Source organism: Pseudoalteromonas sp. BZK2 (genome assembly GCF_014349195.1).
GTDB classification, from domain to species: domain Bacteria; phylum Pseudomonadota; class Gammaproteobacteria; order Enterobacterales; family Alteromonadaceae; genus Pseudoalteromonas; species Pseudoalteromonas simplex.
Genome location: NZ_JACSOG010000004.1, coordinates 115,343 through 173,013 on the forward strand (window position 1 = coordinate 115,343; position 57,671 = coordinate 173,013).

The following is a 57,671-nucleotide window of genomic DNA, read 5'->3' on the forward strand; positions in this document are numbered from 1 at the left end:
TTGTTTATCTATAACAAGCTTTTCAAGAGCAATAGTTAACGCCAAGATGATGTATATAGGCCAAGTAAAAGCTTGAGTTAAAAAGGTTCCTGACACCATAAAGCCTATCAGCCCGCCTTTAAGTGCTTTCGCATTCACTGCTATTTTTTCATCGTTAAGCTGTTTATTAATCAAGAAAACACGGTTTAAACTTCGGTAAATACATGTGATCAGGGCAATGAATATAAACATCCCAACAATGCCTGTTTCGCCAAGTACTTGAAACCATGTACTGTGTACTGCATGATTCTTGCCATCCCAATGTGGACTATAGAAAAAATAATTCGCTACAAAATTATTTACACCTACCCCAGTCAATGGATTAGACAGCGCCATGTTAATTGCCGCATGCCAAGCATAGATACGGCCCATTGCAGACTCATCGACACCATCTTCATGAGCACCACCACTTTGTCTATCTGATATCCCTGCAAAAACAATCATCGCGAGCATTCCGACAGCACCTATACAACCAACAATGATTGGATTTTTAATTTTTTGATAGATAAAAAAGCTTAATACTGCTGCAATTCCCAGTAATCCCCCACGACTTTGAGTAGCAATAACGCCACTAATCGCAACTATTAGACAGATGAGTGCTATAAAACGTCTTATTTTATGGGCGCTACTATCAAAAACTTCAGCTGCAAGAAAAGACACTGGGAACATCATGACAAGTGATAAATCATTCGGGTCACCGAGTTGTGAGCGAAGTTCTCGCGAAATAGTCACACGAGTTCCTTCAACAAGACCGATCCCATTCATTTTATTACTTAAGGCTACAAGCGCGATGGCTGAGCCTGAAATCATAATACCAATGCGGATAACATTAAAATGTTGTAGAGAAGTCATCCACCATGAAATTGCAAACACCATTATGAGCACTTTAATCAACACACCTGACCAATACTCAAGCGCTAAACCACGGTTAGCCGCACTGAATACGCAAATAGTTAACCAAATAAACCAAGCAAAAAATATAAGGTGATTTGTATGCCAATGAGGCTTTAATTTCTGCGAAATAAATAGATGCCATGCAATCCCTAAAAGAGATGCTAATGCCAAGAGCTTAGGAATTTTTAATGGCATCAAAACAGGAAATGCTTCGTGTAGCCTAAAATAACTAAAAAGAATAAATAAGATAATAAATGCAACACTGACTTTCACTGCTGTAAACGCTGCAAAAGGAAGTAGTAATAAAGCAAAAACGGCGATAGGACCTAGTAGCGAGTAAGTCGAAATAACCAGTACGGTGACAACAATACCATTTATTACAAGTTGATTTTGCTTATAGTAATTGAGCATATTTACGCTCCTCTACCGTTTTTTTGATAACTCGTAAAATGATGCTCTTGTACTGATTAATAAATACAAAAATGTACGTTAACAGGACACCTAATTGTAGAATTAAATTGCCAGGCATAAACGAAATACCCGCTATGATCAATAAAGCAAGCCAACTAGGAGCAAGTGAAGATAGTTTAAAAGTTAGCGGAACAAACTGTTGGCTAGTTAAGTAAAAACATAACAGTTTAAAGCTCTGCATAATAATTAAAGATAAGATCGCCCCTTTTACAGCTAACATTGGCACCAGAAGATATAAAAGGCTCAGACCGACTAATGCAGTTAAAAGATTAATAATGGGTACCGAGATCCCATTCTTATGCGTATAACAACCAATATTCAAAATATCGCTATGGTGCCTAATAGCAACCACAACAATTAACAATACTAACCAGTGCTCGTTGCCGTGGTAATTATCAGGTAACACTAAATTTAAAGTGATTGGAGCAAGAACAGACATCACTACGCAAAGCGCTAAACCAACATTCAAACAGAGAATGGCTTTACTTTCGTATTCAGATTTATTGTTTTTAACTAGGCTAAAACGTTTAGCAAACCACCAAAGGCGTATAGGCTCAAACGTAAACGAAGTTAATACTGCAAACTGCGCCGCCACGTAGTAATTCGCTAACAATGTCTCATCAAAGTTTGCAACTATAAACCAATTTTCAGCGCCGTTTCCGGCATAAATAAATAAACTAGAGATAACAATAGAAATTATAAAAACAGTCTGTTTCCCTTGTATTCGCCAAGAAAACTCTGAATAACTTACATTAATAACCTTTAAAATATCAAAATAGCTAATACATACAATAAGTAAACTACTCACTACGCCCGACACCATAACTCCAGTGATACTGAAACCTAAAAATAGTAAGGTAATCGTTAATGTTGTTTGGACTAAAGCATGAGAAATGCATAAATAACAATATGTTCTCGCATTATTAGTCAAGCGGTAATAAATGTACGGAATACCAATTAGCGCCGATAGTACAAGGTTAACAATTAATAGCCTTAAATCTAGAGGATCAACTTTGGCCGGTAACTGATGTGCTATTTGCTCAGAAAAAATCAAAGAACAACCTGCAAAGAGTAAACTAAATATAAAGGTTGTTATTACCGCGTCACGAAACAGAGCAAGTTTTTCAGTATGAGTATTGTACTGTTGTTTAAGTAAAAGCTCTGGTAAGCCTATTGATAAAATAAGCGAACACAGCGCAGAAACAGTTACTAGAAAATTTAACTGACCAAACTCTACTTGACTTAGGAATCGTGTGCTAATTGGTAGCAATAAAAAGCCTAGTCCTTTTACTGATAATACTGCGACGGCAAAATAACCTATTTGTTTTAGATTACTCATAACTGTTCCTTACAAAGCTTCAACCCACTTTGATAGTTGTTTAGCCTGGTTAAATGCATTGTAGTGCTGATTAACATGTTGTTTTGCATTTTGGCCGAGTAAATAGCGTTTATGAGGTGACAACTGATGAAATTTATAAAGCATCTTGCTAATACCAGAGATACTGCTAGGCATACATTTCATGCCAACATTAGGCGTAACAATTTCATTCGCACCCATTAAAGTGGTTGTTAAAACGGGTAAACCACATGCCATTGCCTCTTTTAAAACCAGTGGCCCTGTATCTCGGTCACCATTTTTAGCGACACAAAATGGGGCAATCAAAGCTGAATAATTCACTAGGTTTTCACTTACCCAAGCATGAGGTTTTTCACCTAGAAACCTGACTGACTTTCTTACGCCAAGCTCTTCAGCCATATACATTAGGTCGTTGATCATTGGACCGTCGCCAACGATATCTAAAGTAATACCAAATTCTTTAGGCATATGTTTAAGAGCTGGTAATAAGAATTGAAGCCCTTTCTTTTCGACTAGCCTACCTATAAAAATTAACCTTACAGATTCACTTAATGATGAAGGTGTTTGGTTAAATTTTGTAGTATCGATACCGCAGTGAAGTAATTTCACGTTACTTTTTTCGCATTTTTTAAACTGCATAGCCATTTCTTCACACACAGCGACAGAGAAATCACATAAAGCTAATTTCGAGTTTAAATCGGCACTATTTACATAAACATCATGGCCATGCCCTATCGAAGAGACAGTGATATTTGCCATTTTCGCAGCAACAATGCCATACGCTAAAGGGCCATGCATAAAATGGCAGTGCAAATGATCTATTTTGGCAACTTTAAGGTACTGAGCAATTTTGTAGCCATAGCCAATAAGAGATTGTGTAGATATCGAGCGAAACTGGATTGCAGTATTTATTGCTTTACTGAGTTTCACAACATTAAACATTGCGGGAAGTATTTTTTTAAAATCAGGCTTTTCAATCTCTTTGACCTCTATTGCACTTGATAAATTAATCAACACAGAGGTTTTTTCAAAAGTGAATACCGTCACTTTATGTCCAGCATCTAGAAGTGCATTAATTTCTGTGACAACAAATGTTTCTGATGCAACTGGGAAACTCGGAACTAAGATAGCGATGTGTTTCATAAAATGCTCCTACTAAAATATATGTAGAAACAAGGGCAATAACCATACCTGCTTTTTATGGGGTACTTTTCTCAATTTGAGACGTCAAATCAATAAATAATTGCAAAATGCAACGCACAAAAAGAAAAATCAGAGAATTATAGCCAATATCGAGCTAATAAAAGTGGCTTCTAAATTGCGTACTACAAGAATAATATGTTTAAGTTTTTGGAGTAATCTTATGTCTACTCAAGTTAGTGTAATCATCCCTAATTACAATTGTCTCAAGTATTTAGAGACATGCATAAACAGTATTTACCAACAAAATGATGTTAATTTTGAAATTATTATTGTTGATGATGGGTCTACTGACGGAAGCATAGACTACTTACAACAACTCGCTAAAACAAATAAAGAAGTACGTCTATTTACGCAAAATAGGAAAGGTGTCGTGGCAGCAAGAAACTTGGCCATCACACAAGCAAATTCAGAGTATGTTGCATTTTTAGATGCAGACGATTACTGGTCAAAAGATAAACTAGCTAAACAGTTAGCCTTTCATACCGAGCATCCAGAGTGCGTACTAAGTTTTACAGACTACATGCACTTTAATGAAAAAAATGAAGACATAATCAGCTGTTTTGACTACTGGCCTGAATTCGACAGCAATAGAACAAACACAGAATTTCATTTGCTGAAAAATCCAATAAGTCAAATGATAACAACTAACATTGTTGGCACTTCATCTGTAATGGTTAAACGTGCCGCTTTGATTGACGTAGGCGGATTTGATCACAAATTAACAAGTGCAACAGATCTGGATTGTTGGTTAAAAATAGCTAAGCAAGGTGATGTAGCTTACAGCTCTTTGTGCGCAATGCACTACTTGATGCGAGCAAACTCAATAACTGCTAATAGAGAAAATCGATTAGCCGCAATGGTTGAAATTATACGCAGGAATCAATACGGGGTTACAAAAGGAGAATTAAAGAAAATAAAAGCACGTTTAAGTGAGTGTTATGGTGAGTTTTATAGAGAATTAGGTAATTACTCGAAAGCACTATCCTATTCAAATAAGGCATTTTGGCTATTTCCTCATAAGCGAAATTTTAAACATGTTCTTTATGATCTAAAACACTTATTGGGTGCAAGCTAATGAAAGAAACTGTATTAATAATTGATGATGATGAGGCAATTTTGCGCTCATTAAAACGACTGCTAATTAGTAACTATTCTGTAGTTTGTTACAGTGATCCCTATGCAGCTATTGAATATGCGAAACAAAATGCGCTTGACCTAGTAATTTGTGATCTATTAATGCCTTCTTTGAGTGGTTTAGCTGTACTTGAGAAAATTAAGGCAGTAAAACCTTACAGTTCGCGTATGTTATTAACTGGCTATGCAGAGATGGAAGCATCTAAGCATGCAGTCAAAGATAAAGTCGCAACAATGATTACGGCAAAGCCTTGGGATAATTTTGAATTAAGTATGTTAGTAGAGATATTGATAGAAAATAGTAAATTAAGACAACTTCACTGTTTAGATAGTTTAACTTCATAGGTAAGCGACCTGTGGTCGCTACCTTTAACGAAACTAGTATTAATATTAGTTAGCCTAATTTTCTCACTTGCAATGCAATGGTCAATAGGAAGACCTAAAACTGGTAAGCCATTAAATTGAATTTTAGAAGGCCAAGTTACATAAAATCCACTACGATCAAAGCAATTATTATCAGCTTCAATAAAATAGCGCGACCATGGAACCGTGTTAAAATCCCCTGCTATTAACCAATTCCCTCCTAAAGTTTTAATTTCGTTTTGCACTTTACTTAAAACAGAGTTGCGTTGCGTCCATAGAGTTCTATCTCTTGGTGATGGAGGATGAAAAACAAGGCTATTTAACATAATGTTACTATGCAAAAAACTAAGTTTTACATAGCCTAGTTTTGGATTATCAAAGCGTTTAATTTGTTTTTGGATAATCGGAAGTTTTGAGATAACGATTATACCAAAAGGCGCGCCTTCAACTTCAGCATAACCAAACAAATGATATTCTGTGTTGAGATTATCAAGAACATGACGCTGTGTATCATTAAATTCTAATAACACCAGGATATCATTTTTCTCTTCTATCATTTGGTTATAGATAATCTGTTGTAAGTTAGGGTTACTATATTGTAGGTTTATTTGTGTAACCTTAATATCACCGACCTCCCTCTGATTAGATGAGTAAGGTTTAAAGTGCACTAAAGTCAAAATTGTACTTAAAACTAGTAAGCTTGATGCCATCTTTTTACTGTAAAAATAGCATAACCCTACAGGTAAAAAGCTAACTAAAATTAACTGACCTCTTAGCGCTGCGATTAAATCCAGCATATAAGAATCTAATTGATTAAAAGCTAAAAATAAAAGAACGCCATAAAGAACCAGAATTAGTAAACGCATAGCCACCCTCCCTCTGATTACTTATAGTCCTATTTCTTAATCTTTGCTGAGATAATATTTACACAAAATTAGTATGATGTGTTCTTTTGTGTGTAAAAATAAATACCCGCAGGTACTTATTTTTTAAGTTTAATACCAATTCGCTTAATTAAGTTTTATTGCGAATTGGTATAGCCGTGCTTTATTCGAAACCGTTGATCATTTTATCGCAAACAACCGGTGTTGGCCTGTGATTATCATCAACAGCTACAAACGTGAAACTACCAGAAATAGCTAAATGCTTATCGTCTTTGTGCATTGTTTCTAAAAAGATTTCAACGTCTACTTTAAGGCTGGTGTTTCCTACATGCACCACTTTAGAAATTAGCTCTGCAAATGTACCAGCTGGAATGGCTTCTTTAAAATCTACACGGTCAGACGAAATAGTTACAAGTGGCTTACGACAAAAACGTGTAGCAGCGATAAACGCGACCTCATCCATCCAAGCCAACGCATCACCGCCAAATAAAGTATTGTGGTGATTGGTGCGGCCAGGAAAAACAGTTTTTGTTACCGACGTTGTTGAGTCAGCAATACGCTTTGCAATAATAGCGTCACGATCGATTGGTTGTGTCATAGTCTCTACTTTTTATTAGCTAATGTGTCTTGCATCATTAGCGCAGGGTCAAGGCGTTCATTTTTCCAATTAAAACGCCAGTCTAAATGAGGGCCAGTTACGCGGCCGGTCGCACCGATCTCGGCAATTTTATCGCCACGCTTAATTTCATCCCCTACTTTTACATCTAATTTGCTTAAATGAATATAAGTAGAGGTAACACCATGGCCGTGGTCAAGGATCAAGGTTCCACCAGAGTAATATAAGTCAGCATCAGCAAAAACAACTGTGCCGCTTACTGGTGCATACACTGGGCTACCTGTTTTATTGGCAATGTCTAAACCAAAGTGCGGGCGGCGAGGTTCACCATTAAAGTAACGCTGGCTACCATAAACACCTGAAATGCGCCCCGTTGCCGGCTTATAAACAGGATCTAAAAAGTACCGTAGGTCAGAATTGACTTGCCTCGCTTTACGTACAGCAACAGCTTCACGGCTAATACGCTCAGACACTTCTTTAGGTGGCGAAACATATTTTTTTGCAACACCGGTGATTTTATCAATTTTGTAATCACGCTTAGTGATCACAATTGCTTGTTCGTGGCTTACACCAGCACTATCAACCCAAGAAAGGCTATGATTTGTCTTCGCATCACGACCAAAGCCGAACACAAACTCACCATTTGTTGAAAGCTTAAGAGGCTCACCATTGAAGCTAACACTTTTAGCGCCATCAATTTGGCCTGTTACTAAACCGCCTTGAGTTAAATGTCCTTTTAATTCGACAGCACTTGCAGTAAAAGAAAATAATCCTGCAAATGCAGCTATTAGTAATCCTTTACGCATAACTGATTGACCCCTTACCAACCCCTTCGTAAGCTGTAATTTTAACTTCTGAATCAGGGTATTGGTTTTTAACTTGTGAACTTAAGTAGTCTGCAATGCACTCAACCGTAGTATCACAAGGTAAAATATCGCAACGAGATTTATCAATCGCCATTTCAAAATAGCCTTGCTGTGATGTATAAGCAAAACACACATCGTTATCTTGTGCAGTTACATGCTTGAGGTCTGATTTATTGATTTCATCATCAGCTGTTGCTAGATAAATGTCTTCCCATTTATCTGCCCACTCTTTTTGTAAGCGAGGCATAGCCATACCATCAAGGCTAATACCAATCTGTGAGCGATGGCCATGAATAATACGCTGACAATTACCATCGTGCTTTTTAAGACCATGGCTGTAATGATAGTAAAAACTTTGGCTATGCTCTGGGTATAAAGTAATTTCAATCTTTTCAATGTTGCTAGGTAGCTCAGGCATAATTGTTTTAATTAAAAACTCGGTTACCGACTTTTCATCAATAACATCAGCATCGATTAAACAATATGCTTGGTTAGGAGCACTCATAGCTAAGTGATAATTATCACCAAAATGACAATCTAGCACGCTGTGCTCAGCATGCTGTGTTAGTGAACCGTTTAGTGTGGCAGGCACAGCAAGTTTATGGTCGATACAGTTATCAATAATGCCCTTGATTTGCTTTTTAACTAAGCCAAAATCAAGCACCATCGACTCATCATTTAATTGACCGTGCAGAGTTAAATCCACAATCCAGCTCTCGCCAACTGCGCCGCGTTTATTACACAAGTAAGAAAAATCAATCACTGTCAGTGAGTTTACAAAAAGGATCATAAATTTCCTTTAGACTGGTTAAAGAATCACAGCAATTATAATGATTTTTACTTCACAATGCGCGGTTTTATCTCCCTTTATCAGCGACAGTTTAATTAAATGGTCATAAAACAAGCTAAAAATAGCAAATAATTAACTGCTCCGAGTTGTTTAGCGTACAAGTGTACGCTAAAGTACGGGGCAATTTCTAAGCGATGAATGAGAGTTATGGAACCTAAAAACAGCTATACAAAAGAAGAATTGGTCCTTTGCGGTCAAGGTGAAATGTTCGGTGAAGGCAACTGTCGTTTACCAAGTGACAACATGTTAATGATGGACCGCATTATCTCTATCACTGCGGATGGTGGTGAGTACGGTAAAGGCCAAATCGTTGCAGAACTAGATATCAACCCTGATCTTTGGTTCTTCGACTGTCACTTTAAAGGTGACCCAGTAATGCCTGGTTGTCTTGGTCTTGATGCTATGTGGCAATTAGTAGGTTTCTTCCTTGGTTGGTCTGGTGGTCCAGGTCTTGGTCGTGCACTTGGTGTAGGTGAAGTTAAATTCACAGGTCAAATCTTACCGACAGCTAAAAAAGTAACTTATCGTTTAGACATGAAGCGTGTAATTAAACGTAAATTATTCATGGGTATGGCTGATGGTACTGTTGAAGTAGATGGCCGCGTAATCTATGAAGCAAAAGATCTTAAAGTAGGTCTTTTCCAAGATACATCTTCATTCTAATATTGATGTGTAGATACAAAAAAGCCCCAAAGTGGGGCTTTTTTGCGTAAATAAGGTGCCTATTTTAAGTTTTAAACATATTTCGGTTTTCAATGGCTTCTCGCCAGCCGCCTAACCATTCTGATTTAGGGTCTATTTGTTGATAAGGGCATTGTTCTTTGGAACGGCCTGCCAAGCCTGCTTTATAACCTTGAGAATGAGCTCTTTCTAAACGATCTCTTTTCTGTCTCTTCATAGGTAATATCCTCACCTTTTATATTTATAGATATGTAGCGAAATTGACATCTACATTTAATGAATAGTTAATAAAACTGTTAAATTCAAATAGCAAAAAGCAATTAAATAAATTGACAATAACTAACGTGCTGATGCTCAAATGAATTAACATTTTAAATGACTAGGTGGTCGTACCTCTTTAACTAAAACCATCTATTAATACACTTAAATTCAGCTAAAAACGATACAGCTCTTTTAGCTTCAATATTTGTGACCTAGCCTATTTCTACAAAGTTCCCAATTAAATTGTAATCATGACAAATTTGTGATGATTACAATTTAGTCTATTTATTACTTGCATATTAAAAACCGATCGGTCTAATATGGTGCTCATGGAAACAAATAACTCTGTGCCGAGCCGTCGTGGCAGGCCACCAAAAATAGCGCGTTCAAATGCAGATACGCGTGCCCTACTAATTAATACAGGGTTAGCCGTATTAACTGAAAAAGGCTTTAGCGCAACCGGCATTGATTTAATCTTAAAATCAGCACAAGTACCTAAGGGATCTTTTTATCATTACTTTAAAAGTAAAAATGATTTCGGCTTGGCACTCATAGATGCTTACGACAGCTATTTTCAGGCAAAGTTAAAACGCCACCTAGCAAACGATGCAACAACCCCTCTTGAAAGGATTGTACTGTTTGCTAATGACGCTAAACAAGGCATGGCAAAGTTTGAGTTTAATCGCGGCTGCTTAATTGGTAATTTAAACCAAGAGCTCAGCTACCTTAATGAAGCAATGATTGCACGTATTAAGCAGGCTTACACCAGCTGGCAAGCTCTAATTGAACACTGCTTGATAGACGCAAAGCAGCAAAAACAAATACCTCAATCATCAGATTGTAAAATGCTTGCTGAGTTCTTCTGGATTGGCTGGGAAGGCGCAGTGATGCGCTCTAAACTTGATAAATCAAGTGAACCGCTTACCCTTTATACAGCACAATTTTTACGCTTAATTTTATAAAGCCGTTTTAATACGGTTTTATTTTAACCATTAAAAGACGATCGGTCTAAAAGGAGTCAACATGACAACATCAGTAAAATCGGTAGTTATCAACAAAGATGATCAAGGCTATCGTGCCGAATACACAGACTTTCCTGTAGAGAGCATCCACCAGCACGATGTAAATATTGATGTTGACTACAGCACTTTGAATTACAAAGATGCTTTAGCGATTACGGGTAAAGGCCCTGTGGTAAGAACATTCCCGATGATCCCCGGAATTGACCTTGCAGGCACAGTAACAGAGTCTAAAAGCGATGAATTTAAAGTAGGCGATAAAGTTCTGTTAAATGGCTTTGGTGTTGGTGAGAAATACTTAGGTGGTCTAAGTGAAAAAGCATCTTTGAACGCTGATTGGCTTATCCCCCTTCCCGCTAATTTAACACCAAAACAAGCAATGCAAATTGGTACTGCGGGGTATACCGCAATGCTGAGTATCATCGCTTTAGAAAAACAAGGTATCACACCCCAAAGTGGCGAAATTCTTGTTACCGGTGCTAATGGCGGCGTAGGCAGTTTTGCTATCTATTTACTTAATAAGCTTGGCTTTGATGTTGTTGCCACAACAGGCCGTATGAACGAAGCAGATCACCTTGAAAAATTAGGCGCAAAACGTGTTTTATCTCGCGATGAATTCTCAGCACCTGGTAAACCACTGGCAAAAGAGCAATTCGCTGGTGCAATTGATTCTGTGGGTAGCCACACCCTTGCAAATGTGTGTGCATCGATTAAATACGGTGGTGTTGTAACAGCCTGTGGTTTAGCACAAGGTATGGACTTTCCGGCAACGGTAGCGCCTTTTATCCTTCGTGGCATTAGCCTAATGGGTATTGATAGTGTAATGCGCCCTAAAGCTGACCGAATTGAAGCATGGCAACGTTTAAGTGAGTTAGTTGAGGCGCAGTACCTAGATACTATTTCACAAGAAGTCCCGCTTTCTGACGCCGTTGCAAATGCAGAAGCCCTATTAAAAGGTGAAATACGTGGCCGTGTAGTAGTTAATTGTAAGTAATAGATTTAAAGGCTCTAAACACCTTAGAGCCTTTTTAAAAAAAAGAATTTAAACACCAAACGCCGCAAGCTTTTCGTTTAGTTCTTCCTTTGAAATTAATTGCATATCGTACTGTTTTTTAACTTTACGAATATTATCAAAATTATCCAATTTAAGCTGAGCTCTAGCTAATTTATCCTGCATCTCTTTTTCTGTTAATACATCCAGTTTCACAGCTTTCTCTAGCTTTTCTTTTTCTTCATCAAACTCACGTTGAAAAATTGCTTTTTCTTGTAGAATTATCTGATCTTTTAATTTTTTCTCAATTTCTACTGCTTCTTTCTCAAGCTCTATTTTTTTCTCTAAAAGAGGCTCTATTCTGTCGAGTGTATCTTTTAGAACAGCTTCAACATTTTCACCCTTATTATCGACTAAATTAGATACATACTTTTTACCAATGTCTTGGTAAGCAATATTTAGTTGCCCGTTAATTGAAGTAATTTCAGAATTAATCGCTGAAAGCTTTGATTTTTCTTTCGACGCAGTAGAGATATCACTGGTTAGTTTAGAGGTTGATTCACTAATATTTGTTCCAATTGTATTAGCTTGTGTTTTGATCTTATCAAAAAGTCCCATTTATAGATTCCTTAATCAATTTAATAAATTAGCCTCATGCCAATTCAAGCGCATAGATTACCCATATAAGGTAAACATGTAAACTTTTAAAATGGTTCGTATATCAAATTGATAAGCGGTATCTAAATTAGATCTTTCAAATTATAATTAACTAATTACGTAAACAATAAACAAGAGCATGATATGAGTAATAAAGAAATTTTCAGCAATAACCCGCTACAAGGTGTTGGTATTGAGCAAGTCGTAACAGAGCTTGTCGAACAATATGGCTGGGAATTACTCCACGCCTATATGCGGTTGAACTGCTTTAAGAATAATCCAGATGTTAAATCTGCGGTTAAGTTTTTACGTAAAACCCAATGGGCTCAAGAAAAAGTCGAGAACTTTTATTTGTATCGTCTTAAAAACTTACCACGCCCAGACAATGTCAACTACGAATTACCGCCACGCGATCGCGTGATCCCTGCTGATCAAAAACCAGGTGAACCGTGTGAGTTAAGTTTTACCGACGCCAAACGCATTCACGCTAAAAAAGAAGCTAAACAACTTGCTCGAGCTAGAAAAAAACGTTCAAGTGCGAGTAATCCTTGGGGTAATTGATTTTTAAGCTTTGAGCTGTAAGATGAAATAAGCCGCCTGTTTGGGCGGTTTTTTATTTGGGTTAGCAAATTAAGAACTGAAGATTTGTCTTAGCACATCAAAAATATTTGTTATTAATTTAAGGGTAACGTGAATATGTTAGACTAATTACATTACCAGAAATATCAGCTAAAAAGGATGTGTATGTCTAACTACAACGAATCACCTGAACAAATCGCAACCGCTACGCAAGGTTATGTAATGCAACAGACAATGTTGCGCATTAAAGAACCAAAGCCTTCTTTAGATTTCTATCAAAATGTTTTAGGTATGAAGTTACTTGGTAAATATGACTTCCCTAAAATGGAGTTTACGCTGTACTTTTTAGGTTATGAGCAAGACATGCCAACAGGCAGCGATAAAGAAAAAGCACAGTGGGTATTTCGCCGCCCTGCTCTTATCGAGCTTACACATAATTGGGGCACAGAAAATGACGACAGTTTTACAGGTTACCATAGTGGTAATGATGAACCAAAAGGCTTTGGTCATATCGGTATAAGCGTGCCAGATGTGTACGCAGCATGCGAGCGTTTTGCAAAATACGATGTTGAGTTTCTCAAAAAACCAGATGATGGCTCTATGAAAGGCTTAGCTTTTATTAAAGACCCTGATGGCTATTGGATAGAAATACTCTCGGCTGAAGGGATCACTGAGATCATTGAAGAGCATAAGTAAGGCTGCCCCTTCAATAACCTGCTATTTAGCAGGTTATTGAATTTTTCATTTTAAGGTTTTACTTATTAACTCAGAGTTCTCTTTAAAATAAAGATTCCATTAATTATCATTTGGTCATTGTTTAGCTTTAAATACACCTGTTAAAAGCCAAATAACATCATCTTCTCAGTTACAAACTTGTATAAATAATACCTACAATAGCCACAAAAAAAAGAACTAGCAGCCAATAATGTTGAACTTGATGGTTCTTACTCTTTTTATCTGAGGTGTTTACTTTAGAAGTAGCATTTTCCTTCGGTGTAGAGTGAACAAATCTAATTTCAGCGTTTTCATCAGGTAACATCATCCCAACTACTTGGTTAGCAGTAACATAATCCCCAGCTTTAACCTTAAATTCACTAATTTCACCTGCTTCAGACGCTTGAATTTCTAATATTGTTTTATCTGTTTCTATATCAAAGAGGGGGGAATTAACTAAAACAATATCGCCAACATCTACATGAACATTTGCTACCTTAACATCGCCAATATCATTTAGTAATTCAGGTATTTTTATTGGGATTGACATAGTCGCGCTCCTTATTACAACCTAACAACAACCGTTTTACCTATGAAGTCATGTATTGCACGACGCTTTTCATTAAACAGCATAGTTATAAATTCTGACAATGCCCATACTGTAGCTAAAGAACTCAAACCCATAATTAAATAAGTTAAAAACTCATGTATGCTACCTAGTTGTTGTAACGATATTGAAATAGATAAAAGTAGTAGTATCCAAGATGAGTTAATAGCAATATTTACAGATTCTCGGCGAACCGATTGTTTAAGATTAATATCTGTTTCAGTGTCATGATTGAGGACTTTAACATCCATCACCATCTTACCAAGAGTTTGGCCATAAAACCCATGCATAAAAACAACGTAGCCAATATACTGAACGCCATTAACGGCTTGTAAAACCATGTTTTGGTTAGAGTATTCAACGCCAAAGAGTAAGCATTCAATATAAAGTAATGCTGTAAATATTAAACCATCAATAATCGCGGCCCAAAAACGAGGCCAAAAAGTAGCATACCTTTTACTCGTTTCTAGCTCTTCAAACTCTGCTTTTATTTCTGGGTCTTTTAATTTATTTGCTATCTCTAATTCTAACTCTTGTGCTCTTTGTGGGAAGCTATCTTTATCAATATATTTTTGAGCATCTAGAAGCTCATTCAATGAATAATTTTTATAATTTGGGGTGTAGTCCATGTTTGTTATTCTCCTTACTGCTTTAATTTAGTCAGCTTTTAGCATTTAGCTCTTTTTGGGTCTCGCGGATAAAACTCATCGGGCTGTTTAGTACACAAATCAAATTCACGAGTATTCTTGTAAGGTAGCTTCATAAATCCTGCTACACCCACATCTGTGATATTAACCGCGTATTGCATGAGCTTACTTAATAAACGTTTAAATTCTGGTTCTTTACTGGCATCTAGCAGACGATAGTAATGGTGTATTTTCATCCTATCAGGTAAGGCTTCGAAAATGATACAACCTGTGTGGTGAATTTGGTTAAGTTCAAATACGCACTTTATGACCTTTTTCGGGAGCTGTAATTGCTCATCAGGGTCTTTACCATCTTCAAAGTACGAATGCGGTCTGGTTACGTCTGAGGCTTGTACATCCATTACTTCATAATCAAGCTCAGGTAAATTCTCAAACTTAAACGCACCTGTGCCATCACGTTCGAGCTGAATGGTCTTACGCGCATCAAACAAACAACATTTAAAGAGACCTTTTTGTTCAATCCCCTGTGCTAACATCACCGTGTTGTTAATGGCATCGGTAAAGGCTGTACCAAGTGTTTCATCATGCAGGATAAGTGATGATTCAACAAACAGTGAGTTTTCTTTCCAATGAAAACTAAGGCCCCCTACTACCGGATATTTTGCTAATCGGCTAATAGAGGCCAAAAATGCTTTTTCGGTGTCGCCGGTATCAAATAAAAACTCTTTGTAGTACCTGTCGAGCTGGGCATCGTTTACATCAAGTAATTGTTGATTATGGTCGGCTTGTCTTAAAAATTGTTTACGTGAGCTATAAACTACCGTGTCTGGGTGTTCATCAAACTCACTAAACCAATAAGGGATATAAGGGCGAATGACTTTACGGGGCAGCTCAGGGAGGTAAGCTTTAGCCATTGTAGGCATGTTTCGCATAAAATAATCACCAGCGCCATCTCTGGTTGCCTTATCTTTTGAAAGCATACCGTCAATAACCCGGGCAAGCTCCATAGGTAAATTCAGGCTTGTAGCCGGAATAACCGCCGCACCAAATCGGCAAGATTGTGCAGATGCCAGTGCATAAAGAGTTGAAGCAACACCTTGCTCATCAAAACGTGGCGATGACTGCCCGCCCGACATTTGCTCATCACCAATAAAATACACATCACCCATACGTGCATTGGTTGTGCTTATATCAGCAGACATAAGATCCATAAAGTTGCTAGCAACCGGATTACCTTCAGCATCTATTTGTGCATAAACAGAGCTGCCCCAGTCTACCAACGACAACTTATTAGTTTGTTCATCATAAACAATGTTAGAGGGTTTAATATCGCCATGTACAATAGGCTGTGGGCTTAAGCCATTTTTGTGTTCACGTAAATCTACCAGCACATTACGTAGCCTAAGAGCAAGCGCCATGACTTTTGCTGCACTAAAACGCCCCTGCTTGATGGAAATTTTTTCTAAGTCTTCACCTAGAGCCCGCTCCATCATTAAAATGCCTTGCTTTTTAATGCGTTCAAAGGCATAAAATTTTGGCACCAGCGGATTATTAACTTGCGAGAGCATGTACGCTTCGTCTTCTAGACGATCACGTACACTTTGTGCAAGGGTTATCCGTGAAAACTTAAATACCCAAGGTAGGTCTTCATCATCAACACCGGCAAAAACAAATCCAAACGCACCAGAACCAATTAATTCAACGTCACTGTAACCAAGCAAAGTAAGCTGTTTAATACAAATGTTAAGCCATTGACGGTGCTTTTTAGCATCATGGTGAGACAGCAAATAAACAGACTGCTCTTCATTGATATAAAAATTGCGGATTTGTTTGGGATTCACTGCATCTCTCAAAGTTAAGCGGCTTTTAACCGCTTAATTATTGAATGCTAGGCAGTTAATTACAAGGCTTTTGCTCTTCTATGATCCAGCCTTGATCTTTCATAACCAGTTCTGATACTGCGAAGGTTAAGCAACAAAAGATAACCAACTCTAATAAGGTAAGAATATCAGCGGCAAAACACCAGCCTAAAACCCCTGCAAATAAAAATGGGATTGCTTTTAAATACCAAGCAATTTGTCGGGTTTTACCATATGTGAGTTGATAACTGTGAACTAGCTCACCCTCACACTCTAATGTAATGGTAGAAGAAAACTTCCTGAATAAAGTCACTGAAATTGTTAATTGGCAGGCTTTACCATCAACATGAAACTCATGAACAGATTTTGTTTTAAAGTTACGTGATTCTGCTATTAATTCACCGTCTACTTTCAGAACTTCTTTACCTGAGTAAGCAGAACCCCAGTATTCAATTAAATGTTCACCCAGTTTGAAGTTGGCTTTAATTCCCTTGCTCATTGATACTGTAATGCCATCAGTGTTCATAACAAATCTCCTTATCATTATGAATTTAAAATACTTTAAAAATAAAAAAACGGCAAGCTAGGCTTACCGTTTTGGTACTTTCAATGGGTAAAGGGTTACCATTTCAAACTAAAGGCGGATACCACCATCAATTTCAACAACACGACCTGTAAAGAAGTCATTCTCTACAATGTATTGTGCTGTTTGGGCAATTTCTTCTGCTTCACCAAAACGACCCACTGGCGTTACTGCCATCATGCGTTGTTTTGCTTCTGGTTTCATTGCATCTGTCATTGCTGTGCGAATAACACCTGGTGCAATTGCACCAACACGGATACCAAAGCGACCTAATTCTTTCGCCCAACCCGTTGTCATCGCAACAACACCGGCTTTAGACGCAGCATAGTTTGTTTGGCCAATATTACCTGCACGAGCAACACTCGACATATTAACGATAACGCCGCCTTTGCCAGACTCAATCATGTGACTCGCAGCTTCACGTCCTGCTAAGAATACACCAGTTAGGTTCACATCAATCACAGATTGAAATTGAGCCAGCGACATTTTATCTACCACTTTGCCTTCTTTTGCTTTGATAAACATACCATCGCGTAAGATACCTGCGTTATTAATTAACACGCCGATATGGCCAAAGTCTTTGTTGATAGTATTAAACGTTGCTACCACAGCGTCTTCATCTGTAACATTAGCAGTATACGCCATGACTTTTGTGCCATGCTTGGCAAGCGCTGATACTGCAGTATCTAGTACATCTTGTTGCATATCTATAAGGGCGATGTTCGCGCCAAGGGATGCAAATTTCTCGGCCATCGCTAAGCCTAAACCTTGCGCACCACCTGTAATTACAATGTTGTTGTTTTTAATTTCCACAACAATCTCCTACTTCGAGAATAGTTTAAAAATAGCGCTAAAATCATCACTACCCGCACCTTGATGCTGAAGCATAGTGTATAGATTCTTCGCCATTGACCCCATTGGGGTAGATGAATTACTTTGCTGAGCCGCTTCCATAGCTAGACCTAAGTCTTTCGCCATTAAATCAACCATAAAGCCTGGTTTATAATCATTACTTGCTGGCGCCGTTTCCATTACACCTGGGCATGGGTTATAAAGCTCAAGTGTCCAGTTACGGCCAGAGCTTGCGCTCATAATGTCACTTAACACTTTTGGGTCGAGCCCGTTGTTAATTCCCATTTGTAGTGCTTCGCTAGTACCAGCCATTAAAATGCTCAGCAGCATGTTGTTACAGATTTTTGCTACTTGGCCTGCACCAACATCACCAGCATGGAAGATGTTTTTACCCATATCCACTAAAGCCAGTTTGGCTTTTTCAAAGTGGCTTTGCTCACCACCGACGATAAAGGTTAAAGTACCTGCTGTTGCACCTGTAACACCACCTGATACCGGTGCATCAACAAAATCAATACCTTTTTGAGCAAGTTCGCTACCCACTTGACGCGCTGATTCTGCATCAATGGTTGAACAGTCAATCACTAAAGTTTTGCTATCAAGTAAGTTGATAAGGCCTGTTTCGCCTAAATATAGAGACTTAACGTGTTTGCTTGCTGGTAGCATACTGATAAAAATATCTGCGCCAATGGCACACTCAGCTGCATCGGTAGCAGCAATTGCACCTTTATCGGCAAGCTCACTAACCGCTGCTTTATTTAAGTCAAACACACGAACTGTATGACCTGCATTGACAAGGTTTGCCGCCATTGGGCCACCCATGTTGCCTAAACCAATAAATCCTATTGTTAATTTAGCCATTTGCTTACCCCTTGGACTTAAGATGACGTTAATGAGTTAAGTGGGTGAGATTGCTCATCCCAGCGTACTGTAAAGAAGCTATCCACAACTGTTTCGTCGATATCGCTAATCGATTTAAACTGCCAGTTAGGTGCACCGTCTTTGTCGATTAGTAGCGCACGAACGCCTTCTTGGAACTCGCCTACTTCGCCACAACGAACTGACATGCCTAACTCCATTTTGAAGCAATCTGCTAACGTCATCTCTTTTGAATTAGCTAATTGACGTTCTACCAGCGCACAACTAAGCGGACAACCATGCGCTAATGACTTTTGCGCACGAGTAAGCCATTTGTCTTCAGTTTGTACAGCTTGAATGTAGTCAATTTTCCCCTGCAATGAATCAAACTCAGCCAGCTTTTGAATAACCGCTAAGTTATCTTTTACATTGCCTTTAGGAACACGGCCTGAAATATTATCAATAGAGATTAAAATGTTAGTTAGCTTTTCGTGGTTTAATGAGGCTGTTTTGCCCCACTTTTCAGCGGTGATAGCCGTTAAAATAGCGTCATATTTATCTGCTGTTGCATAGTGATCAGCAAGATTAACAAACAAGGCATCTTCAGCATTGATAGACGCCGCAGTTAACCCTAAGAATAGACCCACTTGCTCAGGCATTTTATGTAAGAAATAACTGCCGCCCACATCAGGGTATAAACCAATGGTTAGCTCAGGCATTGCAATACGCGATGTTTCTGTTACCACTCGGTGACTTGCCCCAGCCATTAAGCCAAGGCCGCCCCCCATAACAATGCCATTACCCCAAAGTAATATTGGCTTTTCATAGCAGTGAATTAGATAGTCTAATTTGTACTCAAGGGTAAAAAAGTCTTCAATGTAGTTAGCTGGCTCACCTGTGCTCATTGCTTTATGCAGGCTTACTACATCGCCACCGGCACAAAATGCTTTTTCGCCAGCCCCTTTTAGAATGACCATGGCAACGGCGTCATCGTCAGCCCATTTTCTAAGCTGAGGCTCAAGCAGTTGGATCATGTCGTAATTTAAAGCGTTTAACGACTTAGGTGCATTGAGTGTCGCAATTGCAATAAGGCCACTCTCGGCCTCTGCAGTTTCAAACACCACAGGCGCATCTTGATGATTTAGTAGTGTTACGTTAGTCATTAGCCATTTACCCAATTTGCTTTACGCTTTTCTAAGAACGCATTCACGCCTTCTTTTTGGTCTTTCGTATCAAACAATTGTACAAATAACTCACGCTCTAATGGCAACGCATGAGCCATAGGTTGTGTGCGACCTTTTTGAATAAGCTCTTTACATGCAGTCACAGCAACTGGGCTTTGCTCGCCAACTTGGTTAGCAAGTTTCATTGCTGCAGCTAAGCTCTCACCAGTGCCAACAACTTCTTCAACAAGGCCAATTTCGCGAGCTTTGTCTGCTTTTAGGCGCTCGCCACATAAGATCATGCGTTTTGCCCAGCCCTCACCAACAAGCCACGCAAGGTTTTGCGTACCGCCAGCACAAGGCAGTAAGCCAACTTTCGCTTCAGGCAGTGCCATTTGAGCTTGCTCTTCAGCTATACGAATATCACAAGCAAGAGCCACTTCAAGACCACCACCCATGGCATAACCATTAATTGCCGCGATTGATACACCACGGAAATTGGTTAATGCTTCAAATGCATCACCAAACACTTTTGACATAGTGGCAGCAACGCCTTTGTCACCGCTGGCAAACACGTTTAAATCAGCACCTGCACTAAAGAACTTTTCACCTTGGCCTGTAATCACTAATGCATAGACATTTTTGTTAGCATTTAGCTCAGTTACAGTGTCTTTAAGCGCGGTTAATGTATCTTGTGTCCAGGTATTCGCTGGCGGGTTATTCATAGTTAAAACCGCTACGTTACCTTCAATATTTAAATCAATCGATGGATTAGACATAGGTTGCTCCTTATAGAATGTCGCCAGCTGACTCAGCTAAGATACGACGTGCGATAATCACACGCATAATTTCATTTGTGCCTTCAAGAATTTGATGCACACGGACGTCTCTGAAATGACGCTCTAATGGGTATTCTTTGATGTAACCGTAACCGCCGTGAATTTGTAGTGCGTCGTCACAGACTTTAAAACCAACATCTGTAGCAAAACGTTTTGCCATCGCGCAGTAGGTGGTTTTTTCGCTGTCACCGGTATCTAGTTTAAATGCGGCTAAGCGTACCATTTGACGAGCGGCAACAAGCTCGGTGTTCATATCAGCAATCTTAAATTGCAGTGCTTGGAAAGCAGCTAAAGGCTTACCAAATTGCTCACGTTCTTTTAGGTATTCGCGCGCAGTATTAAGAGCTGCTTGTGCTGTACCTAATGAACAGGTAGCAATATTAATACGACCACCGTCTAAGCCTTGCATTGCAAACTTAAAGCCTTCGCCTTCTTGACCTAATAAGTTAGCCGCAGGAATTCTGACACCTTCGAAGCTAATTAAACGTGTAGGCTGTGCATTCCAGCCCATTTTTTCTTCAGCTTTACCGTATTCGATACCTGCTGCGTCAGCTGGCACAACAAATGCCGAAATACCGGCAGCGCCTTCACCACCAGTGCGCGCCATAACTACAAGTAAATCAGTTTCACCAGCACCCGAGATAAACATCTTAGAGCCTGAGATCACATACTCATCGCCCTCTTTAACCGCTTTGGTTTTTAGCGATGCCGCATCAGAGCCAGAGCCAGGCTCTGTTAAACAGTAAGACGCAAGTAACTCACCCATTACTAATTGTTCACAGTATTGAGCTTTTACTTCCTCAGTACCAAAGCTTGCAATCATCCAGGTTGCCATATTATGAATGGTCAACATAGCGGTTGTTGCGGTACAACCCATGGCAAGCTGCTCAAAGATAATGCTTGAATCTAGGCGAGATAAACCTAAGCCGCCCGCTTCTTCAGGGGTATATAAACCACAAAAGCCTAGCTCACCGGCTGCTTTAATGGTGTCTTTAGGAAAAATGTGTTCTTGGTCCCACTTAGCAGCATGTGGAGCAAGTTCAGACTCTGCAAACTGACGGGCTGTTTCAGCAAATGCTTGCTGATCTTCGGTTAAATTAAAGTCCATAGTAGACCTCTATTTTGTTGTCTTATTCTTGTGTGAATAACGATTGTTGTCGTTTAAATGTGTGTTCTTTGAGCGAGCATGTGCTCGCTCAGCAGTAAATTAATTACAGCTTATTTAAGGTTGATACTCATGTTCGGACCTGAGGCGATATCATCCTCGAACCAGCGTGAAGTAATTGTTTTCGTTTCTGTATAAAAACGAATACCTTGCTTACCGTAGGTGTGTTGATCGCCGTAGAATGAGCCTTTCCAACCTGTGAATGAGAAAAACGGGAGTGGCACAGGAATTGGCACGTTGATACCAACTTGACCTACTTCAATTTCATGTTGGAATTTACGTGCAGCAGCGCCGCTTGATGTGAATAACGAAGTACCGTTACCGTAAGGCGAGTTATTGATAAGCTCAATCGCCTCTTCAAGAGTATCTACGAACATACAAGCCAATACAGGACCAAAGATCTCTTCTTTGTATAAATCCATCTCGGTGGTTACATCAGTAAATAGCGTTGGACCAACCCAGTTACCTTGCTCGTAACCTTCAACAGTAAAATCAGAGCCATCAATTAAGCACGTTGCACCTTGTTCTTTACCACTTGCGATAAGCGATAAGATACGGTCTTTAGCTGCTTTTGATGTTTGTGGGCCGTAAGCAGCGTTGGTATCATCCCATACACCTGGGCGTACGTTTTCAAAGCCAGCTTTAATTTCGTCAACCCAGTCTTTTGCTTGACCAACAAACACAGCAACCGAAATCCCCATACAGCGCTGACCCGCAGCACCTACAGACGCACCGACTAGGTTGTTTACAACATGCGATTTACTGGCATCAGGCATAATAACCATGTGGTTTTTTGCACCTACACAAGCTTGTACGCGTTTAAGGTTTGCTGTGCCTTTTGAATAGATGTATTCACCTACACCACACGAACCAACAAATGAAATAGCACGTACTGCTGGGTCTTCTAATAAACGGTCAACTTGTGGTTTTGTACCATGAACAACTTGTAACACTCCTTTTGGTGCACCTGCTTCAACAAATAGTTCAGCTAAACGCATCGGTGTTAGTGGATCTTGCTCTGATGGTTTCAGAATAAAGGTGTTACCACACACAATAGCTAGTGGGAACATCCATAAAGGGATCATCGCAGGGAAATTAAATGGCGTAATACCCGCACATACACCTAGTGGTTGCATGTAAGAGTAAGTATCGATTTTACGCGCTACGTTTTCCATTGTTTCGCCCATCATCAGAGATGGTGCATTGGCTGCTTGCTCAACCACTTCAATACCACGCCAAACATCGCCTTTGGCATCTTCAAATGTTTTACCCAGCTCATGACAAATAATCGTCGCAAGTTCGTCATGGTTTTCTTTTAGTAGTGCTGCGTATTTCATCATAATGCGCGCACGCTCAGAAATTGGCACTTCTTTCCATGTTTTAAATGTTTCTTTTGCAGAGGCAATGGCTGCATCCATTTCAGTATCCGTTGCACACGGGACTTGAGCTAACACTTCTTGGTTCGCAGGATTGATAACATCAATCAACTGCGATGAACTTGATTGGGTAAATTCGCCGTTGATAAATAAAGGTACTTGGTGCATGAGGCACTCCTCCCCAGTGGGTATAAATAGGCCGCAACATGATAGTTTTTAAAATACGTTGCGGCTGTGAGAGATTAAAATTCTAAAGTGATTAAATAGCTTCAATTGCCATAGCAACAGCTTCACCACCACCGATACACAGTGAGGCAACACCTTTGCTAAGACCACGATTCTTTAATGCATGAATTAAGGTAACTAAGATACGCGCGCCGCTTGCACCAATAGGGTGACCAAGTGCACAGGCACCGCCGTTTACGTTTACTTTGCTTTCATCAAGTTTTAACTCGTTAATTGCAAGCATAGTCACCATGGCAAACGCTTCGTTGATTTCCCATAAATCAACATCATTAACAGACCAACCGGCTTTTTCTAAAAGCGATTGCATTGCGCCAACAGGTGCTAAAGTAAATTCACTTGGTGCTTGAGAATGTGTGCTGTGAGCAACAATACGACACAGTGGTGTTAAACCTTGTGCTTTAGCATCTGATTCACGCATTAACACAAGCGCTGCTGCACCATCAGAAATTGATGACGAGTTTGCAGCTGTAATCGTACCGTCTTTTTTGAATGCAGGACGTAAACCCGGGATTTTATCAGGACGTGCATTGCCTGGTTGCTCATCAATCGCAACGGTCACATCACCTTTGCGTGTAGAAATAGTGTGCGCGGCAATCTCGTTTGCAAATGCGCCGGTTTCAATCGCACTATTCGCTTTAGTTAGTGAGCTAAGCGCAAAGTTATCCATTTGTTCACGACCAATTGAATACTGATCAGCAGTGTCTTGTGCAAAACAACCCATTGCTTTATTGTCGTAAGCATCTTCAAGGCCATCACACATCATGTGATCTTTTACTTCACCATGACCCATACGCATACCTGAACGTGCATTTGGTAACATATAAGGGGCATTACTCATGCTTTCCATGCCACCCGCAACCGCTGAGTTGATAGAGCCTGATTTAATTAAGTCATGGGCAAACATTGCAGCCTTTAAGCCAGAGCCACATACTTTGTTGATTGTTGTTGCGCCAGTACCTTGATTAAGGCCAGCTTTTAACATTGCTTGGCGAGCAGGTGCTTGACCAAGACCAGCTGGTAATACACAGCCCATGATCACTTCGTCAATCTTATCGGCAGATAAACCGGCTTGCTCTAAGCTACTTTTTATAGCAGTAGCACCTAAATCAGTTGCGTGTGCACCACTTAGTGCGCCCATAAAACCACCCATAGGGGTACGTTTTGCGGCAACAATAACAACGGCTTCAGTAGTCATAATTGGCTCCATGTAAGTGGTTATCATCATGTGTTCAAATCATGTGTAACCAAACAGTTAATTTGTTATAGTTTAATTTCGATTTAATTCAGCATACATAATATTTACGTTTACGCCAACGTAAATCTAAAATCAACATTTTTGCGGCTGGTAAAACTGTAAACTTATCTGTATTTTGTTGTATGAAAAATCGAACATCTGCTTACAAGGCTAGATAAATAAAGCTTTTCAACAAATCCAACCAGTTATCTTTATAAGTCTAAAGTATAACCCCTAAATCACCCTTTACCTTTACGTAAACTTCACTTATATTGGTGTTATTCGAATGAGGTAAATAAATCATGAAACAAGACAATCAAACAAACTTTGAAAGCGCAGCAGTTGAACCTGCTAGCAATGAGCAAACGTTTAGTATCAGCGAACTAGCAAAAGAATTTGATATTACCACCCGCTCTATCCGCTTTTATGAAGACCAAGGCTTGATCTCACCTGATCGCAATGGTCAAACCCGTATTTATTCAAAACGCGACAAAGTAAGACTAAAACTTATTCTACGCGGTAAACGCTTAGGTTTTACCTTGGCCGAAACGGGCCGTTTGTTTGAACTGTACGACGCAGATAAATCAAGCGCTAAGCAGCTAGTGACTATGCTTGACCTTATCGCAGAAAAAAAAGCAGACCTAAGCCAACAGATGGACGACATTAAAGTTGTACTTATGGAATTGGTTACAGCAGAACGCCGCTGTCGTGAAACCCTTAATAATTTAGACGAATAACCTGACAACAATCTCGTCAACAGACTCTCACAGGAACACACATTATGAGCACTATTTCACTATACAAAGAAATGAACTTCGGACTTGGCGAAACAGCAGACATGATCCGCGATCATGTTAATAGCTTTGCGAGCCAAGAAATTGCCCCACTTGCAGAACAAACAGATGTAGACAATGCCTTCCCTAATCAACTTTGGCCACAGCTTGGCGAAATGGGATTATTAGGTATGACAGTACCTGAAGAATTTGGCGGTGCGGGCCTTGGTTACCTTGAGCATGTTATTGCAATGGAAGAAATTAGCCGTGCAAGCGCATCGATTGGTTTAAGTTATGGTGCTCATTCAAACCTATGTGTTAACCAAATTAACCGTAATGGGTCACAGGCTCAAAAAGAAAAATACCTGCCTAAGCTTATCAGCGGTGAGCACATTGGTGCCCTTGCGATGAGTGAGCCAAATGCGGGTTCTGATGTTGTATCAATGAAATTAAAAGCTGAGAAAAAAGGCGATGTGTTTGTACTTAACGGTAACAAGATGTGGATCACCAATGGTCCAGATGCCGATACCTTTGTTATCTATGCAAAAACAGATTTAAATGCCGGCCCTAAAGGGATCACAGCGTTCATCGTTGAACGTAACACACCAGGATTCTCTACTGCGCAGAAGCTAGACAAACTTGGTATGCGTGGCTCTAACACCTGTGAATTAGTGTTCGAGAACTGCGAAGTACCAGCAGAAAACATTCTAGGTAACTTAAACGAAGGCGTAAAAGTACTTATGAGTGGCCTTGATTATGAGCGTGTTGTTTTGGCCGCAGGCCCGCTTGGCATTATGCAAGCATGTATGGACATTGTGGTTCCTTATATTCATGAGCGTAAACAGTTTGATAGCCCAATTGGTCAGTTCCAACTTATTCAAGGCAAAATCGCTGATATGTACACGCAAATGAATGCTGCTCGATCATACGTTTACACGGTAGCTCGTGCATGTGACCGCGGCGAAACAACACGTAAAGATGCTGCTGGTGCGATTTTATATGCTGCAGAGCTGGCGACTAAAATGGCCCTTGATGCTATCCAAATCTTAGGTGGTAATGGTTATATCAACGAATACGCGACAGGTCGTTTATTACGTGATGCAAAACTATATGAAATTGGCGCAGGTACTTCAGAAATCCGCCGCATGCTAATTGGTCGCGAATTATTCACTGAAAGCCGATAGGACCTTGTTATGACGATTTTAAAATCGAGTGTAAATCCACACGATCCGCAATTTTTGCAAAATCACGACAACATGGCTGCTCTCGTAAGTGATTTACGTGAAAAAGTAGCGGATATCCGTTTAGGTGGTGGCCCTGCCCTGATTGAGCGCCATCAAGGCCGTGGTAAGTTGTTTGTTCGTGACCGTATTGAAACGCTACTTGATGAAGGCTCGCCATTTTTAGAGATTTCACAATTTGCTGCCTTTGGCGTATATGAACAAGCTATTCCTTGTGCCGGTGTTGTGGCTGGGATTGGTCGTGTGAAAGGCGTTGAATGTATGATCATCGCCAATGATGCAACCGTAAAAGGCGGCACATACTTTCCACTAACAGTGAAAAAACACCTGCGTGCCCAAGATATCGCAGAGCGTTGTCATTTACCTTGTATTTATTTAGTTGATTCAGGCGGTGCAAACCTGCCTGAACAAGATGATGTATTTCCAGATAAATTACACTTTGGCCGTATTTTCTATAATCAGGCTCGTATGTCTGGTAAAGGCATCCCACAAATTGCAGTCGTAATGGGTTTATGTACTGCAGGTGGTGCTTATGTACCAGCGATGGCTGATGAAAGTATTATTGTAAAAGAGCAAGGTACAATTTTCTTAGCAGGCCCGCCACTGGTTAAAGCGGCTACCGGTGAAGAAGTAAGTGCTGAAGAGCTCGGTGGCGCTGATGTTCACTGTAAAACATCAGGTGTTGCCGATCACTATGCTGAAAACGATGCCCACGCACTTTCGATTGCTCGCCAATGTATTGAACGAATTAATTATCAGCGCCCTACTGCACCGTTACTTGATGATGTTAAACCGCCGCGTTACGACATTAACGAAATTTACGGCATTGTGGGTACCGACCTTAAAAAACCATTTGATGTACGCGAAGTAATTGCCCGTGTTGTTGATGATTCATCGTTTGATGAATTTAAACGCTACTTTGGCGAAACACTAGTAACCGGCTTTGCAACAATCTTTGGTCACCCTGTCGGTATTGTTGCAAACAACGGCATTTTATTCAGTGAATCAGCGCAAAAAGGCGCGCACTTTATACAGCTATGTGCACAACGCAAAATTCCTTTGGTGTTTTTACAAAACATTACTGGCTTTATGGTTGGTAAAAAGTACGAAGCCGAAGGCATCGCCAAACATGGTGCAAAAATGGTAACCGCTGTGTCATGTGCTGATGTGCCAAAATTCACAGTTTTAATTGGTGGCTCGTATGGTGCAGGTAACTACGGTATGTGTGGCCGTGCGTTTGAACCTACCATGATGTGGATGTGGCCAAACGCCCGTATCTCTGTAATGGGTGGTGAACAAGCAGCAGGCGTTCTTGCACAAGTTAAACAAGACGGTTTAGCCCGTAAAGGCGAAAGCATGACTGATGAGCAAGTCAGTGAGTTTAAAAAGCCAATTATCGAGCAATATGAAAAACAAGGTCATCCATATTACGCCAGTGCCCGCCTTTGGGATGATGGCATTATCGATCCTGCTGATACCCGCAATGTATTAGGGCTTGCCTTAAGCGCAGCTAAAAATGCACCAGAGCGCGATTCGCAGTTCGGCGTATTTAGAATGTAATGGAGGCCTTATGTCAGTAACACTCGAAATAACAAAATCAAATGTGGCTGTACTGGTACTAAGTCGCCCTGAAAAACACAATGCATTTAACGAAGAAGTCATCAGTGAGCTGATCCGTTTAATTGAACACGCAAACAGTTGTGATGTGCGCGCACTGGTTTTAAAAACCGAAGGTAAGCACTTCTCTGCTGGCGCTGATTTAAACTGGATGAAGTCGATGGCTGGCAATGACTTTGCAGAAAACTTAGCGGACTCTATGCAGCTAGCAAAGCTTATGAAAGTCCTTGCTACAAGCCCACATCCAACAATTTGTGCCGTACAAGGTGCTGCATTTGGCGGTGCGTTAGGCTTGATTGCGTGTTGTGATATCGCAATTTGCCAAGACGATGCACAGTTTTGCTTAAGTGAAGTAAAGCTTGGTCTTATTCCTGCAGTTATCAGCCCTTATGTCATTAAAGCCATTGGTGAACGCGCTGCACGTCGTTACTTTTTAACGGCTGAGATTTTTGACGCACATACAGCCAAGCAACTGGGTTTAATTCACCAGATCACTGGCGATTTACAAACAGCGCTCGACAAACACTTACAAAACCTTGTCAACAATGGTCCTGTTGCTGTTAAAGCAGCAAAACAGCTAATCAATGATGTCGCTGGCAACGTAATAGATGATGCACTGATTGAGTTAACCGCAGAACGCATTGCACGCATTCGTGTATCTGAAGAAGGCCAAGAAGGCCTGACTGCATTTTTTGAAAAACGTGCCCCTAACTGGCAGAAATAGGAACCATTATGACAACAAAATCATTGAAAAAAATTCTCGTTGCCAACCGTGGTGAAATTGCCTGCCGAGTTATGCGTACAGCAAAGCAAATGGGCTTAACTACGGTTGCAGTGTACTCAGATGCTGATAAACATGCTCAGCACGTAAAGCTTGCTGATGAGGCGTATCACATTGGCCCTGCGCCAAGTAAAGATTCGTACTTAGTAGCAGACAAAATAATCGATGTAGCTAAACAAGCAGGTGTTGATTGTATTCACCCGGGTTATGGTTTTTTATCTGAAAACTGTGACTTTGCACTCGCGTGTGAGAAAAATGATATCGCCTTTATTGGCCCGCCAGGATCAAGTATTGAAGCCATGGGTTCAAAAACCCGCGCTAAAGAAATTATGCACCAAGCAAATGTACCATTAGTGCCAGGCTACTATGGTGACAATCAAGATACAGATTTCCTACAAGCTGAAGCTGAAAAAATTGGTTATCCGGTACTGATTAAAGCGGCCTTTGGTGGCGGTGGTAAAGGCATGCGAGTTGTTGAACACGCAAAAGACTTTATCGGTGCACTTGAAGGCGCAAAACGTGAAGCAAAAGCCGGCTTTGGTAACGATTTAGTACTGTTAGAGCGCTATGTCACCAAACCGCGCCATGTTGAAGTACAAGTTTTTGCCGATAGTCATGGTAACTGTGTGTACTTAGGCGACCGTGACTGCTCTTTACAGCGTCGTCACCAAAAAGTAATTGAAGAAGCCCCTGCTCCGGGTTTATCTGATGCACTTCGTAAAGAAATGGGTGAAGCTGCGGTACGTTGTGCCCAAGCGATTAACTATCGCGGTGCAGGTACGGTTGAGTTTTTATTATGCGGTGATGAATTCTTCTTCATGGAAATGAACACCCGTTTACAAGTAGAGCACCCAGTAACAGAAATGGTAACCGGTGTTGATTTGGTGAATTGGCAAATCAATATTGCGGCAGGTGAAGCATTACCACTTAGCCAAGCAGATATTCAGCTACAAGGTCACAGCTTTGAAGCGCGTATTTATGCAGAAGATCCAAGTATTGACTTTATTCCGTGTTCTGGCCACATTGACGCCCTATTCACACCGAACGAATCTGAATTTGTACGTATAGATACAGGGATTGCAGCGGGTGATGAAATTAGCCCGTTCTACGATCCTATGATTGCTAAATTAATTGTTCATGATGATAACCGTGAGGCAGCGCTTGGGCGTTTATCAAAAGCACTAGAGCAATTCCACCTTGCAGGTTTTAGCTGTAACGTTAATTTCTTACATAATCTTGCTAACCACGCTACTTTTCAAGCAGGTGCACCCGATACGCACTTTATTGAAGACCAAGGTGAGCGCCTTGTTGCTAAAAACGAGCAACAGTCTGTTATTGCGACCGTTGTGGCAGCCTATGCGTATGCACATCAACTAAAAGGTGAAAGCAGCAGCCCATGGCAACAATTAACAGGCTTTATGCTAAACAGTGATGCTAAAACAACAATTCCGTTTGTAGATTTAAACGTTCATGCTGTTAAGACCTCAGATGGCTTTAAAATTAGCTTAGATGGGGTTGACTATACAACCTCGGGCAAGGTTGAAAATGGCCTTGCAAACTTAGTTGTTAATGGCGAAAAAGTTGTGGCTCATATTAATCAAACAGACTCTCACATTACAGTGATGTACAAAGCACAGCAAACGGTGCTAGAACTGATTGATAAACACTATATTAGTGAACACGAAAGTGATGCGTTGCCACTTGCTGCACCACTCAATGGTACTGTTGTTAAACATTTAGTTGAAGTGGGTAGTACTGTTGCTAAAGGTGACGCTGTTGTCATCATCGAAGCGATGAAAATGGAATACACGCTTAATGCCCCACATGATGGTGTATTAACCAGCTATTGCTTTGCTGAAGGTGAACTGGTGAGTCATGGTGATATGCTCGCGATTGTTGAAGAGCCGGAGGCGTAATGGCACAGTTTCCTGATTTTGTTCGCATTGTAGAAGTTGGCGCCAGAGACGGTTTGCAAAATGAAGCCGCCGTTAATACCCAAGATAAAGTCGCTCTTATCAACGCCCTTGCAGATGCTGGGCTTAAAGATATTGAAGCAGGCGCCTTTGTGTCACCTAAGTGGGTGCCACAAATGGCTGACTCTAGCGATGTAATAAGCGCATTAAATTTGCCAGACGTTAACTTAAGTGCCCTCACCCCGAATTTACGGGGTGCAGAGGCAGCAAAACAAGTCGACATTCAAGAATTTGCAATCTTTACAGCAGCAAGTGAAGCGTTTTGTCAAAAGAACATTAACTGCTCTATTGATGAAAGTATTGACCGCTTTAAGGATGTTATGGATTTTGCCAAAGCGAATAACATTCGTGTTAGAGGTTATGTTAGCTGCGTCATGGGTTGTCCATATCAAGGTGATGTCGACTACAATGATGTATTAAAGGTATCAGAGCGATTATTAGAGCTTGGTTGTTACGAAATTAGCCTTGGCGACACCATTGGTGTAGGTACGGCAAAAAAAGTCGATGAGTTATTAGACTTACTCTTGCAACATATTGATAAATCAAAGCTCGCTGTACATTTTCACGACACCTACGGACAAGCGCTCACAAATATTTACACCGCTCTGAGCCGAGGTATAGCAACGGTTGATAGTGCTGTTGCAGGCCTTGGTGGCTGCCCTTATGCCAAAGGTGCGTCAGGAAATGTTGCCACTGAAGATGTAGTTTACTTACTGCAAGGACTTGGCATAGAGCATGGAATTGATTTAGAAAGACTGGCGAAAGCTGGTTGGGCTATTTGCAGTGCATTAAATAAACAACCTGTCAGCAAGGTATCACTTGCTCTAAAGAACACTCAGAATAATTAAGGAGTAGGCTCATGGCCGGTTTCGATAAAGTGGTTTCAAGTTATGAAGCTGCAATGGAAGGTTTAAAAGATGGCGATACAATTATCGCTGGTGGCTTTGGCTTGTGTGGTATTCCTGAGGGACTTATCAGTGAAATTAAGCGTAAACAGACTAAAAATCTAACTGTTGTTTCGAATAACTGCGGTGTCGACGATTTTGGTTTAGGTGTTTTACTTCACGACAAGCAAATTAAAAAAATCATCGCTTCTTATGTGGGTGAAAATGCGCTTTTCGAAAAACAACTACTCGATGGCGAAATTGATGTTGTTTTAACACCACAAGGTACACTCGCTGAGAAGATGCGCGCCGGTGGTGCTGGTATTCCTGCGTTTTATACTGCTACAGGTTACGGCACTCCGGTTGCCGAAGGCAAAGAAGTTAAAGAATTTGATGGTCGCCCATATATCTTAGAAGAGTCAATTACAGGTGAGTTTGCCATTGTTAAAGCATGGAAAGCCGACCGCTACGGTAATCTTGTATTTCGCCACACAGCTATGAACTTCAACCCGATGGCCGCGACAGCAGGTAAAATTACCGTTGCTGAAGTAGAAGAGATTGTTGAACCAGGTGAACTTGAGCCAAGCCAAATTCATACCCCAGGTATTTATGTTAATCGCGTGATCAAAGGCGACTTTGAAAAACGCATTGAACGTGTAACAACTCGCGATTAAGGAGCATTAAAATGGCATTATCACGTGAACAAGTTGCAATGCGTGTTGCACAAGAACTACAAGATGGCTATTACGTAAACCTAGGTATTGGTATCCCTACTCTGGTTGCTAACTATGTACCTGACGGTATCGAAGTTATGTTGCAGTCTGAAAATGGCTTATTAGGTATGGGTGCGTACCCAACTAAAGACCAGGTTGATGCAGATATGATCAACGCGGGTAAAGAAACCGTGACAGCAGCCACAGGTGCAGCAATATTTAATAGTGCAGATAGTTTTGCCATGATACGGGGTGGTCATGTAGACTTAACAGTATTAGGTGCATTTGAAGTTGACCAGAACGGTAACATCGCATCGTGGATGATCCCAAAAAAGCTAATTAAAGGCATGGGTGGCGCGATGGACCTCGTTGCTGGCGCGAAGAATATTATTGTTACGATGACTCATGCAAGCAAGCATGGCGACTCTAAGTTATTAGAAAGTTGCACTTTACCGCTAACTGGGGTTAACTGTGTAAAGAAAATCGTAACTGATTTAGCCGTATTAGAAGTTAAAGACGGCGCATTTCATCTAATCGAACGCGCTCCAGGCGTGTCGGTAGATGAAATTATTAGCAAAACGGCAGGCAAATTGCTTGTTGAAGGTGATGTTCCAGAGATGGTTTTTTAAACCACTCACATCCCATGTACCGACCTCATTCCCAGTGCCAATGGCGCTGAGTTACCCAAAATCCCTCGCAAGAGGGATTTTTTTTATCTAGCGTTCACGTTTCGCCGCACCATTTTGTCACATAAATAGTATAAAATGCCCTGCTTTAGTGAATTGGCAGTATCTAATACTGAGACTATGACGAAATAGCTAAAACTGCTAAGATCACTTTTTTACTAAACATTTGCCTAAACATAGATTAAACGAGCGATTAAAGGCTGTTTTTTATACAATATGGCAAGAGTTAGCTATATTCATTCTTTACTCTCTATTTTTTTACATTTTGGGATAATAATTGCTTAGCAGTTAATTAACTAACAAGCGCTATTGAGACTTACTGAAATTAACTATGCAAACACCTATTCGTGGCCTACGCTCATTTTGTTTTGCTGCACGCACCCTTAGCTTTAAAGATGCAGCAAACCAGCTTTACCTTACACCGTCTGCCGTAAGCCATCAGATCAAACAATTAGAAGAACAATTGGGTATTGAACTGTTTGAACGTCAAACCCGCTCTATCCGCCTAACTGCTGCGGGGAAGAATTTTTATGACTCTGTATCACCGCTTATTAAAGCGCTAGAAAAAACCATCAATGAGTTTAGTCAGTTACAAGAGAACGTTACGATCAGTATTACGTTACCTGAGTTTTTCGCCAGTGAGCTTTTAATGCCAAAACTGAGCGAATGGACCAGTGAGCACCCAAATACAAACTTACAGCTTAATACCTTAAAAACGCGTAAAGAGCTGACTAAGCAAAGCGATTTGTCGATTGTATTGTCTTCATCTAAACCGCACGAAGGCGTTGTACATGAGCTATTTTCGCTATCGTATACACCAGCTTGCAATAAAGAAAACTGGCAAGCATGGCAAGAAAACCCGTTTCAGGCTTTAAATGAAGTTCCTCTTATACTTCATAAAGCACGTCCTTGGGCTTGGCACCAATGGGCAGAGCATGCTGGTATTGATGACTTTGCACCAAAACAAATTATTCAGGTTGATAGTATGTTTGGTGTGGCACGTGCGGCGCAACAGGGTATGGGTATTGCCCTAATCCCCTTGCCTATCAGTCAGACTTGGTTTGATGAACAATGGTTATTTAATTTCACCGATATGCCATTAAAAACGAAAGATAAATATTACTTAGTGCAACACGATCCTAGTGAAACTAATGCACAATTAGAGCTATTTATAAAATGGATGCTTGATACCTTTAAACATCTTAAGTAAATTATCGGGTAACCTTTATTAAAGCATTAATGGTTACCCGATTTACCTTAATTGATACTTTAATGGTTATGAGATAATAATCTTCGAAGTTTGACTAATGTCGCCTCTTTAATTATTGAGCTGTCCTCCGCACCTGGTGATACTTTTGCCACACTATCAACTTGATTACTGCGATTAAGCTTTTCCACTGGCTGTAACCGCCCCTCAAGCATTGTCCCCCATACCTTTATATCTTTTATATCTTTTGGAGCAACATTGTATGGGCTATTCAACATCATAGTTAAATTAGCATCTTTACCAACTTCAATTGACCCGACTCGATGTTCCATTTGAATTGAATATGCAGCTTCAATTGTTATCGCTTTTAAAGCCGCATCTAAGGGAACACGGTGTTGAGGACCGATAACAGGACCCTCAGCAGTAAAGCGATTTACTGCTGACCAAACTAATTGCAACGGCTTGGCTGGTGCCATTGGCATATCAGAATGAAAAGATAGTGAGCCTCCATATTTCAATACATTTTCATGGGGAACCATATTAGAAGAACGTTCTACACCAATGCCTAACTCAGAATATTTACCTGCAAGTGCTGTAACATAATACGGGTTCGAGCTAACAATACCACCAAGTTCAATCCAACGCTTTACTTGCTCCGGTTGAGCAAATCCAAAATGGACAAGCACTGAACGGTGATCTTCACGAGCCTGTCGAGACATTGCTTTTTCAAGTGCACCTAGTAACACATCCATACCTGCATCGCCATTGTTATGAACATGAATTTGATAGCCTGCATCCCAGTATGTATTAAACATAAATTCAAAAGCCGGAGGGTCGATGATCCATGCACCATGGTGTCCATCTAGATAACCATCTTTCATTTGCATTAATTGACTATAAATGGCGCCATCTGTAAAAAGCTTTACTTGGTTTGGTAGATACCAAGTTCGACCACTTCCCCACGTTTCTACTCGTTTCGTCTCTTCAATGAGGCGTTTAGCATCGTCCGGCTTTTTTGCGTAAAAACTTTTACCATCGCCAATAAAGCAATGATTAAATGGTGTGTCAGTATCTGAATAAACTGCATTGATTCTAGTTTGTAATTCTTTAGATAAGAACCCACCGGGCTCACACGCCAATGTAATTCCATTTTTATGATAATAGGTTTCGGTGTATTCGAGCCCTCTCGTAAATTGCTCACTCGAAGCTAAATGAGGAGTTAATTTTGGAAGTATTGCAATAAGACCTTGTTCGAAGAAATGACCTTTTTCAATATTAATCATTTCTTTCGCACTCCTACTTAGGGAAGCAATATAATCGTCAGTTATATTCGCTAATTTCAATGCTGCAGAATTCAAATAAAACTCATGTTGAGAGCGGTGCCAAACAAATATCGGGAAATCAGGAGCCAATTCATCCAAAATACTTCGTGACATTTCTCCATGAAAGTAGTGATGATAGCCCCAAGTAATAAATGGCTTTTTCTTATCTTTGTGTTCATTTATTGCAGTTGTAAGCCTTTTACGATAATTTTTTTTGTTCCGCACAGCTGGCGAAAACCCATCAATTGCATCCCAATCTTCGATAGAAATGACTTTCATATTCATGGCAAGTGCAGCAAGTACGGGATGAACATGTTGTTCCACAAATCCAGGCATAACAATCAAGTCATCCAGCGACTTACTTAAAATAGCATTTTCCCCAGCAATAGAACGAACTTCTTTTAACGATCCAACTGCTAAAAATTTACCATCACGGACTGCAATTGCTTCAGCTTTTGGCTTCTTAGGATCCATGGTTATAAAGTCACGAGCGGTGTAAATTACCGTACCAGAATATGGTTTCGTTACGTAATCAATATCCTGTAAACGAATTGCATCACAATGTCCAAACATGGGAAAAACTAGGCAGAAATTGAGTACTATGGGTTTAAATTTTGACAAAAATGACATAATAACTCCCTATTAATGTCTATTAGGTAAAAAACAACATCATAAAAATTAACTTGCAGCACATTGAGCATAGAACAGTTTGCTAATTATGAGCATTAACGTACAGAAAATTCTGAGCTTAGGGTAAGTTTCAGTAGTAAGCAAAAAGTTTTAATAACTCGAAGCCCTCACAGTGTTTGATTGACTTTAAATTACAAAAATTAAGATTTAACCTTCTCGACTAAGATAAATACTTTGTTTTCACCAATTTCGAATGACGCTTGTTTACCATATTCCACAATAAAAGAAGGTGTAAAATAGCTGCCAGCGAGTGTGATTGATGTTTCTACAGCTGCCGTATTATTTTGTTGTGGTGTAACTTTAACTTCATAACTAAACCCCTCACCTATAGAAATGGTCGCAGGTTGTTTTTCTTCCACCAGCATTACTGGCGATGCTAGTAGCTCATTCGCTTTATAAACAGATGTTTCAACTTGAAAACTATCAGCTGCGAAACAACTTGTTGATGCTAAAAATACTCCAGCTACTAAACCTAACTGTTTTTTCATATTATTTCCTTATCTCATTTATAGGGTTTGTCCGTAATTAATATCAGTTAGTACGTTTATTTGATACACGGAAATTTCTGAATGTTAATTATCTCTATCAAAGCTCTCGATAATACACATCAATGGTATGTGATATAGCTTCATAGCTGTTATTTTCGTGTTTAAAACACGCTTTTCTTAGTTCCTTCTCTTCGTAGTTTTTACCTGCTACTACGACTTGATCTAAAGTTTGTGAACGTGCACAGAATTGCTGTTTTGAAATTGTTTCTACTTTGACTGATTCAGCTTTTGAACGCGGTAATGAACTAGGCTTAGGATTTTGCTTCATGCCTTCAAGTAACTGTGCTTTAGTAACAGGCACAGTATCTGACCCTAGCCCAGGAATATGCAATGTTTGTTTAATCGTATAGTTTTTACTTAATAATGGCGCAAACAAAGATACATCGTTGCTCAAATAAGCTTGCTCAAAATTAAGATAAACAGCCACTTTATCTTCAGCTGCATTGGCAATAACAGGCCCTAAAAGTAACAACGCAAATATCAGTTTCATGGTTATACGCTTATTCTGAATAAATTAAGTCATCAACTACACATACCATCATAAAGTACCGATTTTATTTTTAATTAACAACAATTTGTTTGTTTTGCGTACTCTACTCCTATATTGTTCTTTATCGTAAACATTACCTATTTAAACCCTGTGTCTACTTTATCAGGGTCAGATCATGTCTACTTTATCGGGGTCAGATCACAGATCTGACAGCTGATAGCTGATAGCTGATAGCTGATAGCTGATAGCTGATAGCTGATAGCTGATAGCTGATAGCTGATAGCTATAAGACTAACTCATTACATTAGACTAAAGTCTATAGGTTAAATTTCTTCATCTATTAGGTCATTTTTTATCGTTTGTTGAATTTGCAGCGTTCAATTAAAGTTCCTTTGTCGGCGATTGATACCGACTCAAATAGAGGAAATGATTATGTTTAGTACACTTATGAAACGCGTTGCACTTAGCTCTTTATTAACTTGTTCAGCTATGGCAGTGGCTGATCAGAGTGACTACAAATTAATGGTTATTGATCAATCTACACGAGCAACAGTAGAAACAAACCGCCAATACGAACTAGCATTTAACCAATGTGCGTTAAGTGTTCAAGCAAAGAATTTTACAGAAGCTGAAACACTTTGCTCTAAAGCAATCAGCTTGCTTAGCAAGAGCAAGGTACCTGCTTACAAACGTCGTGAATTAACCTCATTTGCATTAAGCAACCGCGGTGTAGCTCGAATCATGTCTGAAAACGACACTGCTGCATTGTCTGACTTTTACGAAGCAGTACAAATTTCAGGTAACGAGCTAGTAGAGCACAACTTAACGCGTGCGAAAAAGAACTTAGCATTATAAGTTTTCACAAAATTGTGTTGTCACAAAACCCAGCTTCGGCTGGGTTTTGTCGTTTATGTACTTTGGATGTTTCCCAGCACTTAAACAGCTTGATATATAGAAGGTTTTCGAATTCATCATTGCTTTATAGAACCCAGAATAAAACAAACGCCAACATAAAACCAAATAACGCTTGCAACTATTTGCCAAATATCTAAACCTGAGGTTGTGATAAATGTTGGAATGGCAATTAAACCCCGTAAAGTGCAAATTACCGCAATAGTAACTAGAGCAGGTTTCAGAAAAGAAACTTTACGGATTAAACCAGCCGCTGAAAAAGCAAACACAGTACAAGCAAACATTAAGCTAGCTACGATTATTGTACCAATTGGGGCAAGCAATGTTCCATGTATTGAAGATTCTATAATCTGTTGAGGTGCCCTAGCAAATGCATACCAGCTAGGCCCGCCAAATATACATAGTACGTGCCAGATAGCAGAAATAAACGCAATAACACCCGCACTAATTAATAATTTTGATTGAATACTAAGGCTCAATATTGACTCCGTTCTACTGTAATCTTAGGTCTTATCAAAGCAAATCGACTATAGTCCACTTCAAACCTTTCTGAACCGGAATTTCACATTCCCCCAAAAGAGGTAATCTTTTTCGCTGCTGATAAGTTAAAGCTAACATCAAACATGACTTTATTATTACTTTTGGTGGCGAAGTTGATAAACAAAGAAATATTGCTCTATTTCCTTGAAATGAAGCTCTTCACCATATAGTTCACGAAATGTATCTACCAATTTAGTTTGGTAATTGAAAAACAGATAATAATTATTAGGTGACTTTAACTTCCAGTCGATTCGAATAGGGCTGCCTGTTTTTACACTATCGCTAGGCTCTTCCCATTTAGTGTCTCGTCAATTTCACCTAGGGCCAGTTCAAATGCAATTTCAAAAACTAACTCTCTAATCTCGAAGAGCTTAGTTCTGGCATTTTAGGGTATTTATCAAATTTTTTTTACTTCCTTGTTCATTTGAATCTCCGTTATTCATTTTATTCAGTCAAAAAAGTATGGTTGGAAAATCAATGAAGTAGTGTAGCCATACAGTAAGCCCACTTGTATTTTAAACTCACTCACCACTTGGTCCAGATAATGCCTGTTTGTAACTTAAATCAAAGTTTTTGAGTAACTGATTCAGGTAGTTCAGGTTTATCTGGTTAGGTTTAAAACTTTGTCCCTTCTCAATATTAGCTATATGTTGTTTTAGTTTTGCTTTATCTTTATTCCAAAAAGCGATGTTTCCTAACACAAAGTCATTCCAATACATTTTTGAACCATTTAGCTTTTCATCGGGATCCAATACTTTTTTAGCGTAAAAAACCGCTTGTTGATAGTCACCCGCTAACCCTTCCATTTGCGCTAAATGCCAAGTTAATGAGCTTTCATTTGAATTATTATGAGAGATATAACGTTTTATCAGAATGGCAGCTTCAGCATGGCAACCTGATTTTTTTAACAATCTAAAACCGGCATCGTACGTCTGATCAAATTGTTGGTATGTTAGGCTCAAATCGTCTTTTAACCTTTCTTCAAGCTCAACTTTACAGTCAGCAAAGCTTACATTTGATATAATTAAAAACCCGATTGATAAGAGTCCTGTTTTCATAATTCTGTCCTTAAATTTGCTAATGCCTGTATAAGATAACACTGCAATCAAACGCAAGTTCACCACGAACTGAAAGTATTTGATTCCATGTAACCTTTAAATTGTTGTTATTTCTCTAGCTCATGATAAACATTTGGATTCCAAATTTGCATAAACATCTCTGGATTTTCAATTGGTTGAAAACCATATTGCGCGTACAAACCATGCGCATCTTTTGTTGCCAATACCATACGTCTCAAGCCTTGAAGCTCGGGGTGAGATACTATGCTCTCAACAAGCCACTTGCTCAAACCTTTACCTCGATGGCTTTCTACTATGAATACATCGGAAAGATAAGCAAATGTTGCTTTATCTGTTATAAGGCGGGCAAAACCTACTTGAGAATCATAGCTGTCATAGACTCCAAAACAAAAAGAGTTTGAAATGGCCGTTTCTAGCGTCTGCTTTGGTATTCCGGACGCCCAGTAGCTTTTTGAAATAAAACCGTAAATTACTTCAAAATCGAGATCAGTTTTATCTGTGCTAATTCTATATCCTTGCACCAGTATTCCTTTTTACGGTTTATCATGATAATTATGAATTTATTGCTAGTCTGCGTACCACAATAAACTCTTGTTATTTCAGATGTTTAGTTTTAACAAAGTTACTAACCAATTGCTACTGTCCAAACAATAAGACTGTGCCCCTTTGACCTAAATATATTTTAAACCACAATTTACGGACCCAAATAACATTTCTATATAAGAGACAGCATTAAATTTATTAGCACTCAACTCAGCTAATTTGTAACTTTCAATACAGGAATACAACAACTTCATCTCCTCTACATCACAGTAAAATTCCGAATCCTGAGTAATTACTCTATAGATTAAATTTCTTCATCTAACAGTTTTAATTTAATCGTTTGTTTAGCTTTTGGGAATATTTTAAAGTTCACTCGTTGGCAAGAAACACCAACTTATTCAGAGGAAAACTATCATGTTAAAAACACTTGTAACCACTATTGCACTTAGCTCTTTATTAACTTGCTCAGCGATGGCAGTAGCCAAACAAGCTGATTATAAACTGATGGTTATTGAGCAAGCTCAAACGAACGATAATGCAACTAGCCAATACGAAACTGCCTTCAACCGCTGTGCATTAAGCGTTAAAGAAAAGAATTTTTCAGAAGCGGAAAGCCTGTGTACACAAGCAATTTCTCTTCTAAGTACAAGTAAGGTACCTGGTTACAAACGCCGCGAATTAACTTCGTTTGCACTTAGTAACCGTGGTGTTGCCCGCATCATGTCTGAAAAAGATACTGCTGCACTTTCTGACTTTTATGAAGCGGTGCAAATTTCTAAAAATGAACTTGTTAATCACAACTTAAGTCGCGCAAAACAAAACCTAGCGCTGTAAAAGTTCCCCCAACCAAATTGTTGTCGAAAGCCCGGTTCTTGTGTGTTCTGACCGGGCTTTTTTTATTTAATGTTTGGCAAATAAATCTGACATCCCCTTCATTGTGATGCGATCAAATTGAATTTCTACAGGTAATCCTTCTATGTGGTATTCTGCTGGAATATCTACTTGCAAAATAAGTTTTAAAGCGGCTTTTTCGCCTTCGAATGGACCTGAAAGCTGCGGGGGTATCTTACTTGTAAGCTCTGTATATTCATTAATTACAGCATCAAATTTTTTACCATTTGGAAGTTTTACAGTCGCTTTTTGACCTATTTTTGAATACTCCAAAAATTTTGGTGCAAGATAAGCATGAACTCTTAGTTCTCTGCCGGTATCTACTGAAAATAATGGTGAGTTTTGATCTACAAACTGACCATCTTGCACAAAGATATCGTTAATATTTCCCGAAAACGGAGTTTTAACAACAAGGTTTTGTTGCAGTGCAGACAACTTTGCAAATTCAATTGAAAGATCTTGATAGCGTTGCCCCTTTAATCCATACAAGCGTTCCATTTCTTGCCGCTCTTTCTCACGCAAGATATCAACTTTTGTCTGTTCGTAACTTAATTGAGCACTGTTAAAAGCAGCTATTGCGCTTGCTAAATCAGAAACGGGGACTATTCCGCGGCTTTTATAATCTTTATACGTATTAAGTAATTCTTGCTGCCTTTCAACGCCTTCTTTTGCGACTCGCTTTCTTTGTTCTAGCTGCGTCATAATTGTTTTGCTAAATGGTATCTGTTGTTGAGTTAGATTTAATATTTGTCGGTCAACTTCTTGATACTGCCCTGTCAATTCAGGGTTATATAATGTGAGCAATATTTCATCTTTCATCACAGAATCACCAAGGTTAACGTCAACAAATTCAATAGTTCCTTTACTTGGAGCTTTAATCAGAAGCGGTTCAGTCGTAATGATACCAACAGCTTCAACCTTAAGTTGTGGCACTAAATAAATCCATGCGACAATACAAATAGGGCTCAATGCAATCAGAATTAAAAAATACCAGCGTAATTTATGTGATGTTCTTTTTGCTCCAGCATATGGAACTTTAATTCCTTTTTCTTCATTCGGATTGTTGACCTTTGCAGTGCTATTAAAATGCAATTTCATATTATTCCCTTAATCTAAAATTTTTGACCACGTTTAAGCACCCACCAAGGTGCCATACTAGACTCTTCATGCGACCGCCGGAATACTTCATTAACCAGCGCAAAGCAACATACTAGGCGCATTATAAATGCATAGATGGGATAGAGAGGTAACCAGAGGAATAGTGTAAAATCTTGCTTAGGCCTTTCTGAAACACTAACTAAAACTAACAAATAAAAATAGCCGATAGTTAGAAGGTATAAGGCATAAATGACGAATATTAATGCTAGTGAGAATTGCCAAGGATAAATAATAGCAACCCCAACAAAATACACAAAAATGACAAATGGCAACATAACGTTTTGCAAGTAACCATAAAAAAGTGTAAACAAAAAATTCTTCCAGCCTAAAAGCTTAGGTGAAAAAGCTGGCCAATGTTTACGCAAATATAAAAACAGCAAGTCCCCGTCCCAACGTAATCTTTGCAAGACAAGCTCTTTAAATGATTGAGGTGCGTCTGTATGTGCAATCGACGCAGTCGCGTAAGGTATTTTTAAATTAGGGTAGCGTTTAAAATACTGTTTGATACGAACTGTTAGATCTAAGTCTTCTGCAGTATGAGTATCCCAACCTCCTATTTGTTTCAAGAAATCACGTCTAAATGCACCAAATGCACCTGAAATGTTGTTAATTAAATTACATTGAGCTAAGCCAGTTTTACCACCCTGCATCGATATTAAGTATTCGATTGCTTGCATTCTAGTCCATAAAGTTTTATTCACATTACGAACTCTTAAAGCACCTCCCACAGCAGGTACATTAGGGTCTTCAAATAACCTGACTAAATTTGCCATCATATCATTGTCAAATGAAGTATCCGCATCAACATTGACGATAATTTCACCTTTAGCATAGGATAAGCCTGCGTTTAAAGTTGAAACTCGCCCTCCCCGCTGCCATTTTGGCAATAAAACAATCTCACGATTTTTGCCTTTAAATAACTGCTTACATTCTTTAGCTACATGGTAAGTGTGGTTATTTTGAACAGCACCATCTATTACAGCAATAATTTCAATTTTACCTGGGTAAGTTTGTTCAACGAGTGACTGAATGGTTTCTTTAACTGCATCCCCTTCTGCATAACAAGTAATAACACAGCTAACTTTTGGTAAATAAAATAATTTAGTATTGTTTATACGTGTCTTTTCTTTAGTCCATTTAATTATGCCAAACGTGATTATTAAAAATAGCGGCAATTCATAGATAAGGTATAAAGGAATAAATTTCACTAGAACTAATATATTACTTTGTACATAAAACATAATTTGTTCAGTAATATGTATTAAAGTGCTTAGCGTACTCATAAAACACTCTCCTGCTGAGCTGCAAATTGTTGCTCAAGCCAAACACCTATTTCATCTGGCATTTCTTTTGATGGAAGTGGAATGCCTTTAATCGAAAGTGAGAAATCGCTATTTTTATTGAGTAAAGAAATCCCTTTTAATTTTTGATAAACAAAGGATAAATGTTCAATTGTTGTATTAGGTAACATTAAAAGTAATGTATGCTCTCCTGCTAAACAGCAAATATCCGTGGTCCTGATACTCTCGTTAATTCTGCTCTCAAATTCGTCTATTAATTGAATAGCACGTGCTTCACCATTTTCTGCAATAAATTGCGCGAGGTTTTTTAACTCTATCTTAACTATTGAGTGTGTTTGCTGGTGCCTTACGGCAAGTTGGTTTTGCCACTTAACCACCCATTCGAAATGTGAATAGTTAATAGAGTCAGTGCTGGTTAAATTAAAATTGTCAAAACGCTCACCAAGTCTAATTAAACTTTTACCTTCCATTGATATGTTGTAACTATGAATGTTCTGTACTATTAACTCATCAACTTGATTACTGGTCTGACAGTGGAAGCATTTAGCAATAACGTCAGCATCTACAAAGCTAGTATGGCATTGGTTACATTTCTGATTTTCTATTGGGCGATCATAGTCAACGCCAATGTGTCTCAATTTTGTATGGCAATTAGGGCAGCTTAGCCCGATACCCTCTTTAAATTTAGATTCGCCATTTACATGACCACAGTTAAAACAGTGCAAACTAGATACGTTAGCAATATCAATACTTTGACAACTTGGGCATGAATCAACATAATTTAAGTGCCCTGATTGGCAGTGTCTACAGTAGCGAACACGGTCGATTAACTTATCTGTCTGTAAGAGTTTTCTTCTATGGATACTCGACAACCATGACATCGCATCTTTAGTGTTAACCCCGAAACACTCTAAAAGCGGATAATAATAAACACTATTAATGCTTAAATCATGAACAGGTAACAAGCTATTACCTTTATAAATCCACATAAAAGACAAAAGCTTAGTTAAAGCTGAGTCGACTAAATTAAGACTTAGATTTAAACTAGTTGCGCGCGTTATTACGGAGTTATAAAAATCATCACTTTGTTTATTAAAAAGACCATTTGCAAGAGCTTCTGATAAATAACAAGGCGTATTTACCAAAATACAGCTTTGCCATAACAGTTCGTGCTTACGGATTTTCTTGAGCGCCTCGCCTTGGTTTACAATGTTGTCAGCAAAAACAATAAGTGGAAAATGAGATTGAGCTTCAAAACCGGAAAAAAAGTGCTCTACGTCGTTAAATACTGTGAATTCGTGTCCGTAAACTAAAAAATCAATATCCTTAAGCTCACCAATCCAAATTTTTTGTAACGAAATATCATTTAATTGCTGTTTATTCATTTACCCTCCATGAAATGAACTATTGTATTCATACCGCATTTTAAACTGTTTTTATATAAGGTACGATCAGACTTTTCATATAACTGGTAATTTATGGTTTAAATTAACTAGTCAATAGCTTATAAAAATAAGAAGGTATGATTGAAATCTATATTTAAAATAATATTTTATTGTTATTAATTGAAATATAAACTTTATGTTAATAAAGAGTTGTATGAGGTAGCTTTTAATATAAAAGCCAGCTCTGAAAGCTGGCTATAAATAAGTTCTAACTTATTAAGTTTCATCTCTTGGCACAAACTCAAGCACAGTCGCATTAATGCAGTACCTGTCTTTACCTCTTGGCCCTTCACCAGGGAACAAATGCCCTAAATGAATACCCGAGCTTTTTGATTTAAGCTCAATACGTTGCATGCCATAACTGTTGTCTTCATGCATAGTCACACTGTCTTTAACTGGATGAGTAAATGAAAGCCAGCCTGTGCCTGAGTTAAATCTATCTCGGGTATCAAAAAGCGGCGCACCACTTAGCTTATCAATGAAAATTCCATCAGGTGTGTTTTTAAAGATATCGTACTGCTTACAAAATGGGCTGTCTGTTCTGGCATGAAATGCAACTCTAAAGGCTTCACTGTCCCCCAGTTTAAATGCACCTAAGGCTTTGTAAAACTCACTTTTGCTAACATAGCCTTGGCGACCATAAACCTCTTCGCCATTTTCTATAAATAAGAGTGTGGGTGTAGCCCATGTTGGGGTTTTAATTGTTAAACCATCAAGTTGATCAGCATGTCGGAAAGTCATAGGTATCGAGCCCATGTACTCATTAGCGACCTCTTTTTTAAACTTTTCGCAGTATGGGCAATAACCTTTAGCATCAATCACTACAATTTGCTTACCTGCCAATAAGGCTGTGTTATCAACCTGCTGTTTTTTGACTGGTGTGAATACAACGCCCGTTGAATGATCAGGGCAATAGCCATTCGGGTTTTTCTTTAAGTAGTCTTGGTGATAATCCTCAGCAGCATAAAATGCATCAAGCGGTTTTATTACAGTCACAATCTTGCCGTAGCCTGCTGCGGTTAATTTGCTTTGGTATTCATCTTTAAGTGTATTAGCAACCTCGAGTTGCTCATTATTACTTACCAAAATTGTTGAGCGGTATTGAGTGCCAATATCATTACCTTGGCGATTTAGCTGGGTTGGATCATGATTTTCAAAATAATGCATTAACAGTGATTGTGTTGTTAACTTGTTGCTGTTGTATGTCACTTTAACAACTTCTGCAAAATTGTTTTTATCAAAGCGTCGCGAGCTACGTGTTATGTTCTTGTAGGTCGCTTTAAAACCTTGCCCATCGGCATAGCCAGATACCGCATCCAACACGCCATCAAGTGCTTCGTAACGTTTTTCTGCTCCCCAAAAACAACCTGAACCTAGCACAATGGTTTCAATATGCCCTGTTGCGTTTTCTGGCATTGTTTCAGCTTTAATTGGGCTGGTGGTAAAAATAGCACTGCAAGTGAATAGTGTCAGTAACATCGACTTAATTGTCATACTAATTTCCTCTTAAAAGCCTGTATTTAAGACAGACCGCGCATAGGTATTAATAATTTCAACTTAAACGCATGCAAACAGCGATTCACCGCTAACAATTTAACTCTTAACCTTATTTACGGTAAAACACAGCTTTTTAACATTGGGATATTAAAAAATGAAAATTGCACACAGCTTATCTGCTATTGCATTAGGATTAACACTTGCTACGCAAGTGAATGCCGCAGAGTTCACTTTTGCAAAATCAATTAAACCGAACGACAACACACTAGTTTTATTTTTAGATACAGATAGCCAAGTTGCTAATTTTAATTATTTAAAGCCAGAAACCCAAACTCACCTAAATAAAGTCATTGAATTTAGTGACTTTAAAGCAGGTTATGGAAAAACGTTAGAAGTTATCGCACCAAACGGTAGCGACCATCAACGCATCTTACTTGTTGGCTTAGGAGAGCAGCCAAAACTAGATGCAGCAAAAATGGCAAAACTAGGTGGTAACGTTCACGCTAAATTGCAGTCGGCTAAACAAGCAAATGTTAGCCTTGATTTTTCAGAGCTTAAAGACAGCGCAATCAATGCTAAATATGCAGCAGAATTTGCACACGGCGCAAATTTACGTGACCACCGTTTTGAGCAATACAAAAAAGAACAAGACAGCCACGTTGTTAACTACACATTAGATGTTGAAAATTTAGACCAAGCGGTCGAAACCCATAAATTACTACAAAGCATTGAAAAAGGTGTATTTTTAGCACGTGACTTAACCTCTGAAGTTGCAACAGAAATGACACCGGTTGATTTTGCTAAAGCGGCAAAAGAGCTTAAAAAGTTAGGTGTTAAAATTACAGTTTTAGAACCTAAGCAAATTAAAAAGCTTGGCATGGGTGCACTTGAAGCAGTTGGTCGTGGTAGCGAAGAAGGTGCACGTTTAGTGGTTGCTCATTATCAAGGTAATAAAAACACCCCTATCGCGTTAGTGGGTAAAGGTATTACCTTTGATTCAGGTGGCTACAGCCTTAAAACAGGTGCTTCAATTGCCCGCATGAAATCAGACATGGCAGGTGCAGCTGCAGTTCTAGGTACTGTTAAAGCAATGGCACTGGCTAAAGCCGACACAAACGTAGTTGCTGTCATGGGCATGGCTGCCAATATGGTATCGCAATTTGCTGTCGCGCCGGGTGACGTTGTAAGAACCGCTGAAGGTTTAAGTGTTGAGATTGTAAATACGGATGCTGAAGGCCGCTTAGTACTGAGTGATGCAATGTGGTATGCCCGTGACAAGTACAAACCAAGTATTATGGTTGATGTTGCGACCCTAACCGGGTCTAAAGTTCGTGCTGTAGGTAATGAATACGCGGCGGTTTTCTCTGATGATGATACTCTTGTTGAGCAACTAACTGTTGCGGGTAAGCAAGTAAATGAAAACCTATGGCGTTTACCTCTAGGTTATGAAGATGCATTAAAGTCAGACATTGCTGATCTTAAAAACATCGGTTCACATGGCCCAGGTGCTACTACAGCAGCGAGTTTCTTACAAAACTTTGCCGGTGACACACGTTGGGTTCACATTGATATTGCAGGTAACGCGCTAAACTCTAAAGCAAAAGATGAACTAGCTGAAGGCGGTACAGGCTATGGCGTACGTTTACTGTCTAATTGGTTACTAAATAACGCACAGTAATTAGACATTGCACTTTATCAAGTGGTTATAAACTATTATAGCCACTTGATTGTCTTGAGTTTTTCTAATTAACACTAAAGACACATTTACATCATCAACAAACAGCCTATATGCTAATAAGCATTAAGGGATAATAATAAGATTGATACGCAATGACGACGACCAAAAGTACACCTAAAATTATGGCGCTCACTACGCATAGCATCTTTTTTGATGCCTATGAAACAGCAAGCGACATACTCACTACGCAAAAGAAAATATGGGCATTAGCCCAATATTGCCAAAGCAGTGATGACTTTGTTGATGTAGTCCCTGCCAATAATAATTTAACACTTTACCTGAAAGAGCCCGCTCAACTTGCTGGTTGGCTGCCACGATTACTTGAACAATGGCACGAACTTAAAGCTACTGACTTTAACTCACGTCATCATAAACTTGCGACTCGTTATGGTGGTGAATATGGGCCTGATATAGCACATGTTGCTAAACATCATAATCTGTCTGTTGATGATGTTGCTCAAATGCACAGCAGTGCCAAATACCACGTGCTTTTTTTAGGCTTTAAACCCGGTTTTGCTTATTTAGATGGTTTAAGTCCACAACTCTTCACACCCCGACATGCTGAACCAAGGCTCTCTGTTCCAAAAGGTTCTGTTGCTATTGGAGGCAATCAAACCGGTATTTACCCTGAAAGCTCCCCTGGAGGCTGGCAAATTATTGGTCACACAAATTTTCGTCTATTTGATATCAATGCAGCCTCGCCTTGTGCTATCGAACCCGGTGATACTTTAGAGTTTGTTATTCAGGAGGTGTTAAAATGATCACTATCATCAAACCTGGTATGCAAATGTCTATACAAGATCAAGGCCGCACAGGATCTCGCCATTTAGGCATTGGACAATCAGGGTGCATTGACCCTTATGCTCAAGTTATTACAAACCGTTTAGTTGGCAACGACGACAACAACCCCGTTATTGAAATCACTTTGGGTCTTGCCGAAATTCAGTTCGATAACGATTACTACATTGCACTGCACGGTACAGATATGAAAGCCACAGTGAATGGCAATGCTGTTGAACCAGGCTGGAGCTTTTACATAAAAAAAGGCGATGTATTAAAGTTTAATGCGGCGCGTCATGGTTTTAGAAGTTACCTTGCGATTGGCGGCGAGTGGCATTTACCTGAGCCAATTTTAGATTCTTACTCAACAGATATATTAGCAGGTTTTGGTGGCTTGACCGGTCAAGCACTACAGGCTGGCGATAGTTTTGATATAACGCCAAGGTACAATACCAAAATTGGCTTAGGCGCTATGCTACCACCTAAAAGTACACAAATTCGTATTCATGCCGCACCACATGCAGCACTGTTACCAAAAGACACCATCGTTAACTTTATAAATCATTCATGGCATGTATCGCCTAATAGTAACCGCATGGGCACACGGCTATTAAGTGATGAGTGTGATATCAGCCATGATGTTTCATTACCCTCTATGGCTGTCGCTCCTGGCTGTATTCAGCTTCCGCCAAATGGTGAACCCATAGTGCTATTAAACGATGCGCAAACAACGGGTGGTTACCCATTGCTCGGTACCGTGATCGAAGCCGATCTTCGTCACTTTGCACAATTAAAACCCGGTGATTTCCTTCACTTTAAGTTTGTTACACTTAAAGAAGCCCATGCAGCACAAGAAAAACTCACTGCGCACTTAAATCAACTTGCGATAGCACTAAACTATATTAATAAATAGCGTTAATTTATTGGTGTTTAAAAAGCGAGCAAAGAAAGTCTTTGCTCGCATCGCTTTAAAGCTTGTCTATACATTTAAAAAGGTAAAAACCCTATACATTCCTTTGCACCAAAGCTGTGCAGAAAATTTAGTAACAAAAGCCTTTATTCCAGACTCATTATCATCCAATTTGAACAAATCAAGCATTTAAACCGCTCACCCTTTAACCACTTACCCCATACTGGTGCAAATAGGTTAGCGCAGGTGCATATTTTATTCTCAATTAATTAAAAAACCTGTGTGACTTAGGTAATTATTTCTGTTAAAACAAACATTCGCAGTTATATAAATTCTGTTAACTGCGCACATACTTGGAATGAGGAGTCACTATGTGTTCAATTTTTGGGGTATTAGATATTAAATCTGATCCCGCTCAATTGCGTAGCCAAGCAATTGAGATGTCAAAACTATTAAGGCACCGCGGGCCAGATTGGTCCGGCGTGTATTCATCAGATAAAGCTATTTTAGTGCACGAGCGTCTAGCGATTGTTGGCGTATTGAGTGGTGCACAGCCTTTGTACAACCCTGAGCGTACAAATATCCTTGCTGTTAACGGTGAAATTTATAACCACAAAGAGCTCGCTGCCAGCTTAGAAACTGATTTTACTTTTCAAACTCAGTCAGACTGTGAAGTTATTTTGGCTTTATATAAGCAAAAAGGCCCTGAGTTTTTAGACGATTTAAATGGTATTTTCGCGTTTTGTTTATACGACGAAGAGCAAGATGCCTACTTAATTGGTCGTGACCATATCGGGATTATTCCGCTTTATACAGGTCATGATGAACATGGTAACTTTTATGTTGCCTCAGAATTAAAAGCATTATCGCCAATTTGTAAACATATTGAAGAATTCCCTCCGGGTCATTTCTTGTGGAGCAAAGATGGTCAACTTCGTAAGTATTACAGCCGCGATTGGCAAAGCTATGACGCAGTAAAAGACAACGAAGCTAAATCAAGCGATGTTAAAGAAGGCTTAGAAGCTGCTGTTAAACGTCAATTAATGTGTGATGTACCTTATGGCGTACTTTTATCTGGCGGTTTAGATTCATCGGTAATTTCAGCTATCACACAACGTTTTGCTGCAAAACGTATCGAAGATAATGACGAGTCTGATGCATGGTGGCCAAAACTGCATTCATTCTCTGTGGGTCTTGAAGGTTCACCCGATTTAGCAGCTGCGCAAAAAGTAGCTGATATGATTGGTACGGTTCACCACCCTATTCACTTTACTATTCAAGAAGGTATTGATGCCCTACGTGAAGTGATTTATCACATCGAGACCTACGACGTAACAACTATTCGTGCCTCAACGCCGATGTACTTAATGGCGCGCCAAATTAAAGCCATGGGTATTAAAATGGTGTTGTCGGGCGAAGGAGCTGATGAGCTTTTTGGTGGTTACCTTTATTTCCACAAAGCACCAAATGCGCAAGAGTTCCATGAAGAGCTTAACCGTAAAGTCTCTAAACTACACATGTTCGATTGCTTGCGTGCGAATAAATCAATGGCTGCATGGGGCGTTGAAGCGCGTGTGCCATTCCTTGATAAAGAGTTTGTAGACGTCGCAATGCGTATCAACCCTGAAGCGAAAATGTGTAAAGACGGTAAAATCGAAAAACACATTATTCGTGAAGCGTTCGACGGCTACCTGCCAGACGACGTGCTTTGGCGCCAAAAAGAGCAGTTCTCTGATGGTGTAGGCTATAACTGGATTGATACGTTAAAAGAGTATGTGAACGAACAAGTTAGCGATCAAGACCTTGCTAATGCTAAATACAAATACCCGATCAATACGCCTGATTCTAAAGAAGCGTATTTCTATCGTAGTATTTTCGAAGAGCACTTCCCTGGTGATGCCGCCGCAAAATGTGTTCCGCATGGCAAATCTGTTGCTTGTTCTACTCCTGAAGCACTCGCTTGGGATGCATCATTCCAGAACAATGCTGACCCTTCAGGTCGTGCTGCTGGCGTTCATAACGATGCTTACAAAAAGTAGTAACTTTGTGCTGCAAGCCCTGTGTTTGCAGCACTTTCCTCTCAATTGTAATAATTTGCTTTGAAATAATACTGTCATCAAATTATTCCTTTCGCTGCCTAATTTGTTCACAATTCCTACAAAAAACGTAAAAAACTGCATTTATTCGGCTGTTTAGGGACAAAACCATTTACATTTTTTTTCGAGCTCCTACACTAAAGACTAAACTTTGGTACAAATTTAGTTCGTCTACAAACTATTTTTGGGTTTGATACGTAAAAATAGTAATAGCCAAGCTAGTGCCAACCGGCCGTTTAGCTCTCTGCTAAATATAATCACAACAAGAGGTATTCATGAGCGAACATCATGACAAGTACAGTATCGACAATACCGACTACACTGTCGGACAGGACAATGTACAAAAATGGGGTTTTGATGTGCACAACCCTGTATTTGGCATTAGTGCTGGATTAATTGCCCTATTCTTAGTGGCAACACTTATTTCAGATGCTGAAACAGCAAAAACAACTCTGAATGGAATTAAAAACGACATTATTAATAACTTTGATGGCTTTTTTATGTGGTCAGCAAACTTATTCGTATTGTTTTGCTTAGCGTTAATTGTTTCACCATACGGTAATATCCGCCTTGGTGGTAAAGAAGCACGTCCAACTCATTCACGTATTTCTTGGCTTGCAATGTTATTTGCTGCAGGTATGGGTATAGGCTTAATGTTTTGGGGCGTCGCAGAACCTGTCGCCTACTTTACAGGTTGGTACGAAACACCACTTGGTGTTGAAGCAAACACGCCGGAAGCCGCTAAACTGGCAATGGGTGCAACTATGTTCCACTGGGGTTTACACCCTTGGGCAATTTACGCGGTTGTTTCGCTTTCACTCGCATTCTTTTGCTATAACAAAGGTTTGCCGTTATCTATTCGTTCAATTTTTTACCCAATTTTAGGTGACAAAGCGTGGGGCTGGCCTGGCCACCTTATTGATATTCTAGCTGTACTTGCCACTCTATTTGGCCTTGCAACATCTCTTGGTTTAGGCGCACAACAAGCCGCTGCTGGTATTAATCACGTCTTTGGTACTGATAGCGGAATTGGCTTAGAAATAGGCGTTATTATTGGTGTGACGTTACTAGCTGTTATTTCTGTTGTTCGCGGTATCGACGGCGGTGTAAAACTGCTTAGTAACGTAAACATGCTTATCGCTTTTGTATTACTCGTATTTGTTGCACTTGTTGGGTTTTCTGCAGCATTTGGCAACCTTCCTAATACAGTAATGGGTTATGTTGAAAACATTATTCCACTGAGTAATCCTCATGGTCGTGAAGATGAAACATGGATGCATGGCTGGACTGTATTCTACTGGGCTTGGTGGATTTCATGGTCACCGTTCGTAGGTATGTTCATTGCACGCGTATCTGAAGGCCGCACAATCCGTGAGTTCTTAATTGCTGTATTACTAGTTCCTACTGTTGTGACTATCTTCTGGATGTCAATTTATGGTGGTATCGCTATTGAACAAGTGATTGATAAAGTAGGTGTACTTGGTGAAAAAGGCTTAACAGATGTACCACTAGCTATGTTCCAAATGTTTGAAGCCCTGCCAATGTCGCAAGTGCTTTCATTCATTGCAATTGTGCTAGTACTGGTGTTCTTTATTACGTCATCTGACTCAGGTTCATTAGTAATCGACTCAATCACCGCTGGTGGTAAAGTTGACGCGCCAGTGCCACAACGTATTTTCTGGGCTACAATCGAGGGTGCGATTGCAGCTGCACTTGTTTGGATTGGTGGCACACAAGCAATCGAGGCCTTACAAGCCGGCGCCGTATCTACGGGCTTGCCGTTTACCTTTGTATTGCTATTAATGTGTGTGAGTTTACTCCTAGGTTTACGAACAGAACCAAGACACTAAATACGCTTTGAAATAATAAAAAACGCCGCATTTTTTGCGGCGTTTTTTTATTGATAAGCTTTGCTCAAATAATTTAAATACCCGACATAACGTCGGTGCTACGAGCGCTATATTAGTAATTCGCTGAGTGGCGTATCTGGGCGGTAGTGGTAAGCTATTTGCGCTTGTAGCAGCTCTGCGGTGGCTGTGGCATCATTAAGCGCATTGTGGTTTTGATACGCTGGTAACGAATAACGAATGCGAGAGTCAGCTAAGCGCACAGAATCCAGCTTAGAATTAAATAGTCGACCTAGTAACCCCTGCTTTGCTTTAAGTGCGCGCGTTTCCAGATCAAGCGTGTCTATAACAGCAAATTCAAGCCCTTCGCCTAAACGTGCTTGCAACGCTTGATATAAAAAGTGCCGTTCAATAGGTGCAAAATGCACCACAATCACTTTGCCTTTTAATGCTGCTAACAAAGGCTCCATAATCGTTGAAAAATCAGGTGCATCGCTCACTTCTGAGTGAGTTATACCATGAATAACAATCGACTCTTCAGCAAGCTTACGCCTTGGTTGAACAATCCAATGTTGGCTATCTTTACAAAAAATACGCTTGGTATTAAATGGAATTAAACCGACACTGACTATATCGTCATTTTGATAATTTAGACCGGTTGTTTCAAAATCAAGTGCTACTAAGGGAATATCACTAATTGGTGTGCTTAAATCACAAATAGCTGATTCATAAAACGCTTTGATTAGTGGCTGTTTGCTCTGTGCTAATAACTCTTGATACCGAGTCGGCCAATCAAGTTTTGCGCCTTGTTTTGCCATTACTTCATCCCTGAGTTAGCAGAGTATCTGAATTTTAGGAAATTCTGCGCTTTATCTAAAATGGCAAACGCCTCTTTAAGATTGCGCTGCTCAAAAGGAGAAAGTAAATGAGGCTCTAAGTCGTTATCTGGCGCTTCATCAAGCTTTTCTATTTGCCACGCTTGGTGTCTTATTCTGATCATGGCAATGTATTCTAAGGCGTCTCGTAAATCTTGTGCTTTGCCTTCAGGGAGTAGTTTAGCTTCGATAATATCTTCTAAACGCTCGAATGAATTTTGTTTACGACTGCCTATCGCTAATGCATGCACGCGTATTACGTCAGATAAAGGTGCAGTACCGCGACGTTTTAAGTTCATAGAGCGCTTGTGTTGGCCATTATGCTCTAACACAAAATCTTTAAAGAAACCTAAAGGCGGCGTTCTGTTACGCGCATTCGCAGCAAGGTTTGCCAAGAAACGTTTATTCTTACGCCCTTCTGTTGCGATAAAGCGTTTGAGCTCATCGGCCCATTTGTTTTTACCGTAAACACCGTCTAAATCAAAAAAGATCGAGCTATGTAATAAAGCCTGCGGTTTAGGTTCGGCCATCCAACCTGCAAATTGCTCTTTCCACTGCTCGCGTGTTAAGCGCCACTTTTTAAATGACGCCATAATTTCACCTTCACAGTACTTATAGCCACATTCAGCTAAACCATCACAAACAAAATCAGCCAAATTCTGAAAATACTCGTCATGTAATTCCTCGTTAAAACTATTATCAAGGATAATAGCGTTATCTTGGTCGGTCACAATTAATTGCTCATCACGCGCCATTGAACCTAAAGCAATAAAGCAATAAGGAACCGGCGGTGGGCCAAACTTTTCTTCAGCTAAATCAAGCAAGCGCTGTTTAAAGGTACGGCCTATTACAGCCATTGCGGTACCAATCATGTGAGAGTTAGCATCTTCGTTAACCATGCGAACAAAGACATTAGGTAGTTGCCTTGCATAGTGAGCTAAATCTTCAACCGATTGCTGAGCTAATATGCCGCGTACTAACAATAAACTACTTTGTGACTCGTAGCGTAAAATATCTGATAACGAAATAACGCCAATCGGCTTTTTCTTAACAACCACAGGCAGGTGGTGAATGTTATCTCTGAGCATGGCCAGTACAGCTTCAAACACATAGGCATTACTATCGAGTAGTATTAAGTCTTTTTGCATTATTTGCGCAGCTGGAGCTTCGTAACTTAACCCTTCAGCAATTACACTGGTGCGTAAGTCACGGTCAGTAATAATGCCAACAACTTGGCCGTCGTCATCATCAGGATCATCACTGATTGGTTTATCGGCATCAGTAACCAGCACAGACGATACCGACTCTTGCGTCATTAATTGCGCAACCATTTGCACAGAGGCATCTTTTGCCACAGTGACAACATCACGATGAAGAAGCGACTTAACCTTGGCGGTTGTTAAATCGTTGCTGTCTGCCTGTTCAACAATTGCTTGGTGAAGGCGCACATTACCATCGGCTTCAAAAAAATCAGCAAATGTTTCGTATTCGTCGCAGTATTGATTAAACAACTCAACATTAATGCAATAAACTAAGGTGTCTTCGAGTGCCTTTGCCGGAAAGCGCACTTTGCGGTTCATCAGAAGGCCCATTTGCCCAAAAATGCCACCGATAGTTAAACGGTTGTATAAATCACCATCACGACGATATATCTCTACAGCACCTGTTCGAATAACAAATAAATCAGCGATATCCTCGCCATAATTTAGTATTTCAGTGCCTGCGCGAAAATAAGCGATTTCGACTTGTGATGCGAGTTTATTTACCGCCTCTTCAGGAAGATCATCAAAGGGAGCGTGATCAGAAATAAATTGGGCGATATCGACGTGTTCGGCTTGCATACGCGTACCTAGTTTTAAACATTTGATTTAATTGTGAGGGTAATTGGCTATTTTTTCAAAGAAAAAATAGCCAATTAAGTTGGATTAAGCCTTTTCTAACTCTTCAGCCAGAAGTTTCGACTCGTCACCTCTTGGTTTAGTAAAGCGAGCTAAACCAAGGTAAATAACAGGCGTTAAATAGAGGGTAAATAACACCGCCAGTGCTAAACCGCCAAATACTACCCAACCAATCGCGTTACGAGCCTCAGCCCCTGCACCGGTAGATAAAATAAGTGGTAATGCACC

Annotated in this window: 56 protein-coding genes (2 of these 56 running past the window's edge); 23 read left to right on the plus strand and 33 right to left on the minus strand. The window is 39.6% G+C overall.

Features of this window, described 5'->3' with window-relative positions:
• The 3 genes in view from BIZ38_RS03910 to BIZ38_RS03920 are tightly spaced (at most 9 nt apart) and all read right to left on the minus strand, a layout consistent with a single transcriptional unit that may run on beyond the window.
• Positions 1-1,344 carry the 5' portion of an O-antigen ligase family protein gene (locus BIZ38_RS03910; RefSeq protein WP_054553828.1) on the minus strand. Its footprint begins 21 nt before the window's first position, so only the first 1,344 of its 1,365 coding nucleotides appear in the window; the start codon lies at positions 1,342-1,344; its stop codon lies off the left edge, out of view.
• Entirely contained in the window at positions 1,328-2,743 is a 1,416-nt protein-coding gene (locus BIZ38_RS03915) for a lipopolysaccharide biosynthesis protein (RefSeq protein ID WP_187489609.1), read from the minus strand. The genes BIZ38_RS03910 and BIZ38_RS03915 overlap by 17 nt, the downstream gene beginning before the upstream one ends.
• A 9-nt stretch (positions 2,744-2,752) precedes the next feature.
• Positions 2,753-3,904 carry a glycosyltransferase gene (locus BIZ38_RS03920; protein ID WP_054553826.1) on the minus strand — a complete coding sequence of 384 codons (1,152 nt, stop codon included), beginning with the start codon at positions 3,902-3,904 and terminating at the stop codon, positions 2,753-2,755.
• 220 nt (positions 3,905-4,124) lie between these two features.
• Here BIZ38_RS03920 and BIZ38_RS03925 point away from each other — a divergent pair, with 220 nt between their 5' ends.
• Both BIZ38_RS03925 and BIZ38_RS03930 read left to right on the plus strand, forming a co-directional pair.
• Positions 4,125-5,039 (plus strand): glycosyltransferase family 2 protein, encoded by a 915-nt coding sequence (locus BIZ38_RS03925; protein WP_187489610.1) that lies wholly within the window; start codon positions 4,125-4,127, stop codon positions 5,037-5,039.
• The gene (locus BIZ38_RS03930) at positions 5,039-5,443 is read left to right on the plus strand and encodes a response regulator (RefSeq protein WP_054553824.1); all 405 of its coding nucleotides are present in this window, start codon (positions 5,039-5,041) and stop codon (positions 5,441-5,443) included. The genes BIZ38_RS03925 and BIZ38_RS03930 overlap by 1 nt, the downstream gene beginning before the upstream one ends.
• Here the strand turns inward: BIZ38_RS03930 and BIZ38_RS03935 are convergent.
• The 4 genes from BIZ38_RS03935 to BIZ38_RS03950 all read right to left on the minus strand — a co-directional run bounded on the left by BIZ38_RS03935 (position 5,416) and on the right by BIZ38_RS03950 (position 8,617).
• Entirely contained in the window at positions 5,416-6,327 is a 912-nt protein-coding gene (locus BIZ38_RS03935; protein ID WP_187489611.1) for an endonuclease/exonuclease/phosphatase family protein, read from the minus strand. The two genes, BIZ38_RS03930 and BIZ38_RS03935, sit on opposite strands and share 28 nt — an antisense overlap.
• Before the next feature lie 181 nt (positions 6,328-6,508).
• Complete coding sequence (locus BIZ38_RS03940; protein ID WP_138602233.1) at positions 6,509-6,943, minus strand: acyl-CoA thioesterase; 435 nt, start codon at positions 6,941-6,943, stop codon at positions 6,509-6,511.
• A 5-nt stretch (positions 6,944-6,948) separates the two neighbouring features.
• Positions 6,949-7,767 carry a M23 family metallopeptidase gene (locus BIZ38_RS03945; RefSeq protein ID WP_187489612.1) on the minus strand — a complete coding sequence of 273 codons (819 nt, stop codon included), beginning with the start codon at positions 7,765-7,767 and terminating at the stop codon, positions 6,949-6,951.
• Positions 7,760-8,617 carry a 6-carboxytetrahydropterin synthase gene (locus BIZ38_RS03950; protein WP_187489613.1) on the minus strand — a complete coding sequence of 286 codons (858 nt, stop codon included), beginning with the start codon at positions 8,615-8,617 and terminating at the stop codon, positions 7,760-7,762. The genes BIZ38_RS03945 and BIZ38_RS03950 overlap by 8 nt, the downstream gene beginning before the upstream one ends.
• Before the next feature lie 207 nt (positions 8,618-8,824).
• On the opposite strand from BIZ38_RS03950, the gene fabA reads away from it, so the two are divergent.
• A complete protein-coding gene (fabA, locus tag BIZ38_RS03955) occupies positions 8,825-9,340 on the plus strand; it encodes a bifunctional 3-hydroxydecanoyl-ACP dehydratase/trans-2-decenoyl-ACP isomerase (RefSeq protein ID WP_187489614.1) in 516 nt (171 codons plus the stop codon).
• 64 nt (positions 9,341-9,404) lie between these two features.
• On the opposite strand, the gene rmf is transcribed toward fabA, so the two are convergent.
• Positions 9,405-9,575, minus strand: a complete 171-nt coding sequence (gene rmf / locus BIZ38_RS03960) for a ribosome modulation factor (protein ID WP_036968408.1) — start codon at positions 9,573-9,575, stop codon at positions 9,405-9,407.
• A gap of 373 nt (positions 9,576-9,948) precedes the next feature.
• Here rmf and BIZ38_RS03965 point away from each other — a divergent pair, with 373 nt between their 5' ends.
• Together BIZ38_RS03965 and BIZ38_RS03970 are read left to right on the plus strand one after the other, a co-directional pair.
• A complete protein-coding gene (locus tag BIZ38_RS03965; RefSeq protein WP_054553818.1) occupies positions 9,949-10,581 on the plus strand; it encodes a TetR/AcrR family transcriptional regulator in 633 nt (210 codons plus the stop codon).
• A 61-nt stretch (positions 10,582-10,642) separates the two neighbouring features.
• Entirely contained in the window at positions 10,643-11,632 is a 990-nt protein-coding gene (locus tag BIZ38_RS03970; RefSeq protein ID WP_187489615.1) for an MDR family oxidoreductase, read from the plus strand.
• A 48-nt stretch (positions 11,633-11,680) separates the two neighbouring features.
• Here the strand turns inward: BIZ38_RS03970 and BIZ38_RS03975 are convergent, their stop codons facing one another.
• A complete protein-coding gene (locus tag BIZ38_RS03975) occupies positions 11,681-12,247 on the minus strand; it encodes a hypothetical protein (protein WP_054553816.1) in 567 nt (188 codons plus the stop codon).
• A gap of 183 nt (positions 12,248-12,430) precedes the next feature.
• Here BIZ38_RS03975 and BIZ38_RS03980 point away from each other — a divergent pair, with 183 nt between their 5' ends.
• Both BIZ38_RS03980 and gloA read left to right on the plus strand, forming a co-directional pair.
• Entirely contained in the window at positions 12,431-12,847 is a 417-nt protein-coding gene (locus BIZ38_RS03980; protein ID WP_187489616.1) for a VF530 family DNA-binding protein, read from the plus strand.
• Positions 12,848-13,030: 183 nt separating this feature from the next.
• The gene (gene gloA, locus BIZ38_RS03985) at positions 13,031-13,561 is read left to right on the plus strand and encodes a lactoylglutathione lyase (RefSeq protein ID WP_187489617.1); all 531 of its coding nucleotides are present in this window, start codon (positions 13,031-13,033) and stop codon (positions 13,559-13,561) included.
• Positions 13,562-13,730: 169 nt separating this feature from the next.
• Here gloA and BIZ38_RS03990 read toward each other — a convergent pair whose 3' ends face one another.
• The 11 genes from BIZ38_RS03990 to BIZ38_RS04040 form a co-directional block, all read right to left on the minus strand.
• On the minus strand, positions 13,731-14,129 hold the full coding sequence (locus BIZ38_RS03990; RefSeq protein ID WP_187489618.1) for a biotin/lipoyl-containing protein: 399 nt from the start codon (positions 14,127-14,129) through the stop codon (positions 13,731-13,733).
• Between the two features lie 14 nt (positions 14,130-14,143).
• Positions 14,144-14,815 carry an RDD family protein gene (locus tag BIZ38_RS03995; RefSeq protein WP_187489619.1) on the minus strand — a complete coding sequence of 224 codons (672 nt, stop codon included), beginning with the start codon at positions 14,813-14,815 and terminating at the stop codon, positions 14,144-14,146.
• 38 nt (positions 14,816-14,853) lie between these two features.
• Entirely contained in the window at positions 14,854-16,674 is a 1,821-nt protein-coding gene (locus BIZ38_RS04000; protein ID WP_187489620.1) for a protein kinase domain-containing protein, read from the minus strand.
• A gap of 55 nt (positions 16,675-16,729) precedes the next feature.
• On the minus strand, positions 16,730-17,218 hold the full coding sequence (locus BIZ38_RS04005) for a hypothetical protein (RefSeq protein ID WP_054553811.1): 489 nt from the start codon (positions 17,216-17,218) through the stop codon (positions 16,730-16,732).
• Positions 17,219-17,326: 108 nt separating this feature from the next.
• Complete coding sequence (locus BIZ38_RS04010; RefSeq protein ID WP_187489621.1) at positions 17,327-18,088, minus strand: SDR family oxidoreductase; 762 nt, start codon at positions 18,086-18,088, stop codon at positions 17,327-17,329.
• Between the two features lie 9 nt (positions 18,089-18,097).
• The gene (mmsB, locus tag BIZ38_RS04015; RefSeq protein WP_187489622.1) at positions 18,098-18,988 is read right to left on the minus strand and encodes a 3-hydroxyisobutyrate dehydrogenase; all 891 of its coding nucleotides are present in this window, start codon (positions 18,986-18,988) and stop codon (positions 18,098-18,100) included.
• A gap of 17 nt (positions 18,989-19,005) precedes the next feature.
• Positions 19,006-20,148 carry an enoyl-CoA hydratase/isomerase family protein gene (locus tag BIZ38_RS04020; protein ID WP_187489623.1) on the minus strand — a complete coding sequence of 381 codons (1,143 nt, stop codon included), beginning with the start codon at positions 20,146-20,148 and terminating at the stop codon, positions 19,006-19,008.
• Positions 20,148-20,927: an enoyl-CoA hydratase gene (locus tag BIZ38_RS04025; RefSeq protein ID WP_054553807.1), complete on the minus strand. Its 780-nt coding sequence runs from the start codon at positions 20,925-20,927 to the stop codon at positions 20,148-20,150. The genes BIZ38_RS04020 and BIZ38_RS04025 overlap by 1 nt, the downstream gene beginning before the upstream one ends.
• A 10-nt stretch (positions 20,928-20,937) precedes the next feature.
• Positions 20,938-22,095: an acyl-CoA dehydrogenase family protein gene (locus tag BIZ38_RS04030; protein ID WP_138602212.1), complete on the minus strand. Its 1,158-nt coding sequence runs from the start codon at positions 22,093-22,095 to the stop codon at positions 20,938-20,940.
• A 110-nt stretch (positions 22,096-22,205) separates the two neighbouring features.
• Complete coding sequence (locus BIZ38_RS04035; RefSeq protein WP_187489624.1) at positions 22,206-23,696, minus strand: CoA-acylating methylmalonate-semialdehyde dehydrogenase; 1,491 nt, start codon at positions 23,694-23,696, stop codon at positions 22,206-22,208.
• A 91-nt stretch (positions 23,697-23,787) separates the two neighbouring features.
• Positions 23,788-24,969 carry a thiolase family protein gene (locus BIZ38_RS04040; protein ID WP_175078340.1) on the minus strand — a complete coding sequence of 394 codons (1,182 nt, stop codon included), beginning with the start codon at positions 24,967-24,969 and terminating at the stop codon, positions 23,788-23,790.
• A 341-nt stretch (positions 24,970-25,310) separates the two neighbouring features.
• On the opposite strand from BIZ38_RS04040, the gene BIZ38_RS04045 reads away from it, so the two are divergent.
• The 9 genes from BIZ38_RS04045 to BIZ38_RS04085 all read left to right on the plus strand — a co-directional run bounded on the left by BIZ38_RS04045 (position 25,311) and on the right by BIZ38_RS04085 (position 34,886).
• Positions 25,311-25,745 carry a MerR family transcriptional regulator gene (locus BIZ38_RS04045; protein WP_054553803.1) on the plus strand — a complete coding sequence of 145 codons (435 nt, stop codon included), beginning with the start codon at positions 25,311-25,313 and terminating at the stop codon, positions 25,743-25,745.
• A gap of 44 nt (positions 25,746-25,789) precedes the next feature.
• The gene (locus BIZ38_RS04050) at positions 25,790-26,965 is read left to right on the plus strand and encodes an isovaleryl-CoA dehydrogenase (protein WP_054561519.1); all 1,176 of its coding nucleotides are present in this window, start codon (positions 25,790-25,792) and stop codon (positions 26,963-26,965) included.
• Positions 26,966-26,974: 9 nt separating this feature from the next.
• Positions 26,975-28,582, plus strand: coding sequence for a carboxyl transferase domain-containing protein (locus BIZ38_RS04055; RefSeq protein WP_187489625.1), 1,608 nt, complete (start codon positions 26,975-26,977; stop codon positions 28,580-28,582).
• Between the two features lie 10 nt (positions 28,583-28,592).
• A complete protein-coding gene (locus BIZ38_RS04060; protein WP_062569055.1) occupies positions 28,593-29,363 on the plus strand; it encodes an enoyl-CoA hydratase/isomerase family protein in 771 nt (256 codons plus the stop codon).
• Between the two features lie 8 nt (positions 29,364-29,371).
• A complete protein-coding gene (locus BIZ38_RS04065) occupies positions 29,372-31,336 on the plus strand; it encodes an acetyl/propionyl/methylcrotonyl-CoA carboxylase subunit alpha (protein ID WP_187489626.1) in 1,965 nt (654 codons plus the stop codon).
• Positions 31,336-32,241: a hydroxymethylglutaryl-CoA lyase gene (locus tag BIZ38_RS04070; RefSeq protein WP_187489627.1), complete on the plus strand. Its 906-nt coding sequence runs from the start codon at positions 31,336-31,338 to the stop codon at positions 32,239-32,241. Before BIZ38_RS04065 ends, BIZ38_RS04070 begins: the two co-directional genes overlap by 1 nt.
• 11 nt (positions 32,242-32,252) lie before the next feature.
• A complete protein-coding gene (locus BIZ38_RS04075) occupies positions 32,253-32,951 on the plus strand; it encodes a CoA transferase subunit A (RefSeq protein WP_054553797.1) in 699 nt (232 codons plus the stop codon).
• An 11-nt stretch (positions 32,952-32,962) separates the two neighbouring features.
• Positions 32,963-33,619, plus strand: a complete 657-nt coding sequence (locus BIZ38_RS04080) for a 3-oxoacid CoA-transferase subunit B (RefSeq protein WP_054553796.1) — start codon at positions 32,963-32,965, stop codon at positions 33,617-33,619.
• A 388-nt stretch (positions 33,620-34,007) separates the two neighbouring features.
• Positions 34,008-34,886, plus strand: coding sequence for a LysR family transcriptional regulator (locus BIZ38_RS04085; protein ID WP_054553795.1), 879 nt, complete (start codon positions 34,008-34,010; stop codon positions 34,884-34,886).
• Positions 34,887-34,945: 59 nt separating this feature from the next.
• Here the strand turns inward: BIZ38_RS04085 and BIZ38_RS04090 are convergent, their stop codons facing one another.
• From BIZ38_RS04090 to BIZ38_RS04100, 3 genes are all read right to left on the minus strand, one after another.
• Entirely contained in the window at positions 34,946-36,835 is a 1,890-nt protein-coding gene (locus tag BIZ38_RS04090) for an amidohydrolase (protein ID WP_187489628.1), read from the minus strand.
• A 200-nt stretch (positions 36,836-37,035) separates the two neighbouring features.
• The gene (locus tag BIZ38_RS04095; RefSeq protein WP_187489629.1) at positions 37,036-37,383 is read right to left on the minus strand and encodes a hypothetical protein; all 348 of its coding nucleotides are present in this window, start codon (positions 37,381-37,383) and stop codon (positions 37,036-37,038) included.
• A gap of 97 nt (positions 37,384-37,480) precedes the next feature.
• Positions 37,481-37,933: a hypothetical protein gene (locus BIZ38_RS04100; RefSeq protein ID WP_187489630.1), complete on the minus strand. Its 453-nt coding sequence runs from the start codon at positions 37,931-37,933 to the stop codon at positions 37,481-37,483.
• 432 nt (positions 37,934-38,365) lie between these two features.
• Between BIZ38_RS04100 and BIZ38_RS04105 the strand changes: the two genes are divergently transcribed.
• Positions 38,366-38,788, plus strand: coding sequence for a hypothetical protein (locus tag BIZ38_RS04105; RefSeq protein ID WP_187489631.1), 423 nt, complete (start codon positions 38,366-38,368; stop codon positions 38,786-38,788).
• 116 nt (positions 38,789-38,904) lie between these two features.
• Here the strand turns inward: BIZ38_RS04105 and BIZ38_RS04110 are convergent, their stop codons facing one another.
• The 3 genes from BIZ38_RS04110 to BIZ38_RS04125 all read right to left on the minus strand — a co-directional run bounded on the left by BIZ38_RS04110 (position 38,905) and on the right by BIZ38_RS04125 (position 40,985).
• Positions 38,905-39,324: a hypothetical protein gene (locus tag BIZ38_RS04110; RefSeq protein WP_187489632.1), complete on the minus strand. Its 420-nt coding sequence runs from the start codon at positions 39,322-39,324 to the stop codon at positions 38,905-38,907.
• Between the two features lie 582 nt (positions 39,325-39,906).
• Complete coding sequence (locus tag BIZ38_RS04120; protein ID WP_187489633.1) at positions 39,907-40,443, minus strand: hypothetical protein; 537 nt, start codon at positions 40,441-40,443, stop codon at positions 39,907-39,909.
• 107 nt (positions 40,444-40,550) lie between these two features.
• Positions 40,551-40,985 carry a GNAT family N-acetyltransferase gene (locus BIZ38_RS04125; RefSeq protein ID WP_187489634.1) on the minus strand — a complete coding sequence of 145 codons (435 nt, stop codon included), beginning with the start codon at positions 40,983-40,985 and terminating at the stop codon, positions 40,551-40,553.
• Positions 40,986-41,421: 436 nt separating this feature from the next.
• Here BIZ38_RS04125 and BIZ38_RS04130 point away from each other — a divergent pair, with 436 nt between their 5' ends.
• Positions 41,422-41,841 (plus strand): hypothetical protein, encoded by a 420-nt coding sequence (locus BIZ38_RS04130; protein ID WP_054553788.1) that lies wholly within the window; start codon positions 41,422-41,424, stop codon positions 41,839-41,841.
• Positions 41,842-41,907: 66 nt separating this feature from the next.
• Here BIZ38_RS04130 and BIZ38_RS04135 read toward each other — a convergent pair whose 3' ends face one another.
• From BIZ38_RS04135 to msrA, 4 genes are all read right to left on the minus strand, one after another.
• Positions 41,908-42,996 carry an HlyD family secretion protein gene (locus tag BIZ38_RS04135; protein WP_054553787.1) on the minus strand — a complete coding sequence of 363 codons (1,089 nt, stop codon included), beginning with the start codon at positions 42,994-42,996 and terminating at the stop codon, positions 41,908-41,910.
• A 14-nt stretch (positions 42,997-43,010) separates the two neighbouring features.
• Positions 43,011-44,339, minus strand: coding sequence for a glycosyltransferase family 2 protein (locus BIZ38_RS04140; protein ID WP_187489635.1), 1,329 nt, complete (start codon positions 44,337-44,339; stop codon positions 43,011-43,013).
• Positions 44,336-45,742, minus strand: a complete 1,407-nt coding sequence (locus BIZ38_RS04145) for a hypothetical protein (protein WP_187489636.1) — start codon at positions 45,740-45,742, stop codon at positions 44,336-44,338. The genes BIZ38_RS04140 and BIZ38_RS04145 overlap by 4 nt, the downstream gene beginning before the upstream one ends.
• Before the next feature lie 276 nt (positions 45,743-46,018).
• Positions 46,019-47,296 carry a peptide-methionine (S)-S-oxide reductase MsrA gene (gene msrA / locus BIZ38_RS04150; RefSeq protein ID WP_187489637.1) on the minus strand — a complete coding sequence of 426 codons (1,278 nt, stop codon included), beginning with the start codon at positions 47,294-47,296 and terminating at the stop codon, positions 46,019-46,021.
• 157 nt (positions 47,297-47,453) lie between these two features.
• Between msrA and BIZ38_RS04155 the strand changes: the two genes are divergently transcribed.
• The 5 genes from BIZ38_RS04155 to BIZ38_RS04175 all read left to right on the plus strand — a co-directional run bounded on the left by BIZ38_RS04155 (position 47,454) and on the right by BIZ38_RS04175 (position 54,673).
• Positions 47,454-48,977: a leucyl aminopeptidase gene (locus BIZ38_RS04155; RefSeq protein WP_187489638.1), complete on the plus strand. Its 1,524-nt coding sequence runs from the start codon at positions 47,454-47,456 to the stop codon at positions 48,975-48,977.
• Positions 48,978-49,129: 152 nt separating this feature from the next.
• Positions 49,130-49,798 (plus strand): 5-oxoprolinase subunit PxpB, encoded by a 669-nt coding sequence (pxpB, locus tag BIZ38_RS04160; RefSeq protein WP_187489639.1) that lies wholly within the window; start codon positions 49,130-49,132, stop codon positions 49,796-49,798.
• Positions 49,795-50,730 carry a biotin-dependent carboxyltransferase family protein gene (locus BIZ38_RS04165; RefSeq protein ID WP_166340199.1) on the plus strand — a complete coding sequence of 312 codons (936 nt, stop codon included), beginning with the start codon at positions 49,795-49,797 and terminating at the stop codon, positions 50,728-50,730. Before pxpB ends, BIZ38_RS04165 begins: the two co-directional genes overlap by 4 nt.
• Positions 50,731-51,098: 368 nt before the next feature.
• Positions 51,099-52,766, plus strand: coding sequence for an asparagine synthase B (asnB, locus tag BIZ38_RS04170; protein WP_187489640.1), 1,668 nt, complete (start codon positions 51,099-51,101; stop codon positions 52,764-52,766).
• 332 nt (positions 52,767-53,098) lie between these two features.
• The gene (locus tag BIZ38_RS04175; protein ID WP_054553779.1) at positions 53,099-54,673 is read left to right on the plus strand and encodes a BCCT family transporter; all 1,575 of its coding nucleotides are present in this window, start codon (positions 53,099-53,101) and stop codon (positions 54,671-54,673) included.
• Positions 54,674-54,780: 107 nt separating this feature from the next.
• On the opposite strand, the gene BIZ38_RS04180 is transcribed toward BIZ38_RS04175, so the two are convergent.
• The 3 genes from BIZ38_RS04180 to BIZ38_RS04190 all read right to left on the minus strand — a co-directional run.
• Positions 54,781-55,488, minus strand: a complete 708-nt coding sequence (locus BIZ38_RS04180; protein WP_187489641.1) for a 3'-5' exonuclease — start codon at positions 55,486-55,488, stop codon at positions 54,781-54,783.
• Positions 55,488-57,386, minus strand: coding sequence for a DUF294 nucleotidyltransferase-like domain-containing protein (locus BIZ38_RS04185; RefSeq protein ID WP_187489642.1), 1,899 nt, complete (start codon positions 57,384-57,386; stop codon positions 55,488-55,490). Before BIZ38_RS04185 ends, BIZ38_RS04180 begins: the two co-directional genes overlap by 1 nt.
• Before the next feature lie 84 nt (positions 57,387-57,470).
• On the minus strand, positions 57,471-57,671 hold the end of the coding sequence (locus BIZ38_RS04190) for an efflux RND transporter permease subunit (protein ID WP_082389291.1). 2,877 nt of this gene lie beyond the right edge of the window; only the last 201 of its 3,078 coding nucleotides appear in the window; the start codon falls outside the window, past its right edge — the gene reads right to left on this strand; it ends in the stop codon at positions 57,471-57,473.

Coding starts and splice junctions, on each gene's coding strand:
- BIZ38_RS03915 (WP_187489609.1), bottom strand. CDS start 2,743: ATGAGTAATCTAAAACAAATAGGTTATTTTGCCGTCGCAGTATTATCA.
- BIZ38_RS03920 (WP_054553826.1), bottom strand. CDS start 3,904: ATGAAACACATCGCTATCTTAGTTCCGAGTTTCCCAGTTGCATCAGAA.
- BIZ38_RS03925 (WP_187489610.1), top strand. CDS start 4,125: ATGTCTACTCAAGTTAGTGTAATCATCCCTAATTACAATTGTCTCAAG.
- BIZ38_RS03930 (WP_054553824.1), top strand. CDS start 5,039: ATGAAAGAAACTGTATTAATAATTGATGATGATGAGGCAATTTTGCGC.
- BIZ38_RS03935 (WP_187489611.1), bottom strand. CDS start 6,327: ATGCGTTTACTAATTCTGGTTCTTTATGGCGTTCTTTTATTTTTAGCT.
- BIZ38_RS03940 (WP_138602233.1), bottom strand. CDS start 6,943: ATGACACAACCAATCGATCGTGACGCTATTATTGCAAAGCGTATTGCT.
- BIZ38_RS03945 (WP_187489612.1), bottom strand. CDS start 7,767: ATGCGTAAAGGATTACTAATAGCTGCATTTGCAGGATTATTTTCTTTT.
- BIZ38_RS03950 (WP_187489613.1), bottom strand. CDS start 8,617: ATGATCCTTTTTGTAAACTCACTGACAGTGATTGATTTTTCTTACTTG.
- fabA (WP_187489614.1), top strand. CDS start 8,825: ATGGAACCTAAAAACAGCTATACAAAAGAAGAATTGGTCCTTTGCGGT.
- rmf (WP_036968408.1), bottom strand. CDS start 9,575: ATGAAGAGACAGAAAAGAGATCGTTTAGAAAGAGCTCATTCTCAAGGT.
- BIZ38_RS03965 (WP_054553818.1), top strand. CDS start 9,949: ATGGAAACAAATAACTCTGTGCCGAGCCGTCGTGGCAGGCCACCAAAA.
- BIZ38_RS03970 (WP_187489615.1), top strand. CDS start 10,643: ATGACAACATCAGTAAAATCGGTAGTTATCAACAAAGATGATCAAGGC.
- BIZ38_RS03975 (WP_054553816.1), bottom strand. CDS start 12,247: ATGGGACTTTTTGATAAGATCAAAACACAAGCTAATACAATTGGAACA.
- BIZ38_RS03980 (WP_187489616.1), top strand. CDS start 12,431: ATGAGTAATAAAGAAATTTTCAGCAATAACCCGCTACAAGGTGTTGGT.
- gloA (WP_187489617.1), top strand. CDS start 13,031: ATGTCTAACTACAACGAATCACCTGAACAAATCGCAACCGCTACGCAA.
- BIZ38_RS03990 (WP_187489618.1), bottom strand. CDS start 14,129: ATGTCAATCCCAATAAAAATACCTGAATTACTAAATGATATTGGCGAT.
- BIZ38_RS03995 (WP_187489619.1), bottom strand. CDS start 14,815: ATGGACTACACCCCAAATTATAAAAATTATTCATTGAATGAGCTTCTA.
- BIZ38_RS04005 (WP_054553811.1), bottom strand. CDS start 17,218: ATGAACACTGATGGCATTACAGTATCAATGAGCAAGGGAATTAAAGCC.
- mmsB (WP_187489622.1), bottom strand. CDS start 18,988: ATGGCTAAATTAACAATAGGATTTATTGGTTTAGGCAACATGGGTGGC.
- BIZ38_RS04020 (WP_187489623.1), bottom strand. CDS start 20,148: ATGACTAACGTAACACTACTAAATCATCAAGATGCGCCTGTGGTGTTT.
- BIZ38_RS04025 (WP_054553807.1), bottom strand. CDS start 20,927: ATGTCTAATCCATCGATTGATTTAAATATTGAAGGTAACGTAGCGGTT.
- BIZ38_RS04030 (WP_138602212.1), bottom strand. CDS start 22,095: ATGGACTTTAATTTAACCGAAGATCAGCAAGCATTTGCTGAAACAGCC.
- BIZ38_RS04035 (WP_187489624.1), bottom strand. CDS start 23,696: ATGCACCAAGTACCTTTATTTATCAACGGCGAATTTACCCAATCAAGT.
- BIZ38_RS04040 (WP_175078340.1), bottom strand. CDS start 24,969: ATGACTACTGAAGCCGTTGTTATTGTTGCCGCAAAACGTACCCCTATG.
- BIZ38_RS04045 (WP_054553803.1), top strand. CDS start 25,311: ATGAAACAAGACAATCAAACAAACTTTGAAAGCGCAGCAGTTGAACCT.
- BIZ38_RS04050 (WP_054561519.1), top strand. CDS start 25,790: ATGAGCACTATTTCACTATACAAAGAAATGAACTTCGGACTTGGCGAA.
- BIZ38_RS04055 (WP_187489625.1), top strand. CDS start 26,975: ATGACGATTTTAAAATCGAGTGTAAATCCACACGATCCGCAATTTTTG.
- BIZ38_RS04060 (WP_062569055.1), top strand. CDS start 28,593: ATGTCAGTAACACTCGAAATAACAAAATCAAATGTGGCTGTACTGGTA.
- BIZ38_RS04065 (WP_187489626.1), top strand. CDS start 29,372: ATGACAACAAAATCATTGAAAAAAATTCTCGTTGCCAACCGTGGTGAA.
- BIZ38_RS04070 (WP_187489627.1), top strand. CDS start 31,336: ATGGCACAGTTTCCTGATTTTGTTCGCATTGTAGAAGTTGGCGCCAGA.
- BIZ38_RS04075 (WP_054553797.1), top strand. CDS start 32,253: ATGGCCGGTTTCGATAAAGTGGTTTCAAGTTATGAAGCTGCAATGGAA.
- BIZ38_RS04080 (WP_054553796.1), top strand. CDS start 32,963: ATGGCATTATCACGTGAACAAGTTGCAATGCGTGTTGCACAAGAACTA.
- BIZ38_RS04085 (WP_054553795.1), top strand. CDS start 34,008: ATGCAAACACCTATTCGTGGCCTACGCTCATTTTGTTTTGCTGCACGC.
- BIZ38_RS04090 (WP_187489628.1), bottom strand. CDS start 36,835: ATGTCATTTTTGTCAAAATTTAAACCCATAGTACTCAATTTCTGCCTA.
- BIZ38_RS04095 (WP_187489629.1), bottom strand. CDS start 37,383: ATGAAAAAACAGTTAGGTTTAGTAGCTGGAGTATTTTTAGCATCAACA.
- BIZ38_RS04100 (WP_187489630.1), bottom strand. CDS start 37,933: ATGAAACTGATATTTGCGTTGTTACTTTTAGGGCCTGTTATTGCCAAT.
- BIZ38_RS04105 (WP_187489631.1), top strand. CDS start 38,366: ATGTTTAGTACACTTATGAAACGCGTTGCACTTAGCTCTTTATTAACT.
- BIZ38_RS04120 (WP_187489633.1), bottom strand. CDS start 40,443: ATGAAAACAGGACTCTTATCAATCGGGTTTTTAATTATATCAAATGTA.
- BIZ38_RS04130 (WP_054553788.1), top strand. CDS start 41,422: ATGTTAAAAACACTTGTAACCACTATTGCACTTAGCTCTTTATTAACT.
- BIZ38_RS04135 (WP_054553787.1), bottom strand. CDS start 42,996: ATGAAATTGCATTTTAATAGCACTGCAAAGGTCAACAATCCGAATGAA.
- BIZ38_RS04140 (WP_187489635.1), bottom strand. CDS start 44,339: ATGAGTACGCTAAGCACTTTAATACATATTACTGAACAAATTATGTTT.
- BIZ38_RS04145 (WP_187489636.1), bottom strand. CDS start 45,742: ATGAATAAACAGCAATTAAATGATATTTCGTTACAAAAAATTTGGATT.
- msrA (WP_187489637.1), bottom strand. CDS start 47,296: ATGACAATTAAGTCGATGTTACTGACACTATTCACTTGCAGTGCTATT.
- BIZ38_RS04155 (WP_187489638.1), top strand. CDS start 47,454: ATGAAAATTGCACACAGCTTATCTGCTATTGCATTAGGATTAACACTT.
- pxpB (WP_187489639.1), top strand. CDS start 49,130: ATGACGACGACCAAAAGTACACCTAAAATTATGGCGCTCACTACGCAT.
- BIZ38_RS04165 (WP_166340199.1), top strand. CDS start 49,795: ATGATCACTATCATCAAACCTGGTATGCAAATGTCTATACAAGATCAA.
- asnB (WP_187489640.1), top strand. CDS start 51,099: ATGTGTTCAATTTTTGGGGTATTAGATATTAAATCTGATCCCGCTCAA.
- BIZ38_RS04175 (WP_054553779.1), top strand. CDS start 53,099: ATGAGCGAACATCATGACAAGTACAGTATCGACAATACCGACTACACT.
- BIZ38_RS04180 (WP_187489641.1), bottom strand. CDS start 55,488: ATGGCAAAACAAGGCGCAAAACTTGATTGGCCGACTCGGTATCAAGAG.
- BIZ38_RS04185 (WP_187489642.1), bottom strand. CDS start 57,386: ATGCAAGCCGAACACGTCGATATCGCCCAATTTATTTCTGATCACGCT.